Raw genomic sequence first — 57,671 nt, 5'->3', positions numbered from 1 at the left:
ATACAGAGCCACCTGCTATTGATGACAATAAAACAGCGGTTACGGGGAAGCGCTTGCATAGCAACATTCCGTTAGCTTGGCTGGACTATCCTGATTGGCAAGCAGGTTATCGAGATATTTTGCAGCATCAAGAGCAAAAACAACATCAAAAGTAAAATGACTGTTCGATTGTTTTTATTTTTACATCTTTTAAATTGGTAAGCCTAGGGAACATCTATGACCCAGCATTCTACTTCTGACGATGGTTTATCCAGTGCTGATTTTATGGCAGCAGAGGAGCAGTTTGCAGAAGGTCATGCTGAGCAGTCCGCTCATTTAGCAAATAGTCAGCAGCCGGCGATTGTCCATCCTAATTTTGATCCTAAGCGTTTGCCAATTGATCCTGCTCGGCCATTGACTGATATTCCAGAGCCTGCGCGGCGCTTAAATGGTCAGCTGCGCCGCTTATATGGCCGTTCGCCCCGTTTTTATCAGCCCAAGACGGACAGCTTATCGAAATGGGCGCTAGTGGCTTCAGAAGCATTGGCCGAGCATTTATCACTGCTCAGTGCGGCAAAGCTGATTGAGCTGCCCGAGAGTTTTTATCACAATCATAGCGATCAGCCGTTATTATCGCCATTGACTGATATGACGTTGCTTGATATGGCAGATATTCAGCGCGCGCTACAGGCATACCCAAAGCTGACACGTTATGGGTTTGCAAGAGTCGATAGCATAAATATTGATAATAATATTAATAAGCCTTTAAAGACAGAATCCCTACGAGCATTGACCAGACGTTATAATCCTGATGAGCTGCTTAATAGCGTCTATGCTGACGATTGGCAAGTGGTATTGCAGCCGCAGCAATTTGACAGCGGCGCGGGCAGTTTGGCGACCGATATTATGGCTTGTAGTGTCGCCGTCCATGCTTTAAAGCAATGTAGTACGCGCAAAACCATCAATCACAGCTACAGCGCGGCGCAAATTTGTCAGCATCTGCGTAGTTATTTGCTCAGTCAAATAGTGTTTGAGCCCGCACAGCGCCATGCTTATCGTCAAGTGCGCTTATTTACGGGGCATATTATCGTTGCTGCCTATCATTTGGGCTGGGACATACAAGTCAGTCACGATGGGCAATGCTACTTTACTATCTCATCGCGCTGCGGGTTATTAACGCGTTATGCGAATATGCAAGATTATGATATCAACGGTTGGTCAAGTTAAGCCGACGCGACTATAATGCCTTGCACAACTTTTTGATTGTTCAATTTTCATTTTTCTTTGCTGATAGGAAGACCTTATGCTGAATGCCGCCACGCTTAATAACGCTCAACATCCACAAGATGCCTCATTTTCATCGCATCAATTTATCCAATTGGCTTTAGACAATCAGGTCTTAAAATTTGGCGAGTTTGTGCTTAAGTCTGGACGTATTAGTCCATACTTTTTTAATGCAGGTTTGCTGGCGTCAGGTGAGATGTTATCGTTATTAGCGCGTGGTTATGCCGATGCCTTAGCGGAAAAGATGGCTGAACAAATGGCAGCTAGTGATAATGGTACAAATGAGCAAGAGCTGGTCATTTTTGGTGCTGCTTATAAAGGCATTCCCTTTGTCGCCGCAACCGCACAAGCGTTATGGCTACACCATGGCATCAATGCCAAATGGGGCTATAACCGTAAAGAAGCCAAAACCCATGGCGAAGGTGGTAATTTAGTCGGCGCTGATGTCAGCGGCAAGGCGGTTTGGGTGCTTGATGATGTGATTACCGCTGGTACAGCAATGCGCGAAGTGGTAGAGATTTTAGAGCAAGCGGGTGCCAGTGTGGCTGGTATTATCGTTGCGCTTGACCGTAAAGAAAAGGGTTTGGCGGAGCGCTCTGCTATTCAAGAGTTGGCTGAAACCCTAGATGTACCAGTACGTGCCTTGGTAGATATCGATGATTTAATCAACTACTTAGCAGGAAGTAGCACCGATAAAGATGCCGCCCAGCTTGCAAGAATGCAGCATTACCGCGCCCAGTACGGCGTATGATTTATCGCAAATATGGCTGCACTCAGGTCATGTCTAAATAAAGTTTAAGTGACATTTGAGCCATACGCTATGGCCTCAATGTCTTTGAGATGATTGCTTAAATAATTAATACTATAACGAAAGTGAGCCTTATCATGAGCCAAGAACAACAAAAAAAATCGTTAAAAATACTGGTCATTATGGATCCAATTGAGCTGGTCAATTATAAAAAAGACACCACGCTGGCGATGATGTGGTCGGCGCAAGACCGCGGGCATAGCCTGGGCTACTGTCAGATTCATGATTTATGGTTAGACCGTGGGCAATTGATGGTCGATAGCCAGCCGGTGACAGTCAAACGCGACCCCAATGACTTTTATGCCTTAGGTGAAAAAGCGACAGTGCCGGTCAGCGACTATGATGTGATTTTGATGCGTAAAGATCCGCCGTTTGATATGCGTTTTATTTATGCCACTTATATGCTTGATCATGCTAAATCCGCAGGCGTGTTGGTAGTAAATGACCCACAAGCGATTCGTGATTGTAATGAAAAGCTCTTTGCGACTTGGTTTAGCGATTATATGAGTCCAACGATTGTGACCAGTAAACAGGCGCATATTCGTCAATTTATCGCTGAGCAGCAAGATGTTATCGTCAAGCCTTTAGATGGTATGGGCGGTACGGGCATTTTTCGTTTGACCGCTGATAGTCCAAATATCGGCGTGACGCTGGAGATTTTAACCGAGCTCGAGACCCTGCCAATTATGGCGCAGCGTTATTTGCCGGAAATTAAAGAAGGCGATAAGCGCGTGCTGATCGTCGATGGGGAAGTGGTCGATTATAGCTTGGCGCGTATTCCGGTAAAAGGTGAGACGCGCGGAAATCTTGCCGCCGGTGGTAGTGGGGTTGCGATGCCGCTCACCGATATCGAGCGCCAAGTGGCAGAGGTAGTGGCGCCGATTGTCAAAGAAAAAGGGCTAATGTTCGTTGGTTTAGACTTAATCGGTGGCCGTATCACTGAAATTAACGTTACCAGTCCAACCTGTGTGCGTGAGATTGATGACCAATGCGGTACTGACATTGCAACTGACTTTATTATCGCTATCGAGAAAAAACTGGCTGTTTAAGCTATTTATTCTAAAGTATTGGTCTAAATAAAGCCTTTAAACGATAAGTTTAGGCAACGCCGTAAGGATAGAGTAATTTATCACTAAGCTATGTGCACAATACTTAAAAAACAGTGTGCTAAGCTATAACGATAGACCGTATCTCTTAATAGCACTTTTAAAAAGTGATAAAAAATCATGAAAAATGATTTTTTGACCTGTTAAGTGAATTTATAAAAGCCAAGCCGCGATGAATCACGGCTTGGATTTTTATTATTCATACGGCACAAAATGCTGTCTATCCGGCAGCGATTTACACTATACTATGCGGGCTTTTATAAGGCTGTTTTGGTTCGATAGATAGCGCAATCAAAAGATAATAAGTCTTTCATATACATAAAGAAAAGATAGGCAGACGTTCATGAAAACACCGCATATATTAATGATGGCTGCGGGGACAGGCGGGCATGTATTTCCAGCGCTAGCAGTTAGCGAAGAATTGACCAAGCGCGGCGCGGTTATTCACTGGCTGGGTACGCCAAATGGCATGGAAAATCGCTTGGTTGCACCGACTGGCTATCCTTTTCATGCGATTGATATGCAAGGGCTGCGCGGTAAAGGCGTAGGGCGTTTGCTTAAGCTACCGGTTAATTTGTTGTCAGCGACGATGGCGGCGATCAAAGTCATCCGTGGCAATCAGATTGATGTGGTTGTTGGCTTTGGGGGTTATGTCACCGCGCCCGGCGGTATTGCGGCGCGTTTGACCAAAACGCCGCTGATTATCCATGAACAAAATGCCATTGCTGGCATGAGCAATCGTTATTTGGCCAAGATGGCGACCAAGGTCATGCAAGCGTTTGAGAATACCTTTGCTAGTAGCGAAAGTGATAGCAAGATAGAAACGGTGGGGAATCCTGTGCGCAATGCTATTAGCGGGGTTGCCGAGCCTAGTGTGCGTTACGATGTCAATGATAGCTCGCCGCTTAAATTATTGGTGGTTGGTGGCTCGCTTGGCGCGCAAGTGTTAAATGAGACGCTGCCAAAAGCATTGGCTTTGCTTGACCGCCCGTTTGAGGTACGTCATCAATGTGGACGCGATAATGAGGCTACCACGCAAGCGGCGTATGATAGTGAAGCATTAAGCGCCCATCAATTTACCGTGCAGCCATTTATTGATGATATGGCAGCGGCGTATAATTGGGCGGATATCGTGGTTTGTCGAGCGGGGGCTTTGACAGTGACGGAAATTCAAAATGTTGGAATAGCGGCAATATTTGTCCCGCTACCAAGCGCCGTTGATGATCATCAGACCGCCAATGCGCGCACCTTGACCGAGCACCAAGCAGGGATTTTGCTGCCACAAAGCGAGCTAACTCCTAACAAGCTGAGTAATGAGCTGAATATGCTAGATAGACGCGCCTGTTTAGAGATGGCAGAAAAAGGCCATGCGCTTGCCAATCGTCAAGCTTGTCAGCGAGTTGCCGATATTATCTGGCAAGCGTTATAAAAGCTGATTGTTTTGTTTATTATTTTTATTACTTATTATTAACCAAATTTGTTCGTCTTCAATAAAGAGAAAACCCTATGCCGACCTCTGCTAAATCTTTAACTAAACGTTTGATTGAAATACCAGAAATGCGCCGTATCCAGCATTTGCATTTTGTTGGCATTGGTGGCTCGGGGATGTGTGGTATCGCTGAAGTGATGAACAATCAAGGTTATACAGTCAGTGGTTCGGATATTGCTGAAAGCTTGGTGACGAAGCGCTTAGCAGAAATTGGTATTGATATCGCGATTGGGCATGATTCCAAAAATATCGCCAATGCCGATGTCATCGTCGTCTCGTCTGCCATCGACCGTAGCAACCCTGAAGTAAAGGCAGCGCTTGAAGCGCGTCTGCCTGTAGTACGCCGTGCAGATATGCTCGGCGAGTTGATGCGCTATCGTCATGGTATCGCTGTAGCGGGCGCCCATGGTAAAACCACCACCACCAGTCTGCTGACCACCATGATGGCGGAAGGTAAGCTCGATCCGACTTATGTCATTGGTGGTAAATTAAATGCTTCTGGTAAAAATGCTGCGCTTGGTAGCAGCCGTTATTTAATTGCCGAAGCCGATGAATCTGATGCGTCGTTTTTAACTTTGCATCCGATGGCGGCGATTGTCACCAATATTGATCAAGACCATATGGAAACCTATAGCAACAGTTTTGATAAATTAAAAGCTGCTTATATCCAGTTTTTACAAAATATGCCGTTTTATGGGTTGGCGGTGGTCTGCGGTGACGACGCTGAATTGTACGCTATGATCGATGACATCGGGCGTCCGGTATTAACCTTTGGGCTTGAGCCGTTTAACGATGTACAGGCAGTTGATTTGGTTAGCGAAGGTACAAAAACCCACTTTACCGTCTTACGCCGTGACCGTGAGCCGTTACGTCTGACTTTAAATATTCCCGGTGTACACAACGTTTATAATGCACTGGCTGCTATTACCATGGCAACCGACGAAGGCGTCGACGATGAAGCAATTACCCGCGCCCTACAAAAATTTGCCGGTGTCGGTCGCCGCTTTGAGCAGCAAGCGTCTGTAGAAATAGACGATGGTAACGTCTTGCTGATTGATGATTACGGTCACCATCCAAGAGAAGTCGATGCAACCATTAAAGCGGCGCGTCAAAGCTTTCCTGAGCGCCGCTTAGTCATGATGTTCCAGCCGCACCGCTATAGTCGTACGCGTGATTGCTTTGATGATTTTGTCGAAGTGCTTTCAAGCGTCGATGAGTTGTTGTTATTGGACGTTTATCCTGCTGGTGAAACTCCGATTGCCGGCGCTGATACCAAAGCCTTGGCACGCAGTATCCGTTTGCGCGGCGCCGTTGAGCCAACGATTATCGATAAAGCTAATATCGCCCCAGTCATGCAGCGTTTGCTCAAAGCCAATGACATGCTAATCACCCAGGGGGCAGGAAATGTTGGACAAATAGCAGTCGAATTGGCCGCTAATAATCTATATATCAAACAAGCCGCAAAAGAATTTTAGGAATAAGACGCATGACTATTAATAACCAAGAAAATATTAAACAAGAAAACAATCAGCAAAAAAATGAAAGCAACATTGATAAAAGTATCAATGCAGACGCTAAAGCTACGATTGTCAATCCAGATCTGGCGTTAGCAGCGGCGGCACAAGCACAGCAAGATAATGCTGCAAGTCATGCGCAAAACGATAAGGCCGTTCCTAGCATCGCAAACAGCAAAGTCAAAGACGCCAGTCAGTTTGGTAAAGTTGCCGTCATTTGTGGCGGCAGTAGCAACGAGCGCAGCGTCTCATTAGACAGTGGGGCTGCCGTATTAAAAGCGCTACAAAATCAAGGTGTAAATGCCACGCATTTTGACCCAAAAGATCAAGATATTACCGAGCTGCGTAAGTTTGATCGCGTTTTTAACGTCTTGCATGGTCGCGGCGGCGAAGACGGTCTGCTACAAGGCGTGCTGCAATGGTTTAATATTCCGCAAACCGGTTCTGGCATTTTGGCATCAGCGCTTGGAATGGATAAAGTCCGCACCAAGCAGCTTTGGCAAGGCTGCGGCTTATCAACCGCGCCATTTTCATTGTTAACCGCGGATACCGACTGGCAGCAAGTGGTGAATATGCTTGGCTTGCCGCTGATTATCAAACCAGTCCATGAAGGCTCAAGTATCGGTATGACCAAAGTTAATAACCTCGATGAATTGCCTGCCGCTTATGCAACGGCGGTGCAGTGCGGTGACGCGGTGATGGCTGAGCGCTGGATTACTGGGCGCGAATTTACCATTGTTATTATCGATGACGAAGCTTATCCAGTGATACGCCTTGAGCCTGCTGATATCACCAACTTCTATGATTTTGAAGCCAAATACAACCGTAACGATACCAGCTATTATATTCCTTGTGGGCTAAGCGCTGCTGATGAAAAGCACTTGCAAGATTTGAGCTTGGCGGCATTCCGTGCTGTCGATGCTAAAGGCTGGGGACGTATTGATGCGATGCAAGACGAAGCAGGCAACTTTTGGCTACTCGAGATTAATACCGTACCGGGTATGACCAGTCATAGCTTGGTGCCAATGGCTGCCAAAGCTCGCGGTATGGATTTCGATGCTTTATGCTGGCATATTCTAGCGCAAACTTTATAGTTAGGCATTTAGCAGCATATAAAATTGTGCGAATGCTTTTTAGATTGACTATATAAGCTCTATTTGATCATAAGTTTTATTTGATCAGCGATATATTTAACCATTAATAGTGCTATCTAATACAGACAAATGTATCGCTAGCCCTGCTATAACACAGCTTCGTGTAAACTTGTGTAAATTCGTTGTTAGTAGTAAGGGTTGAGCTATTGTTTAAACGTAAAATACGTTAATATTGTAATTATTGGTCTATATTAGTGATATTTATAGTTATTTACGCAATTTTTTTAAGTTATTCATTAAATAAGAAAAATGTTACGTTTTAATGCGCCTAACTGAGCTTTATCGCTCGTTTTAGACAAATAAATTGATAATATGGCAGTTTCATCGATTGCTGTACCGATTAGCGGATTTACCATTAATAATAAGCACTATTGGCGTTATGCAAATAGTTTAAGCAAAAATAGGGACGACGTGTATTATGACTCAAACTGTCAATGACATCGCTGACTTGATGAGTGATAAAACCTCGCACCCTAAATCTAATTTGCAAATACCCTCTATGCTCAGATATTTTTTCACAGTATTGGTGTTAGGTTTGCTGGTGCTGATATTGGTCATGGGCGGTAAAGCATTGCGTGATGCACCGCCCGCCGCTATCCACGTTGACGATAGAGGGCTGACCGTAGCGCAATATCGTGTGTTACAACAAGTGATGAACCAACAAAGCGTGAGTAGTTTTTTTACTTCTGATTTGCAGGCGCTCAGAGATATCTCTACCGGTCTTGCTTGGGTGGACCAAGTCAGTATCAGCCGTGATTGGCAACAAGGTATTGTCGTGAAAGCGCTGCCAAAACAGGCCGTAGCAAATTTTGGTACCGAGCGTTTAGTCGATGCCAAAGGGGCGGTTTTCGTGCCGGCTGATAGTAGAGAGCTGACGCAAGAGCAATTTGCGACGCTGCAAGGCGATATAGCGCAAGCGCCAGTTATCATGCAACAAATGCAACAAGTTAACGACTGGTATGCACCGCTCGATATGCAAGTTGAGGATATCATTTTATCGCCAAGAATGACGTGGCTGATTCGCTTTGATAATGGCTTACGTGTTATCGTTGACAATGAAAACACCGCGCAAAAACTGTTGAATTTAAGTCAACTACTTGGTAATCAATTAAGTAATCGCCGCGATGAAATGCAGTCTGTCGATCTTCGTTATAAAAATGGATTTACTATCGCATGGAATTTGGCGCCCCCAAAAGATGGTGAAACACCGCCATAAAATAGCATCGTAAAATCATACTAAGCAATAAGAATAAAGCACCATAAATTAAGAAAGCAGTCGATTTCCAATACCGGTTTGCTTCTTGATAAAGAGAGTTTACTGATAATATGACCGCGTGATCATAACGCATTTTTCAATGATTTAATGGAGACGTCATTTGCTCTCCTGTTTAGCGATAATTTGTCTGGTACCATGAAAAATACTGAAAATCTGGTTGTTGTCCATTTAAGTGCCACGGCAGTCTATGTCGTTATTGGTAATGTTGTGTCTGCAAAAGACATACGTATTATGGGTGTAGGACAAGTTAAAAATAACGACTTCTATCAAGGTCAGATAAAGCATCGCGAACGCTTACAAGGCGCTATCAGACAAGCGATTCAAGAAGCTGAAGACACTGCCAATTGCCGCGTGCATAGCGTTTGGCTGACCTTAGCGACTCCTGAGCTGTTAAGTAAAAACAGTGCCGGAGACGTTAGGGTAGAAGACGAAGTTGTCCGCGCTCAAGATATGGTACAAGCATTGTCTAATGCCAAGTCACAAGATTTATCGCCTGATTATTATTTGATGCATTGTTGCCAACAAGGTATTTATATCGACAATCAAGAGTTTATGGTTGACGATGCCATTGACATGGTCGCACACAATATCACCGTCATGTATCATATGATGATGATGCCTGTCTCTAGCCGTCAAAATATTCAAAAACTTTTGCAAAGCTGTGACGTCGGTATCGACCACATCGTTTTTGATGCGGTGACCAGCGCAGAATATAGCTTGATGCCCGATGAGCGCCAGCAAGGGGTTTGTTTGGTCGATATTGGTGCCAGTACCACCAGTATTTGCGTCTATAAAGAGAATAAGCTAATTTTCACGCATTGTATTGCTACCGGCAGCCATGAAGTGACGATGGACATTTCAGCCGATGTCGGTATCTCAATGATAGAAGCTGAGCGCCTTAAAAAAACGCACGGTACGGTTGATGTCAATAGCGTCGATCCCAGCTCGTTCTTTCTATTTAAGCCGCAAGGCTCAGGTGACGAGATTAATATTGGTACTTATAATCTAGCGCGCATTATCGAAGCGCGCTATGAGCAAATATTTACCGAAGTGGTACGCCAATTACATGATGCCGATTTATTAGGCTATATTGATAAAGGGCTGGTACTCTCAGGCGGCGGCAGCTCTATTAAAGGCATGATACCTTTTGCCAAAAAATTGCTAAAAATGCCAGTAGTATTGACCAATACTCATCCTGCGATTAGCGCTTATAATCACTTTGACAATGATGAATCGTTCAAACAGCTGAATATACAGGTCAATGATCGCGCTTATCAAACCGCATTTGGTACCTTACTATATAGTCAGAGCGAGCAATTTCGTCGTAGTGAAAAAAGTGAGCCAGAAGCGATTCAAAAAAGTCGCGTGAAGGGTGTTTTTCAAAGTGCCGGACAACGTTTTGCGAGTGTACTCAAAAAGATATTATAATTCTGCTGGCAAATTTGCCTCTGCTAAGCGTTAAGCAGAGAAGAGTAAGACGCCGCATGATAAGCAACAGATTAATAAGCACCCTGTACCATAACGGCATACATTGGCAACGCATGACTATTTAAGCCATTGCCCTGTTTTAATTAAATACGTTTATATATAGTAAGTCGATAGCGCGCCCTATGAGTGTGTTACTACGTATCGACCATCACGCTATCTGCAACTGGAGAAATCTTTTTATGTCAAAATACACCATGCCAGATGATAATCAGCTTCAAAGTAACGGCCAGGCAAGCTTCACTGTATTCGGTGTGGGCGGCGGCGGCGGTAATGCGGTTGAGCATATGGTACAACAAGGGATTAGAGGTGTAACATTTGTCTGTGCCAATACCGATAAACAAGCGCTCGATCGTCTTACAGCGCCGCATAAATTGCAGCTTGGTGCCAAAACCAACCGCGGTCTTGGCGCAGGGGCAAACCCAGAAGTTGGTCGTGAAGCGGCAGAAGCAGATGAAGAAGCCATCCGTGCGTTACTCGAGCACTCAGATATGGTGTTCATTACCGCAGGTATGGGCGGTGGTACAGGTACGGGTGCAGCGCCAGTGGTTGCGCGTATTGCCAAAGAAATGGAAGTGTTGACCGTAGCAGTTGTAACAACGCCATTTAAGTTTGAAGGTGGTAAGCGTATTAAGGCTGCCAAAGCGGGTATTGAGCAGTTGACCAATTTCGTTGACTCAATCATCACGATTCCCAATGACAAGCTTATGAGCGTCTACGGCAACATCTCTATGCAGGATGCTTTCAAAAAGGCCGATGACGTTTTATTGCATGCGGTACAAGGTATTGCAGAAACCATCGCTAGCGAAGGTATGATTAACATTGACTTTAATGACATTCGCACCGCGATGACTGCTAAAGGTCATGCTATGATGGGTATTGGACGTGCTAGCGGCGATGATCGTGCGCGTCAAGCAACCGAAAAAGCCATCAGATCGCCATTACTTGATGATTTACGTTTAGAGAATGCCAAAGGCTTACTCGTTAACGTTATTTCTTCTGAGTCATTATCACTCGATGAGATGAGTAAAATCAGTGTCATCGTTGAAGAAATCACCGATATCGACGACGCCCATATTTTCTATGGCTCTGTTATCGATGAAAAAATGGGCGATGATTTGCATGTGACGGTTATCGCAACGGGTCTGACCTTAGATGAAAATGCGGGTCAAGAGCCTGAAGTCGTGGAGCAGCCAGTACCTTCTGTTAATAGTACCCAGCCTGTGGATCCGAACTTGCACACCAGTGCGCTAAACAGCCAAAAGCAAGCTCAAGCGCAGTATCAAGAAAGCCCCGTACGCGCAAATGTGACGCAAGAACAGCCTAAAACTAAAACCAATAGCATTCAAGATTATCTAAAGCGTCAACAGAATAAATAGTCTTTAACAAAGCAATCATTAGATAGTTTGGATAAAAAAGCCAGTATTTCGATACTGGCTTTTTTGTTTTTTAAAAAAGTAAAAAAGTATAAGGTTAATGGTTAATAAATAGGCTTTAGACATAATTTAGCTAAGATTGAGCATTTGTTACGTTATAAAAATAAACGTTAAAATAATGACGATAAGTGTTATCAATCAAAGAGATAAGCAAATTAACGCTTTTTAGCGCTAGCGAAATAGGGTCGGGTAATGCTACACTATGGCAATTGTAACAAAATATGTGAGAAGACAGCCATGAACCAACGAACCATAAAAACAGCAATAGCCGTTACAGGTACTGGTCTTCATAGTGGTCAACCTGTTGACTTAGAGTTTCATCCGCAGCCTATTAATACTGGCATTATTTTTGAGCGTTCTGATATAGCAGGTAGCGAACCGATTCCTGCCAGTGCCTTTTTGGTACAAGATACCATGATGTCATCGAATCTAGTATTTGGTGGCACGCGTGTGGGTACCGTTGAGCATTTGCTCAGTGCGATAGCAGGGCTTGGGGTTGATAATCTATTAATTCGCGTATCAGCGTCGGAGATACCGATTATGGACGGTAGCGCCGCGCCATTTGTAGGTTTGCTGCTGCAAGCAGGTTTCTGTGAACAAGAAGCGGCAAAGCGTTTTATTAAAATTGTGCGTCCTGTCCGCGTCAAAGTTGATGACAAATGGGCAGAGCTGCGTCCTTATGACGGCTTTGAGTTGAATTTCGAGATTGATTTTGACCATCCTGCTATTAATAAAGATTTTCAGCATGCACAATTGCAGTTTTCGACGCAAAATTTTATTGAACAATTAAGCTCAGCGCGTACTTTTGGCTTTTTACGAGATATCGAGGCTCTACGCCAAAATAACTTGGCGCTAGGTGGCAGTATGGACAATGCGATTGTTATTGATGATGCCAATATTCTTAATGAAGAAGGTCTACGTTTTAACGATGAATTCGTGCGTCATAAAATTCTTGATGCTTTAGGCGATTTATACCTCATTGGCTATCCTATTTTAGGCCGTTTTAATGCCTATAAGTCTGGTCATGCATTAAACAATATGCTGGTACGCGAGATATTATCAGATCCTAGTAACTTTGAAATTGTAACTTTTGATGACAATGTAAGCTGTCCTATAGAATATTTACCTTTAAATCGTATAACAGTCGAAGGATAAATACACGAATATACACGAAGTATCGAAACATTTACGCAATATTACATAACTTGGTTATAAGCAGTACTAAATAATATTCGTTTAAATAGATATTTTCTCATCTATTTTTTAAAAAATTCGCTACAACTTCGATAGAATAAAAGCTGTAGGAAGTAAAAATATCATCTGTCAGTACGGTTCATATTATGAATCACACTGACAGATGATTTTTTTTGTTTACAAGATTACAAAAACACAGCTTTAGCCGAGTCGAATATGGGTTTGTTTTACATAACTTTACATAGTAAACCATAATTTTTTAGGATTTAATTAAGCGCAAAAGTGCATTTTTAAGATTTTTATCGGTGGTGACATGCTCTGCAGCCTGTGATATAGTCCGCTTTGTGTTTTGGCTAAGGGCCTGATTTTCATGGGCTTTACGAGGCTTTGGTAAGGACGCTGATAACGCTTGTGATGATTTAGAATAATTATTATGAGCGGGAATATTGGCTACGACGACGCGAATTTGCTTGAGTTGTTTAAATGTAATCGACTGCTCTGTTAATACCTGCAAATAGGCGTTCTGCAAATAGCGAATATGATTGGCAGCGGTCATCGAGCCCACACTGAGTATGAGTTGCTCAGCGGTTAAGCCCACGACCCAGCAGTTATCGAGGATTTCCTCAGGTAGACAATCTACCAAAAGCTCTTTTACTTCGGTCGTAGCTTGCAGATATAAACGCATATTATCAGCCAATGTTTGAGGTAGCGCACTACCAGCAAAGGCTTGATGATCGATAAGTTTAGCAAGTCGGTTAGGTTGTTTCTTTGACATCGTGAACACTCATCTAATAGGTGACAAAATCGATATTCATCATAAACAGCGAGCTTTTGTACTAAGGATTTTATCATGTTTATTTCATGGTCATCTTCCCTAAATTAATTCATGCTTTGTCACGGATGACGAGCAATCCTGTATTCACAATAGGTAGTAAATTTATGAAACAAGCTTTATTAATTTTGTCAGTATTGGGAATGGGTATAGCACAGACGAGTGGTGCTGTCGAAACAACCTTTCAACCAAATAATACCTTGAGTCATACCATCACCAATATCTCTACTTCTGCGAACTACGGTTCAAGTCGCAATATCTATAGCACTAAAAGTGGTGCTTATGTCTCAAGCAATGATGAAATCAGTCAAGCAATTGACAATCTTAGTGCCCATGCTAAGCAAAAAGAATATCAGCTTGCCTCGCTAACCAGCCGCTTGTCTTATGAGCAGCGTCAGCAGCAAGCAAGCTCAGTGCCAGATCGTTATTCTGCACCTGCGATTGCCGCCGCCAATGCTTCACGTGTGGCGCTATCTAGCAGTAGTGGTTACTGTGCTCGTTATGTGCGTAAAGCCCTACAATCAGCGGGTTATGAATTTACGCCTAACCCTTCAGCGTATCAGTATGCCTCTCGTGGCACATTGGCCCAAGCTGGCTTTACCAAAATCAGTAACAATACGCAGCCACAAGTAGGCGACGTCGTGGTCTATGATCGCACCTCAAGACGCCCGCATGGCCATATTCAAATATTTGATGGTAATGATTGGGTTTCTGACTTCCGTCAAAACAGCATTAGCCCATACAGCGGTCATCATAACTACACGACATGGCGTGATTCAAAATACGTCGATGATGCATCAGATCGCGGTATCTACCTTGCAATGGCTGACAAATAAGCAGCAGCTAGATGTAACGTAATTCAAAAGTTTTCTCCGAACCCAGTAATGCTCTTTATGACATTACTGGTTTTTTTATGTATTAAATTCAGAAACATAAAATTAGAAAGCGTGAGAGGAAAATGTAGAGTGCATTAACGTTTTAAGAGGATTGCACCATTGCGGCCTATTTATCAAATACTGGCCAATACTGCATGTCGTGAAAATCTGGCGGGGCGGCGTGATTGGGCGCGAAATATAACGCTGTTTTACTGAGCCTTGTACCGAACTTAGTGTCGAAGCTCAAAATCACACAAGGATGGATGTATTCAATGCCAATCTCATCGTTGGTAGTCTGTACTTGGGATAATTGGTTTAATGATAAATAAAAGCTACGCTCGAAATGATAAGTTTTAGCGCCAGCTGCTAATGGATCATTAAAAGAGGGGGTTGGCGTCGAACCCGATTGCAGCGCTGCGTTGTCAGCGGCGTTACTCACTGAGAAGGGAGTAGCTGTCCAATCAATAGAAGCCCGTGTTTGCCCATTTCTTTGTAAAAGCGGCGCTGGCGGTAATGTAGCAGGCTTACGATAGTCGGCAAATTGATAAAGCGCATAACGGCCGTCAGGACTAGCGTTTATTTCCATATAAGGGTTTGTTTGAATATTATCTTTATCTATCGTAACGGTGCTGTTTATCAACTCGCCCGCTAAAAAGCACTCAAGACAAGTCTGTTCCCATAAATAATCTGCAAAACCTACTTGTTCAGCTTGCCAGTTTGGCCAGTACAATTGCGCTGATAACGATTTAAGCGGTAGCGTTATGCAGTAATCAAGCTGTAATTGCCATTCTGTAGGCTGGGCAATTACAGCTCTATTGACCAAAGTTGCGACCACTTCTACTTCGATGCCTTGTAAGTCTGCTATGGTGACACCTAGCTGCTCGGCATCAGCGGCTAGCGTATCAGTTGCTAAGCATAAATTAAAAATTTGGCTCATAGGTCGATAATATCCAGAGTTTAATATCAGTAGCGCATTATAATATTTGTAGTATTTTATTTAGAACTGACTATGAATAGCATAAAAGCCGCGAGCAAATGCAGCGCGGCTTTTATTCAATAAGATAGAACATAAGCTAAAATTAAATAGGTAGCTTATTTATTGGGCGTGACGCGCAAGGTTTGACAGCTTTGGATTGGCGTTTGGGTTTTGACGCAGTAACAGCGCCATACGGCCAATTGAGTGTATCAAAGACGCATTAGCCGCTGCGGCAAGTTCAGCGCCGATGACATCGCGCTCTTCTTTGCTGCCAGCTGGCAATTTTACTTTGATAAGTTCATGATCGGTCAAAGCGCGATCAATCTCTTCAGCGATACTTGGGGTAATGCCTTTATTGCCAATCATAACAATCGGTTTTAGGTCATGACCAATGCCTTTTAGGCGTTTAACGGTAGCGTTATCGAGTTGCATACTATTCCTAGATGTTGGTAAAAATAAAAGCAGGTGCTATTGCGAGCAGATAATGACCATTATAGATAATCTATGATCACCTTGTATGAGATCAGCAGGATTTTGCACGATTTTATGTGATGAAAATGTTAAACTGAAAGTATAAGTACATTATAAACGCTACAGGTTTATAAAGCAGTGTTTTTGCCAAGAGAATTTCGCAGTTAAAGGGTAATGAGACAGATACGAGATTTCGTTGTTCAGCAATAGTGCAATGATATGCTGATAAAAGCGCTTTTATAGATAATTAATAGACACTTATTAAAAATGTCATAAACAATCCCTTTATAAACCGCCAGTCGTGTTTTACAAACGATGTATTTGCAAGCAGGTATATTACCAAACAATAGGAGCAGTCATTTTGGTCACGCGTATTGAAAATAAAAAATTGTCAAAAAGCAGCAGTGCTTGGATGCAAGAGCATATTGACGATCCTTATGTGAAAAAAGCCCAAAAAGATGGCTACCGTGCCCGCGCTGCTTATAAATTGCTGGAGATAAATGAGAAAACCAACCTGATTAAAAAAGGCATGACCGTCGTTGACTTGGGCAGTGCGCCCGGCAGTTGGTCGCAAGTCGCTGGCAAATTGGTCGGTGAAAAAGGCGTCCTGATTGCCTCGGATATACTGTCGATGGATACCTTGCCCGACGTGACCTTTATTCAGGGTGATTTTCGTGAGGCAGACGTGTTCGAGCGTATCATGGCAGAAGTTGGCAATCGACAGGTCGATGTGGTGCTATCGGATATGGCACCCAATACCGCTGGTAACAGCGCCATTGATCAGCCGCGCATGATGTATTTATGCGAGCTGGCGGTCGATTTCGCGCTGGCAACCTTACCCGAAGGTGGCGCGCTTATTATGAAAGTGTTTCAAGGCGAGGGTACGCAAGAATTACGCAAACAGATGCAGGCGGATTTTAGTAAAATTCGTAGTATCAAACCGGGTGCTTCACGACCACGCTCAAAAGAGATGTTTTGGATTGCCATTAAGTAGTCATTGGTTTGACTATTTAATAAAAAGGTTTTAACGTCAAGCAGTTGCGCGAATCATCCATCCTATAAAGTGTGATAAAAGGTCACCATAAAGGCTATGATTAATAAGCGTAAAAACGCTACAATCCGTTAACTGAATAAATGTGATTGCTGCTTGAATTATACAGGTTAGCACCACATATCATGATATATTAACTTTGTTTTAAATCTATATTTTTACATCTACGTATCAAGCCTATGTTTTAAGCAAAGTCGTCTGAGAGTAAACGCTTTAACCGCTCAGTCATTCATTTTAGTTCGCTTATTTATTATTTTGCTCGGTTTTTAGAGTCATTAAACCTAAGTAAAAATAATAATTTGCAGCTAGGCATTGAATAGTGAGCCATACGTTTATATATAGACGTCACGTGTTTAGTAAACACACCAATAAGTAAGGGATGGGAATAACTAGTGAGCGACATGGTAAAAAATACCTTATTGTGGCTGGTGGTGATCGGTGTTTTAGTGCTGGTGTTTAGCGGCTTTGACAAATCATCTGAGCCGGATAATCTTAACTACTCGGAGTTCGTGACCGCCGTGTCAGAAAACCAAGTAGCCAGTGTTGAAATCGATGGCGAGCAAATCACCGGCGAGAAGAAAAATGGTTCATCATTTGAGACCATTCGTCCAGCTGTGACTGATGATCAGCTAATGCCACTATTGCGCGAAAACCAAGTTGAAGTGCAAGGCACCGCGCCTAAGCGTCAAAGTGTTTTGATGCAACTGCTAATAGCCAGTTTCCCAATTTTATTGATTATTGGTCTGTTTTTATTCTTTATGCGTAATATGCAGGGCGGCGCTGGTGGCAAAGGCGGCGGTCCAATGAGCTTTGGTAAATCAAAAGCTAAAATGCTGACTGAAGACCAAATCAAGGTCAACTTTGATGACGTTGCTGGCTGTGAAGAAGCCAAAGAAGAAGTCGTCGAGGTTGTTGAGTTTTTACGCGACCCTGATAAATTTACTAAGCTTGGCGCGACGATTCCACGTGGTATCTTGATGGTTGGTCCTCCAGGTACGGGTAAAACACTATTGGCAAGAGCCATTGCTGGTGAAGCCAAAGTACCTTTCTTCTCGATTTCAGGTTCTGACTTCGTTGAAATGTTCGTCGGTGTTGGTGCCTCACGTGTACGTGATATGTTTGAACAAGCGAAGAAGAGTGCGCCTTGTATTATCTTTATTGATGAGATTGATGCAGTCGGTCGTCATCGTGGCTCTGGTATGGGCGGCGGTAATGATGAGCGTGAGCAGACATTGAACCAATTATTGGTTGAAATGGATGGTTTTGAAGGTAACGAAGGCGTTATCGTGATTGCGGCAACTAACCGTGCAGATGTCCTTGATAAAGCACTATTGCGCCCAGGTCGTTTTGACCGTCAGGTGCAAGTAGGTCTGCCCGATATCAAAGGTCGCGAGCAAATCCTTAAAGTGCATCTACGCAAATTACCGAACACGATTGGTGTTGATGCGCATGCATTGGCTCGTGGTACGCCAGGATTTAGTGGTGCGCAGCTCGCCAACCTTGTTAACGAAGCAGCGCTATTTGCTGCCCGTCGTAACAAACGTAGCGTTGATATGAATGACTTTGAAGACGCAAAAGACAAGCTATATATGGGTCCTGAGCGCAAATCTATGGTTATCCGTGAAGAAGAGCGCCGCGCGACAGCCTATCATGAAGCGGGTCATGCGCTAGTTGCTGAACTATTACCCGGTACTGATCCTGTTCATAAAGTGACGATTATGCCGCGTGGCTTTGCCCTTGGTGTGACTTGGCAGCTACCTGAGCATGATCAGACCAGCATGTATAAATCGAAAATGCTTAACGATATTGCGATATTGTTTGGTGGACGTATTGCTGAAGAAGTCTTTATCAATCAAATGTCAACGGGCGCTTCAAACGACTTTGAACGTGCGACCAAAATGGCACGCGCGATGGTAACCAAATATGGTATGTCAGATGCGCTAGGCATCATGGTTTACGAAGACGATGATAGCTCACAGGGTTACTTTGGTGGCGGTGGTCGGACGATTTCGGAAGCCACACAGCAAAAAGTTGATGAAGAAGTACGCCGTATGCTGGAAGAGCAATACGATATCGCCCGCGAATTGATTGAAGGCAATCAAGACAAAATGCATGCGATGGTAGATGCGCTGATGAAATGGGAAACCATTGACCGCGATCAGTTGCAGGATATTTTGGCAGGTGAAGAGCCTCGTCCGCCAAGAGTTTATCAGCCTAATGAAGTAGATTTATCGAAAACTGATATTAAACCGACGAACTCTACACCGCCGCCATTACCAGCGATGTAGTTTCTCGTTTATTACAATCTCATAGATAGTCGATAAAAAGCCCTTTTTGATAAAGGGCTTTTTTGTGGGCGTCATTTGACGAAGGCTTTAGGACGGAATAAGATTTGCTGCTATCATGGACGTTTATAATCTTAAACAGTGTAAATACCGCTAACACAATTCTGTAAAATACAATTTATAATGGATAAGTTATGTCATTATTCCAGCCTTTACCCAGCTATAAAGTAACGAGCCGCGATAAAACTTTAGATTTATCACAGCCGCATGTTATGGGGATCTTAAACGTCACACCTGATTCTTTTTCTGATGGCGGGCAGTTTACTGCGATTGATAGCGCCATCACTCACGCTAAAGACATGATAGGCGCGGGTGCAACCATTATTGATATTGGCGGTGAGTCTACGCGGCCCAATGCCGCTGCTGTGTCTACCGAAGAAGAAGTGCAGCGTGTCGTGCCAGTCGTCAAAGCAATCCGGCAGCAACTTGGTGATGGAGTTTGGTTGTCTATAGACACCAGTAATCCTATCGTTATGCAGGCAGCGTTTGAAGCAGGCGCTGATATTTGGAATGACGTCCGCGCGCTGAAGCGTGAAGGCGCAGCAGAGATGGCAGCTAAGCTTGATGTTCCTGTCATGCTGATGCACATGCGCGGTGAGCCTACGACGATGAACAATCTTGCTCAGTATGATGATGTGATTAAAGAAGTCAGTACCGAGCTAACAGCGCGTATCGTTGAAGTGACAAACGCGGGCGTCAAGCGCGAAAAAATCATTATCGATCCAGGTTTTGGCTTTGCAAAAAACTATGAGCATCATTGTGCGTTATTAAGTCAGCTCGAACGTCTGCAAACGCTCGGATTGCCAATGATGTTTGGTATTTCACGTAAGCGTTTTTTAGCTGAAGTATTAAGCAAAAGCGGAGTCGAAGCGCTTGCCAATACTCAAGCGTTAGAGCGTGACGCGGTAGGAACGGCGGCGGGGATTTTTGCACTACAACAGGGCGCTAGTATTATCCGCACCCATAATGTCGCTATGATGCAGCAAGCGGTGACGCTATGGCAGCAATTATCGGCTTATAATCAAAGCTGATAGGTTATTAATAGCTTTTTATAAGCTGGCTGTTGCTAGATTGCCTTTTATAGACGTTATCTTTATAAATGATGCCTTTATAAGTACGGCTGACTCTTATTATTTATTAACCTTACTATTTATTTAACGTATATTTAGTTAAATGCCATTTAAACCTATGGGAATATTTTTATGACGATTAGCAATCAACCAGAGCCAAACAAGCAACCAGAACCCACCCTCGAGCAACGCCGCATTATTTATCAAGCACGCCGCGGATTAAAAGAATTGGACTTTTATATTGACCCCTATATTAAAGAGTTATATTTAACCGCTGACCCGAGTGAACAGGCGACTTTCGCAGAAATGCTGACCCATGAAGATCCAGATTTATTGGATTATTTTACCAACCAAAGCCGTCCAGAAAATGCAGCGATATGGGATTTGGTTAATAAAATTAAAACATGGCGTCATAGTAAAAGTTAAACGTAACCATTGAAGTTTTTTCAAAGTACCAACCTTTTAGATAGAAGTTCTGAATACATAAAATCCTGCTTGGATGCTAACGATGACATTGCTAAGCTCCTTACGTATTGACGCGCCTATCAAACCTATGAGCCGTATACGTTTGATATTTTATCTGGTGTTAGCAACTGCGCTGCTGACATTGGCAGCGCTTGCGTCATTGGCGTTGTGGCAGTATGTACTCATATTGATTGTAAGTGCCGCTACCGTAAGCTATTTAGCGCTATCGCGACCGATTTTACTGCATCTAAGCCAGCCGCCCTTAAATAAGAGCATGTATCAACATTGGCAACTACTGATGCGAAGCAGTCGCGGCGATAACTTGTGGCAAGCTGAGTTGATCGCAATCAGCAGCTATTCTTGGGTGATATGCTTTAAATTTATTGTCAAAGAGCCTTATCAGCGCCCTTTAGCAGTCGCGATATTTCGGGATCAAGTCGACGCCGAGCAATGGCGCAAATTGTCTGTTTTAGCCAATAGCGTTTCTGCCAAAACTGCGTAAATAAAGACCACGCGTTAAGAAAATAATACAAGTAGCGTCATCTATATGGTGCAATTCTTTATATATCTTTTCCTACCTCTCATTTCATCCTTTCAATCACTAACATGCCGCTACATGCCATAACAAAACGTCTATCTAGGCTAAGTAAAAGTTTTGCTATAGTGGAGATAAACGTCAAACTCTTATTTGTCTTATTATTTAAGGATTTGCTCTAGTATGTGGCGAGAATTTATTTAAATGAGTAAATTAAATCAGATATTTGACGATACATTATTTATAATAAAAGGACGATATCATGAGCTTATTAGGAAACTTAGTCAGCCAAGTGGCGCGCAGTGCGATGGACCCAGAGGATAGACAACGCAACCCGGTCAACCAACGTATTAATCCACGCCGCACCGGTGGTTTAGGCGATATATTGGGCAGTGTATTAGGTGGTGGCACCCAGCCAAGTGGCTACAATCCACAGCAGTATGAGCGCCGCAGTGATAATGGTTTTGGTTTAGATGACATCATCGGCGGGCTTACGGGCGCAAACCAGCGCGGCGGTATGAGTGCAGGCGCGGGTGGACTTGGCGATATTCTAGGCGGTGTACTTGGCGGTCAGACGACAAGAGGTGGCTTTGGCGGTAAAGGTATGCTGATCGCCGCATTGATGCCGATGGTACTCAGCTGGATTAAGCGCAATGGTGGTTTGAGTGGCGCTTTATCAAAAATCACTGGCATGGGTTACGAGAATCAAGCGCGTTCTTGGATGAGTAACCAAGAAGTCAATGATAACCTTGATCCTAATGAGATCACGCGTTTATTTGATGAAAGTGAGATTCAGCAGGTAGCGGCGCATACCGGCGCAAATGAGATGGAAGTCCGCCAAGGTCTGGCTGAGCTACTGCCTGAGGTTATGAACCAATTAACGCCAAATGGCAATTTGGAAAATGAGCCAGAAGCCAATGAAGAGATTGACCAAATTATCACTCAGTTATCAAATCGTTTAGGCACATTAAAGTAAAATAATTGTCCTTTATAAATCTTCCTTTCCGTCATTAAGAAAAGAGTGCATATACATGCGCTCTTTTTTTGTTTTAGCTTAGCAAAAATACTTACATTCTAACGCGATAAGGGCGCAGAGTTTTCTATGTGAGTTGAGTGCTAAAAAAATAGATATGTTAAGAACCGTGACTAAAGTCGCTAAGAAGATTCAAAAAATTTATGATAACGGTATAATTTATTTAAGGCTACTTCATAGCTTTGCATGTTATTACCCAGTTTCTTTAAAAAGCTTTATATAAAGTCATGCGATATAAAGGTATAAGTATTTTACAAGGATATTACTCATGCCATTTAAGCCTATCCAAGCAGCAATTGCCATCTTAGTTGGTTTGATTATCTGGTTTGTGATTCCTGTACCAAATGGAGTAACACCAGAAGCGTGGCATATGCTGGCCTTATTCATCGCCACCATTGTTGCCATTATCGGTAAAGTCTTGCCCATCGGGGCGATTGCCATTATCGCCGTTATGTTGGTGGCGCTGACTGGGGTGACTAATGACAGTCCAAAAGACGCCATCGCTGATGCCTTATCGAGCTATTCAAGTCCACTGATTTGGCTCATCGGTATTGCGGTGATGATATCGCGAGGACTTATAAAAACGGGTTTGGGGCGGCGTATTGCTTATTACTTCATCTCAATATTTGGAAAAAAGACCATTGGCGTTGCTTACTCGTTGAGCGCAGCGGAGCTGATGATAGCGCCGATTACCCCTTCTAATACCGCTCGTGGTGGCGGGATTATTCACCCCATTATGCGGTCAATTGCGCAAAGCTTTCATTCAACGCCAGAAGAGGGCACGCAAAATAAAATTGGCCGTTATTTAGCGATGGTGAATTATCACGCCAACCCGATTACATCCGGTATGTTTATTACCGCCACCGCGCCAAACCCACTGGTGGTAGATTTGATCAATAAAGCCACAGGGAGTGAGATTCAGCTGTCATGGACGACGTGGGCAGTGGCGATGTTTATACCGGGGATGCTGTGTTTATTATTGATGCCGTTGGTTATTTATCTGATTTATCCGCCCGATGTCAAAGTCACCCCAGATGCCAAACAGTTTGCTAAAGACAATCTAAGCGAGATGGGGCAGGTGAGCACGCAGGAAAAAATCATGTTGGGTGTCTTTGCCTTGATGCTGATATTGTGGGCCAATATTCCAGCACTAATCTTTGGTGAACAATTAAGTGTCGATGCGACAACCACTGCTTTTATCGGTTTGACGGCGCTCATACTGACAGGCGTATTAACATGGGATGACGTGCTTAAAGAAAAATCAGCATGGGATACCATTGTATGGTTTGGGGCACTGATTATGATGGCGTCTTACCTCAATAAATTAGGCTTGGTTAGCTGGTTCTCAAGCAACATCGAATCAATGATTGGCGTAATAGGCGTAGGCTGGATCGGCGCTGTGGTGATTTTAACATTGGTTTATTTGTATATTCATTACTTTTTTGCCAGTACCACCGCCCATATTACCGCCTTGTTTGCTGCTTTTTATGCCGTAGGGTTAAGCCTAGGCGCGCCGCCAATGTTATATGCGCTTATTTTAGCAGCAGCAGGCAATATCATGATGACGTTGACCCATTATGCAACAGGTACGGCGCCGGTTATTTTTAACTCGGGCTATGTGACCCTAGGAGAGTGGTGGATTATCGGCGCCATCATGAGTGTGGTCAATCTTGTGGTATGGATAGGCGCAGGTTTGATTTGGTGGAAACTGCTTGGTTATTATTGATAAATAGACTGACAATATTATGAATCATCGATGAGTTTGCTCAAATTGGTTAGAAGCGCTCATTTAAGGTATCTAACGTATAATTTAACGCCTCAAAGCAGATATCGGTATTAAAACCGCGGTATTGCAAAAATCGTAGCTGGCGAGCCTTGTCTTTTTGCTCAGTTGGGATGTCATCGCCATATTTTTTGGTACGGGCGGTGACCGCAAGTTTTAGCCAATCGACGCCTTCGACTAAGTTATCGGTATCCTCATCGATAAATTCACTAAATTCTTCCGATTCGGCATTGGCCATGTCGATCAGCTCATCAATATTGCCAGGCATGGCTATCTTTTTATGATAGAACTCTTGCTTAATACGAGCGCGTCCGCGTCCTTTACGGATATTTTCTCGTATCAGCATCAGCGTGGTACGATAATCGCTTTGATAGCCTTTTTCTGCAAACTCATCAAGTAGGGCATCGATTTTATCGGGGTCTTGTTCTTTGTCTAGCAGCTTTTGTTTCAGCTCGGCTTTGCCGTATTCACGGCGTGACAAATAATAAAATGCCAACCAGCGCAAACGGCTTTCGGCTTTGATGGCGTCGATATCCGCTTGCCGTTGCTCAGGCGTACGCAAATAGGCTTTAAGCGCTGCAGGTAGGTTGTCTGTTTGATTATTAGCTTGATGGTTTAATTCACTATGACCGTTAGCAATGTTGCTATCTGTATGCTCATTATCTTCGCTATCATGAACATCATGCTTAACCTCGGCAAGTAGCTGTTTAATGCTTTGCGCTTCTGGTGGCTGATAGGAAGGTACGTTATTAGGCTCAGGAATGAAATTTGCCGCTGGATGAAAGCTTTTTTTGCGCTTTTTGTTTTTATAAGATTTTTTATTATAAGAGGAAGAAGAGGCAAGCGAGTCTATATCCGTTATAGCATCGTCCTGTAAAGGTGTTGCTTCTTTTTTTGTATAAGTCGTACGTTTAGCCGTTTTTCTAGGCTTGTCTGGATAGGAGCTCTGAGAATTTTTAGCAGACTCAGAGGATTTGGTAGACTTTTTGGATTTGGCAGGAGTAGCGCTCGCTGAATCGGCTTCCGACTCAGCGAGTATTTCAGCTAAGGTTTTAATTTTCATAATCAATCATGATAGACAATCATATTCTACAAAAAATCTATTATTGCACAGGCTCAGGAGCAAAGTCTTGTTCAGGATCTTCCTCGTCTGGAGCTTTATTAGGGTCGACTACTCCGAGTTTTTCAGCCCGAATTTTAGCTTCGATCTCTTCAGCAATTGCAGGGTTTTCTTTTAAAAACAGTACCGAATTGGCTTTACCTTGGCCGATTTTTTCATCGCCATAGCTGTACCAAGAGCCTGCTTTGCCAACGGCGCCAATCTCAACGCCCAAATCAATCACTTCTGCTAGATGGTTGGTACCTTCACCGTAAGTGATTTCAAATTCAGCTTGGCGGAATGGCGGCGCCATTTTGTTTTTGATGACTTTGACACGGGTTTGGTTACCGATAATATCATCGCCATTTTTCACCGCCCCGATACGGCGGATATCCATACGTACGGACGCATAGAATTTTAGTGCATTACCACCGGTTGTGGTTTCAGGACTACCAAACATAACGCCGATTTTCATACGGATTTGGTTAATAAAGACCACCATGCAGTTCGAGCGTTTGGCATTACCAGTGATTTTACGCAGCGCTTGGCTCATCAAACGTGCCTGCAAGCCCATGTGCGAGTCGCCCATTTCCCCTTCGATTTCTGCTCGCGGGGTCAGCGCCGCGACTGAGTCGATGACAATCATATCAACTGCCCCTGAGCGCACCAACATATCGGTAATCTCAAGTGCTTGCTCACCATTGTCTGGCTGTGACACGAGTAAATCGTCCGTATTTACCCCAAGTTTACGGGCGTAAACTGGGTCAAGGGCATGCTCAGCATCGATAAAGGCACAAACGCCGCCTTGCTTTTGACATTCGGCAATCGCTTGCAAGGTCATGGTGGTTTTACCAGAGCTTTCAGGACCGTAAATCTCAATGATACGACCTTTTGGTAGACCGCCAATACCAAGCGCGATATCTAAACCCAATGAGCCGGTAGAAACCACATCGGCGTCAAGCGTGGCTGACTCGTCACCAAGATGCATAATAGTGTTTTTACCAAATTGCTTTTCAATTTGACCTAATGCCGCTTTGAGGGCTTTGGCTTTATTTTCGTCCATGTAGGACTCCTTGTGAAAAATAATAAATATAAAATGGTTTAGTTATGTAAAACGTGGCTTTTAAAACGATAGGTTTAAAGCGTTTGTTAAATAACGACTTGCTTAGTGAAATCACTCACGACTTTCATCATCAGTAAACGACACATTTGGCAAGTTTGAGGTAGAGGGTTATAGTGGGTTTAAGACAGTGATATCGGCTATATCACCTTACTATACAGTAAAAACGAATCATGATAAAAGCAAAAAAAAGTTCATAAACGCTAATGCTCATTTGCTATAACGATGGCTGTAGGTTTATCTTTGCGATACTGGTCGCGCTATCCTGTGTTATATCGCTATTGTTTAGATAAGACTATTATAACAAATACCAAGCCCAATATTTAGCGTAGTAAGCGGCTAAACGACAGTTAATGTCGCCTATTATTCTACTGATATTATGACGAAGTAGTTATGCTTTGTCCTATATTTCGAACTTAATAACAGGGCTGTTTGTCAATAGTTTTATGAGTTGTCCACAATAAAAAAAGTATTTTTATTTATAGGTTGTGAAACATTGATAGGCTTTAAATTAATTTGAAAAAAATTAGAAATATATTATTTATCTTTCAAATACGTCGTAAGTTACTGATTTATAAAGTTTTTAAAATTGTACAAAAAATGAACGATTTTACCTAACCCTTTAAGCTATCTAAGGAAATGCTTGTCAAGTAGCGACTTATACACAGGGTTATCCACAGCTTATGGGGAGAACTCCGCAAACCCTTATGTTACCGATGTTTGCGCAGACATAAAAACTTAGAGACAGGCGAAATATTAATGATTTCTATTTTTGCAACTTTAAATTTAATAAAAAAATTGTTCTGTTACGCCTATGTTTCACATAATGCCTGCGCCTACAGGGAATTCAATAACAGCCTTGAATGGCTCAACATCTTGAAAACGACATGCAAAGCCTTATATGTCAAGGGCTATGCTAAAAGTAGCAAAATTCAGCTAAAAGCGGAAAAATGAATTGGCATAAAAAAACGGCTAAGTACGTTATTAGTATCTTAGCCGCTATCGTGCAGGAATGCTAGGGTTACGCTACCAAGCCTAATCCTTGATATAGATCAAATCCCAAACGCCGTGTCCGCGCTCTAAACCGCGGCGCTCGAACTTAGTCATTGGACGAAAGTCAGGACGGTCGGTGAAATTACCAGCGCCTGCTTGATTGGTCAGTCCAGCAAAAGCATCTAACACTTCGAGCATCCAAAAGGCGTAATGTTCCCAATCGGTCGCCGTATGGAACCAGCCGCCTTGCTTTAAGCTGCGCGTAACAATCGCCATACGCTCAGGGCTGACAAAGCGGCGTTTGTAGTGGCGCTTTTTTTGCCACGGATCAGGGAAGTAAAGCTGAATGCGGTCGATATGATTTTCTGGTAGCTGCTTGAGCAATTGGATGGCATCACCGTTGATGATTTTGACGTTGGTTAAACCTTGCGTCCCTGCCATATACGCGCATTTACCGATACCTGGCTCATGGACTTCAACACCAACAAAATTGCGCGTCGGCTCTGCGGCGGCCATCTCGATAAACGAATCGCCTAGGCCAAAACCAATCTCTAAAGTCAGCGGCGCATCACTGCCATTCGGGCTATCTGCAAATAACGCGCGTAAATCGTTAATGCCCTCAAGATTGCCATCTCCGAAACTGTTATTGACCAAGTAATGCGCAAACTCTGGCGCAGTCAGTGCTAGCTCGGCATTCTTATTCATGTGCGTACGGCGCTTCATAAAGGTATTAACGATACGAATGTGCTTGTCCGTTGGCTCTTCAGTCTGACTACTGGCATCAGTATCTACATTCACGTTATCAGTATTAACGCTATCAGTATTAATATTAAAAGCGGTTTGCATTTCTGTGTTCATGGTATCAGCGGTATTAGGGTTTTGCGCATCAGTCGTATCGTTACCACTACTATTGATGTCATTGTGCTTAGGATGTTGACTCATAGGATTAACAAAGCTTAATTAAGTAGATAAAGTTGCCTCATTATAAGTGAAATCTTCACCACTGTGAACGCACAATACAGTTTTAGCGCACCCGCCATAACGCTTATAACTTTATAGGCTGTTTGTATATATAGGTTTCATATATATATAGGTTTTCTACGCAGGGCTTTTGGCGTTATCATATAGCCAGCATGTTTTAAAAAGAAGGGTTTAAAAATAACCACTTAATAAGAATCGTTGGATAAAAAAATGATATACAAATCCGCGCGTTAACATTTATGCTTAATAATCAGTAAGGCCTATCACCATGTTATTTATCGAGACGGATTCGCCGCCACCGTTTTATCAAGAACAGCTGAGCGCTGCTAAACGCGAACAACTGGATAAATGGTTTATCAGTCAGCGTAGCCAGTCGTATTATCTTAAACGCTTTAAGGAGTTTGATGAGCAAGGCTACCTGTCGCCTAAATGGCACTGGGCGGCGTTCTTTGTCACCTTTCCTTGGCTGCTGTATCGCAAACGCTATATGGATGCGATTGTATATAGTGTCGCAGGTTGGTCATTTATTCAACTGAATGTGGCGCTGATATTGGTAGCGTTTGAGTTTGTGGCGATGCCTTTTATTGCCGATGCGTATCAGATGGGCATACGTATCGCTATCGCGGCGCTGATTTGGCTGTTTTGGTCGTTTATGGTGGCACGTTGGACGGATGCTTATTATTACCGCATGGCACGGCGCGAGATTGCGGATGCTATCAATGATTATCCGCGCGATGAAGCGGCGCAAAAAGCGCATTTAAAAAAGGAAGGCGGGGTCAGTCTATTTGGCTTGGGCTTAGGCTTTGGATTTTTTGCTTTTGCGTTAATGGTAATAAAGGTACAGTTTTTACCCATTGTCGCTAAGCCTAAAGAAAATGAAGTGTTATTTGATACCTATGATACCGCTAAAACAGCACAAAATCGTGTGGCGCTTAGCTATCGGCAAACAGGACAGTGTCCGCTTAATCTGCCTTTAGATATGGGCACACAGCAAGTCAATATCGCGGTTGATACTAAAGCTGCTGGCGTGACAAACACCGATTGCGCAGTTATCGCTACCATTCAAAACGTCAAATTTCCATTACGTTATTTAAATGAGCAGACGCTGGTTTTTTATCATCTGCCCGATAGCGATAATTGGCGCTGTACAACCTCGCTAAATAAAAGGCAAGCGCCTAAAGGCTGTAGCGAGGATTAATAAACGATAAAACTATAATAGCCGTTAGTTTTTATAGTCAGCGGTCAGATTGTCTTTTTCATCGGCGGGTATGGATTGGCTTTTTAGCGCGTCATAAAAGTCCGTCAAATCCATTTTACGGGCTTTATCGATATCTTCATCAAATAAGCTCTCAAGCTCCGCTATGGCTGATTGTGCCGATTCAATCATACTGGCTTCGTCGTCATAAATCGCTTGCTGGCGCTCGATCAAGTCATCGTCATAATTACGGAAAGTTTGGACAGTCTCGCGCGCTTTTTCTGCTGAGATACCAAGTAGCTGTAATGATTCACGCGACATATCTAAAGACGATAAATAGGTCTCACGCCAAATATGACGGACGCCGACTTCACGCAAACGGTAATAATGCTGGCGGTCACGGGCGCGTGCTAAGACAATCATATCAGGATAGTTTTTACGCAAATATTGAGCGGTGGTAATAGAGCGCTCTACATCGTCGATGGCAAGGATAAAAACGCGTGCTTTTTTGATACCGGCGGCGCGTAGAATCTCGGGGTTTTTTGGATCGCCATAATAGACTTGGTTACCAAATTTACGCACAAAATCAACGCGATTTGCCGAGCGCTCAATCGCTGTAAATTCGATGTTGTGCATGCGCAGCACGCGACCGATAATCTGACCGACACGACCAAAACCAGCAATAATCACCTGATGCTCATCGTCGGGAATGGTATCGTACTCGCGGCTGGGTTTTCTTTTGGCAAAGAGCGGTTCACCGATTTTTTCTAAGAGTAAAAATGCCAGTGGCGTGAGTGCCATGGAGATGGTAACAATAAGGTTTAGGGTGTTGCCAAGCTCAGGACGCAATACATTTTGCGCGCTTGCCACACTGAATAAAACAAAGGCAAATTCACCACCTTGAGCGAGGGTAACTCCCAAACGAATACTGGTCGGCCAGCGATTGCCCGATACTTTTGCAATGGCGGTAATCACCGCAAATTTAATCACCATCAACGCCATAGCGCAGCCGATGATAAAGATAGGCTTTGCTAAGATGAGTTTGACATCGGTGAGCATGCCGACCGACATAAAAAACAGCCCTAACAGCAAGCCTTTAAATGGCTCGATACTGGCTTCTAGCTCATGACGATATTCAGAATCCGCCAGCAATACGCCAGTCAAGAACGCACCCAATGCCATCGATAGGCCAATTTGTCCCATTAAAATAGACACGCCCATGACGATAAATAAAGCGACGGCGGTTAAAAGTTCTGAGGCGCCGCTAGATGCCACAAATTTAAAGAAAGGGCGGATGATATAACGGCTAGCAAAGATAAGTCCGGCAAAAACGGCAAAGACCTTGCCAAAATAAATCAAATCGTAGCTTTGCTCGCGCACCCCTGATAAAAACGGAATGACGGCTAATAAAGGGATAACGGCAATATCTTGGAATAATAAAATGGTAAAGGCTTCACGGCCATGGGTACTAGAAAGCTGCTGTTTCTCTGTTAATATTTGCAGCACAAAAGCAGTCGATGACAGCGCCAGACCAAACCCGACGATAAAAGCGGTATCAAGCGGCAAGGTAAAAAACTGGTGTAACAGCCACATCAATAGCGTGCCTGTCAGACCGACTTGTAAGCCCCCGAGGACAAATATCGAACGCCGTAGCGCCCATAATCGTGAAGGCTGCAACTCAAGACCAATGATAAACAACAGCATGACCACGCCGAACTCGGAAAAGTGCAATAAGCTCTCGGCGTCGCCTGCAACATCTAAACCACTGGGGCCCAATATCAGACCAGTAATCAAATACCCTAACACAGTCGCAATACCGAAACGCTTGCCAAGTGGTACAAACAGCAGCGCTGCCCCCAAGAAAATTGTAGCTTGTAACATCAAGTTTGGTGAGCCGGCGGCGGCAGCGAGCATCTGGAATCCTTAGCGGTAATGATAAAATAAGCAGTAAAACAGTGTAGATCAGTAATCAAAATTTTTGAACATCGTTTATTTTTTACGATAAATCTTCCATACGCCATTGTCTGCCAGCGGATTGCTATAAGCATCGTTACGGCGCTTACGTGGGGTCTGGCGACTATCGACGATTTTAAAATCAGGCAGGGCATGAACGATAAGCCCCGTGCGATAAAAGCGTACGCGCTCAGGCTCTAGCATCTCGCCCTTGGCATCACGGCAAAATACATATGCGCGCAGATCAATAAATTCACGATGCGCCACCAAACGTGCCTCATCATCATTGTCAAATACGGCGCTCATACGGGAGATTTCATCGGCGCTGTAATCGCCACATTTATCGGTCAGCGCCCCGACCGAGCCAAAACTTTTGGATTCTTTGGCGCGGGTCTTGGTCAGATGTAACCTTTGCACATGATAAATAAACTGCGGTATCTCAAGGCTGGCGGGCAAAGGCAAATAGTCGGGTGGTAGATTGGCCGCCGGATAAAATGCCATCGCGCGCTCAAGCAGACTGTGCCAACGCTGCTGATAAGCTTGGACTTCGGCTAAATTGCCTTCATAAATCGGCATATCACGAATTTGCCGCAAAATATCAGGCGGAAACTGCTCATCTCGAAAGCTGGCAATATCTTCTTGCAGCGTCGATAGCAATGCTTTGGCATGCTTTTTACCCTCGCTTGAGATAGGGTCAACAATGTAGCTTGGAGCAACGAAAGGAGCTGAGCGTCTCGACATGGCAGAAAATAATCCAGTAGTGGCAAATTGGGCGTTTCAGCTTTAAGTATACAGAATTTAGATAAAAAATATGGCGACGCGGTTAAATTTCCCATGATTTTTAACATCCTATTACAATGAAAAAAGCCGCCTGATATAAGCTTATTTAAAATTAACTCTCTTTCTTAGGCGCTGTTTTTATGGATAATGGCTCTAAATACTTCCTAAATCATCATAATCGGCGGAGCTTATTAAAAAATATTAGTAGAGTGGTTTTAAAAATTACCGGTGCAGGATTGGCGCTAGTATTTGGATTTTGGTTGCTACTGGCGTCAAATATGGGACCGGTTTATCTGCCACAGTTTATGGACGGCGCGCTAGATTTTTGGATTCGCATGACGCTGTTGGGACTGGGGCTGAGTATTTGGCTCATAACAGCAGTTTGGTTCGTTTGTTTTGTGCTGCGTTATTGCCATTACTTAATAAAGTACTATTTGACAAAACGTCGCTTATAAATGAAACATAAATAGACGACGTTTTAATGGATAGTTGGTTTTAATGGATGGTTAGTTTTAATTGATTGTTATAAGAAGGGCATTGTTTTTGATATGTCGTATCTGGCTTATTAATAGCTAATGTTTAAAGTTTAGTGTCTTAGAAATCTTACCTAAAATCATGCCTAATGGTTGTGACCAATATGACTATTGCTATCAGTCGCCTGCTGGGAGATATCGCAGACTAAGGCGTCGCTATGGGTTTTGGTTTGCGGATGCGCTAAGCTTTCAACCTGAATGGTCGCATGGTGAATATCAAGCTCAAGAAGGCTCTGCTCTAAACTGGCAATCAAGATACTCGATTCATAAATACTCATTTCACCATCGACGACCACGTGACACGATAGGGCGTTGAGACCGCTGGTGATACTCCAAACATGTAGGTCATGGATTTTTTGAACTTGTGGATGGGTAAGTAGTTTATCTTCGACCTCTACCAGCGATATGCCTTCTGGTGTGCCTTCCATCAAGATATGTACCGAATCACGTACCACGCGATAACCACTAAATAAAATCAATATGGCGACAATGACCGACGCTGCAGCATCTGCCCAAACCCAGCCAAAGCTCATCATCAAAAGCGCGGCAACGATAGCGGCAACCGAACCCATTAAGTCACTTAATACGTGCAAATAAGCACTTTGCATATTTAAATTAACTGGTGCTTTAGCTTCAGCTTGTCCATCTTGCTGTACATGATTGTCGCCATGGCTATGACTATGTGCATGCCCATGCGTATCAGTGCCGCGACTGCCGCGATGCATCAGCCAAGCGACCACAATATTGACCAGCATACCAATGGTCGCAACAATAAGCATCCCTTGGGTCGCAATCTCAGGTGGCGAGTTAAAGCGTTTAATCGCCTCATAAAAAATCATGATGGCAATAATAACCAGCGTTGCACCATTGACCGTCGCCACCAAAATCTCAAAGCGTTTATAGCCAAAGGTTTTTTGATGGGTGGCGGCTTTTTCACCAATTTTAAAGGCCATTAACGTCGCGCCAAGCGCTACCGCGTCACTGAGCATATGACCAGCATCAGACAGCAGCGCCAAACTACCCGTGAGCCAGCCGCCAATGGCTTCGACAAACATATAGCCTGTAATGATGATAAAGCTAAACAGCAAAGTGCGCTGATAACCCTTGGTGTCGCGCGGTGCAACCGTCTCTTCTAGATGCTCATCGTGGTCATGATGGTGTTGATTATCCTTGGTATACCTGTCTTGAATATTACTATTATCTGCATGATTTTGAGCATGTTTATGGGTATCAATCGCCGCATTCTGATAAGAATGGTCATGTTGCTTAGATTTCGGGCGCTCTTGATTCATAACAATACTCGGGATAATAAAAGGTGAAATAGAGGGTTTATAAAGCTTTAATTGCTTATAAAGTTGGACTTGCTGTTCATAACCAGACAGTTATAGAGAATTTAGCACATTTACTAAAGGCTTGCTGTATCTAGGCAGTAAACGATATAAGGCGAATTTTGGCTAGCGTTCTTTATTGACAGCAATATATAGAGAGATAATTAAAACTGGCGAGGTGTGTTTTAAGATTGAACGTTTACCAGCCGACAGGGTCGATATCTAAGGTCAGTTTTAGATATTTGGCGCTTGGCAAAGCAAGTACAGGTTGCCACCAGTGATTGAGTACCCTATGTAATTGCTGTCGGTCTTTGCCTAATAGCAGTAATTGCGCGTGGTAGCGACTGTTCTTTTTACTCATCGGCGCATCGATAGGGCCGAGAACAGCAAGATTATGAGCATTTGGAAGAATACCAACGGCATCTTTTAGCGCTTGCGTGGTGGCAGCTAACGTTTTACCTTCGCAGCGTATTAGGGCAGCATAACTATGCGGCGGCAAGCCCATCATTTTACGCTCTTGCAATAGCTCACGTGCGAATGATAAGTAACCGTCTTTTACCAATTTTAATAACAGCGCATTATCGGGTTGCAGCGTTTGAATAAGCACGCGCCCCGATTTGTCCCCGCGACCAGCACGGCCTGCCACTTGAATCATGAGCTGGGCGGTATGCTCTGGCGAGCGAAAGTCGGCGGACAAAAAACCGCGATCGGCATTAGGCAAGCAGACAAGCGTGACGTTGGGAAAATGATGACCTTTGGCGACCATTTGCGTGCCGACTAAGATGGCAGGTTTGCCTTCATTGATACGCTGATAAATATTCTCCCAGCTATCTTTACCTCTAGTAGTATCGCGATCGATTTGGATAATGGGGTACAACTCTTTGCTGGTTTGTGGATTGGCAAAAATTGCATGCAAATTTTCGCTTAGCCTCGTCGTTCCGATACCTTTGGCGTCCAAATTTTGACTGCCACAATCAGGGCAAACCGTTGGGATATAGGCTTGCCAATCACAGTGATGGCATTTTAAATAAGGGCTGTTTGAATAGGAATTGGATTGCGATTGGCTATTATAATGCACGGTCAAATGCGCATCACAGCGCGGGCAATCGGCTTGCCAACCGCACGCTTCGCATAGCAAAACGGGCGCATAGCCGCGGCGATTTAAAAATATCAATACTTGGTCGCCCGCTTCTAGCGTTTGCCGTATCGCCCCAATCAGCGCATCGGTTAGTCCGGTATCATAACGTGCGCCTTCGTCTGTCGTCTGTTGATGGGTGCTTTGCTGGCGTGCATCAATCAGCTGCATGGTTGCAGGTTTGGCGTTACCAGGGCGAGTTTGCAGTTGGTATTCGATAAGCTTGCCATCATCGACCAGTTTTAGATGCTCAAGCGAAGGAGTCGCAGTACCAAGTACGACGGGAATATTGGCTTGCAGGCCGCGATACAGCGCGACGTCAGCAGCATGATAGCGCAACGTATCTTGCTGTTTATAAGAACCATCATGCGCTTCATCGACGACAATTAAGCCCAAATTCGCAAACGGATACAGCACCGCTGAGCGCGTGCCGATGATAATTTGCGCGTGACCAGTACGGCAATCTTGCCAACCTTGCAGGCGGTGGGTATTGTTCATACCCGAATGTAATAAGACTATATGAGCGGCAAAGCGACTGGCAAAGCGCGCGCGTGTTTGCGGCGTCAAACCAATCTCTGGTACTAGTATCAATACTTGCTCGCCCGCCTCCAAGACCGCTTGCATCGCTTGCAAGTAGACTTCAGTCTTACCACTACCGGTAATGCCATTTAATAAAAACCCCGTATATTGCTTATTTTCATGCGCAGCAATAATGCCATCGACGGCAAGCTGTTGCTCTTCATTTAGGTCAAGCGGCATTTTTGCTAAAGTAACGGGCGCAGGCGCAGATTTCGCTTCGATATAGCGCTCGATAAGCCCTTTGGCTTCTAGCGCCTTTAAGAAAGGCCGCTGCATACCTTCTAATAATAGTACGTCTTCACTAGCGCCGTGCTCGCCGTGTAACTTAAGCATCTCAAACTGCTGCTTTTGTTTTTTGGCATTGCTATGAAAGTCAGTATCAGTGACGTGCGGTAAAATCCGCCAATGGGTAGTCAATAAATCTAACGGCTTACCTTGGCGTACGAGAGTTGGCAACATCACCGCTAACACGTCACCAAGCGGATAGTGGTAATAACGCGCCAACCAATGGGCCAGCTTTAGCATATTGTTGTCTAAAATGGGCTCAGCATCTAAGCATTTATTAATAGGTTTGAGCTTATTCGTCGGTACGTCGCTAGCCGCTTCTTCAATATGAGCAATGACAATGCCGATTAAGGTTTGACGACCAAAAGGCACCTCAACACGGCTACCAATCGGTGGTAGCGGCATGGCAGCCATGGCAGCGCCGTTTGGCAACGTCGGCGTATCTGCTGGCAAGCGATAGTCAAATACCCGATAAAGGGGCACGGGTAGGGCAACTTGTAGCAACATAGCTGGGCTTCGCAGTCTTTTATCGAATGAATAGAGAGTAAAAACATCAACAGCAATATAAAAAGGCACAGACAAATAAGCTTAGCATGAAGCTAAGCTTATTATTATTTACTATAAACCAGTAACGCTCAATAATCGTCTTATTCAATATACATGATAGATTCAATTTCAACCACGCCGCCTTTAGGTAGCGCCGCCACTTGTACGGCAGCGCGGGCAGGATACGGCTCGCTTAAGTTAGCGACAAATACTTCGTTTAGCGCGGCAAAGTCATTTAAATCGGTCAAAGAGACATTGAATTTGACCACATCATTTAAGCTGCCACCGGCCGCCTCACAGATGGCTTTGATGTTTGCAAATACTTGCTTGGCTTGTGCTTCAAAGCCTTCTTTTAGCTCCATGGTATCAGGATCAAAGCCCAGTTGACCGGAGATATAAACAGTATTGCCTACTTTTACCGCTTGTGAATAGGTACCAACGGCGGCTGGGGCTTTATCGGTTTGAATGGTTTGACGGGTCATATGATTTCCTTATGATGTTTTTTTGGTTAAAAAGTTGGCCAAAAATTTCAGGCGATAATAAATGTTCAACATTGAATGGTTTTAAAAGGGATAGATTTTAACATGTATTTTAACGGCTTTTATAATTGATAAAGCCTAATAATATTGGGGAAGCCAAGTAGCGACCGCAACTCGCGAATGCCTTGTGCCAAATGGTTACGGCTACGCACGACGATATGAATAATAGTGTCGCTGCTACGCACGTCGACCTTTTCGACCCCGATATTTAACTGGCGCAGATGATAAATCACTTCACTGATTTGCTCGTCGCTTAGGGCGATTGAGAGTTTGAGATAAGCAGGGAAGCGAATTTTGCTGTTATGTTCCCCGGATGAGTCGCCTTGTTTAATGGCTTTATCATTACGCCAGCGCAGTTGGATAACTTGATAAGGGTTGTCTTTACGTATATCGTCTAACGAAAAGCACTTATGGCGATGTACAACCAGACCATGACGTGATAAATGGCCAACGATAGGGTCACCATAAATCGGATGACAACAATTGGCAAAATCAAGCTCAACACCTGAAGCGTTGACAATCAATTGTTGCGGTTGGGTCATATCATCAACGCTTTCTTGCGACTGCATATCACTGACTTCATCGCTAAACAAACGGGTGACCACCAGTTGCGGCAGCAACGTGCCTGAGCTAATTTGCTCAAACAGGGCGTTTTTTTCTGTCAGACCGCGCCATTCAGTTAAGTTTTTCCAATCACTTTCGGTTAAATCATCGAGGCTTTTCTGATACGTTTTTAGGGCTCGGTCTAGGGCTTGTCTGCCATGATGCTGTTTATCGGCGGGCGATAAGTCTTTAAACCAACGTAAAATTTCCACGCGGGCTTTATTGGTCACCACAAAGCCGAGCCATTCCGCTTTTGGCTCAGAATGACTGCTGACTTCAATCTCGACCAACTGCCCGTTTTTTAGCACCGTCCCGAGTTTTGCATGTTTGTTATCGACATTGGCACCGACCGCGACATTGCCTACCATAGGACCGACGGCGTAAGCAAAGTCTAGCGCTGTGGCACCCTGCGGTAGCTCATAAGCGCGGCCTTGCGGGCTGTAGCAGATGATTTTACTCGAGTGTAGATAATCCATTAGCTCATTAATGGTAGAAACGGCCGCGGAAAAATCAGGACTATCGGCGTCTAACGTGTCTTCGTCGACCAAATCTTTCATATTACGCAGTGACGCTTGAATAACCGACTGGCTGACATCAGAGGCGTGTTCGGCACCAATAACCCCAAGTCTTGCCGCGTTTTGCATTTGCTTGGTTAAAATGGTGACTTTAACAAAGTCATTGTCGCGTTCATAAATCAGGGTGAGCGACTGATTGCCACCGGGCAGCGGACGACGAATATTATCAGCGATATGACTGTCATCAATCTGGTATTTTTTAATCAGATAATAAGCAAGCTTGTCACAAGCTTCGATGTTATCAAGCACTATCTCAAACGCATAATGGCGTAATAGCGCATTAATTTCACCGCGATTACGGAAAAATTGGCGGAAGATAACCACGCGATTGTCTAAAACTTTGACCATGCCATTAAGATTAAGGTTATTTAGCACAATGCTCAAGTAGCGATGAATGGCTTCTCTTTGAAAATTACGCCCAAGTCCATGTTGCAGCAGCTTATCAGACAGCTTGTTATACATATCGGAATCAAGATTACGATAACAAAGCACTTCGATATAATCGGCAATGTCATTAAGCCCCATCAAGCGCGCAAAGGGTACATAAAAATCCAAGGTTTCTTGCGCGGTGGTGCGCTGTTTTTCGGGACGTACCGCATCGAGCGTCGACATATTGTGCAAGCGGTCGGCCAGTTTGATAATCAAGACGCGCGGGTCAGCAAGGGTGGCGGTCAAGATTTTATGAAAGGTGGCGGCTTTGTTTTCTTGCTTGTTATGGGTTGATGATTTTAATTTGGTCACGCCATCGACCAGTCTTGCCACTATTTTACCGTAACGCTGCTCAATATCATCAGCGCTAACCTCGGTATCTTCGACCGTATCATGAAGGATGGCCGCAATAATGGTATCGCGATCCAAGCGAAAGCCTGCCAATATTTCGGCGACGGCAATCGGATGCGTGATATAAGGTTCCCCTGATTTACGCTTATCTTTGATATGCGCTATATCACCGAACTCACAGGCATCAATAATATCACTACGTTCAGCCGCAGTGAGATAACCTACTGAGCGCAGCAGGTTGTATTGAGCATCATCAACTAAAGGATGACTGAGTTTGGGCAAGGTTTGAGTCATAAGGTGGTAATCCTATTTTCCAATACCTATTTATCAGTTCAGGACGGTTCGTCGGCTACGGACTTTTAATGGGTTCAGGACTGTTGGGTAAATGATAGCTGGATGAATAAGCGGCGGTTATGCAAAAGAGTAAGCTATTAGGTCAAAGCATACTAACTTAAAACGCACAAAGCGAAAAGAGGGCAGACCACCCTCTAATTAATCGTAAATCGTTCTCAATGTCAACTCTTATGCGCGTAAGTCAGGCAGAAAATAAAAAATTCTACCTGAGTGGTATGATTTTCGCTATAAATGGTCGCAAAAATTGGCAAGCGTTTGGTGTTATCAGTCGTTTCATAACCAAAAAACCACAGCCGATGCTGTGGTTCTTATCTTTTAGTAATGTCAGCACGGAATAAAGTGGTCGTGCTTATTGCTAAAAGTTAGGCTTTACTAAAAACAGCTCTGTATTAAAAGCTATGATCGCCCGACAAAGCCAAATCTAATGAGCTTGTCGCAAAGTTATGCTCTGGCTGATTTAAAATATCACGGGTGATTTTGCCGGCAGCAATTTCACGTAATGCCAATACCGTAGGCTTGTCATTATCGACGTCAACCATCGGCTCAGCGATACCCTTGGCCAATTGACGGGCGCGCTTACTAGCGACCAAAATCAGCTCAAAGCGATTATCAACATTATCCAAACAATCTTCAATCGTCACTCGTGCCATAAATAGCTACCTCGGTTGTTTTTATCAGTCACGGCGCTTGTCCGTTACTCAATAAAAATAATATCAAAAATATAAAAGGGGGATAGCTAGATATTATAGCATTTTTTGCTTAGGCGCGTAGTTGCTTTTTATATCTACTGTTAGTTATACGAAAATCGAGATTTTTCACTTTTAAACCTTCTTTCTCCTAGGTTTTCTTTGCTTATTCGTCGACTTGGCTATTTAGCAAATTGGCAATAGTGCGATGATAGCGCTGCTGCTGGCGTTTAAGGGTTTGTCTATCGGCGACGATAATGGCTTTTAGCTCGGTTAATGCCACTTCAAAATTGTCATTAATCACCACAAAATCAAAATGTGCATATTGCGCCATCTCCGTGACCGCGCCTGCCAAGCGCTGCTCGATGACTTCCATGCTGTCCTGCGCACGCGTCGATAAGCGCTGACGTAAAGTTGCTAAACTTGGCGGCAAGATAAAAATCATCGTCGCATCGGTAAATATTTTTTTGACTTGTAGCGCGCCTTGCCAATCAATCTCAAGGATCACGTCAACACCTGCCTCTAGCTGCGCGCGTACGCTTTGCTCTGAGGTGCCATAATAATTGCCAAACACTTCGGCATGCTCTAAAAACTTGCCTTCGCCGATAGCCGTGACAAATTTATCAACGTCGGTAAAATGGTAGTGCTGACCATCAATCTCACCGGGACGCGGCGCGCGCGTGGTGTGCGATACGCTAACGGTCAAGTCGTTGGTGGTGGCCAGTAGCTGCTTGACCAGTGAGGTTTTGCCCGTGCCTGAGGCGGCGGTAATAATAAATAATGAACCTGTCATACGGTTTTTCCTAATGGAGTGCATTCTAATGAAGGATGTATTAACAAAATATGAGCTAGAGAAATATGTGCTGCAAAAAAGCAGAAATCGTTTTAGTAAAGTGTTAAAAACTGGTAAAAACAAAAAACGCCATCGAGTATGGCGCTATAAAGTTGTATTGATTTCTCAGTGATACGTCATTATAAACTGCTTAGCGCGCTTTTATTTAATTCGCGCAAGCTTTTTAGCACTTAATCTTAATTATTGTCTGTTTTTGCACTAAAAGGCGCTGTGTCAATGAACGTTAATGCTCAGTTCATTTGAAACAGGGCTATTTTCAAAGGCAATAAAAGCAAATTATGCTAAAGTAGAGCATGGATGTTATCCCAAGTTTTGAGGTTAAGCAGTTTGACGTTAAGCTGTAACCATAAATTATCTAATGATAGGCCCTTTTATGCAAATTTATCTTGCCAATCCACGTGGATTTTGTGCTGGTGTGGATCGCGCGATTGCGATAGTGAACGAAGCATTGACACGTTTTGAGCCACCCATATATGTGCGTCATGAAGTCGTGCATAACAAATTTGTGGTCTCAGATTTGGCCAATCGCGGCGCGGTTTTTGTCGAAGAGCTGCACGAAGTGCCGGATGGTTCAATCGTGATTTTCTCGGCGCATGGTGTCTCAAAGGCGGTCGAAGATGAAGCAGAGCGCCGTGATTTGACCGTATTCGACGCCACTTGTCCGCTGGTCACTAAGGTGCATATCGAAGTGGCTCGATTTGCCCAAGACGGTATGGATGCAGTATTAATTGGTCATGCAGGTCATCCTGAAGTCGAGGGTACAATGGGGCGTTTTAATCGACGCCACGGCGGGCAAATTCATTTGGTCGAAAATGAAAGCGATGTTGAGGCTTTAAATGTGCAAAACGCTGAGCATTTGGCTTTTGTAACCCAAACGACTCTTTCGATGGATGATACCGCGCGCGTTATTGATGCACTGCGTGAAAAATTCCCCAGTGTTCAAGGCCCGCGCAAAGACGATATTTGCTATGCCACCCAAAACCGCCAAGATGCGGTCAAGGATTTAGCCGGTCGCTGTGAGGTGGTGTTGGTGGTTGGTTCGCCAAACTCGTCAAACTCTAATCGCTTGCGTGAGTTGGCTGAGCGTATGGATTGCCGTGCCTATCTGATTGATAATGCTACTGAGATGGATAGAAACTGGTTTGATGGCATTCAAAGTGTTGGCGTTACTGCTGGCGCTTCTGCACCTGAGATATTAATCCAAGAAGTGCTACAACAATTACAAGATTGGGGCGGAGATTTACCAAGTGAGCTGTCAGGTATCGAAGAAAACGTGACCTTTAGCTTGCCAAAAGCGCTGCGCATTCCGGTTACGCAAGTAGGTAAATAGCATGAATAAGCAGAAAAAAGGCTTTGTGTTAGCAGAAGCGACGCTTGCTGAGATTAATAAGCAGTTAAAAATTAATCTGTTTACCATCGTTGTGCTGATTGTCATGCTAGTGCTGAACACTGCGCAATTTATGAAAGAGTATAGTGTCTTATATGGTGCACTTATCGCTGTCATGGCGTTTTTTCTATTTATAATGGCCAAAAGTCGCACCATGCTCATGATGAGGAAACAACAGCTTACCAAGTAAATGCTAAAGGTAAATTAAATATAACCGTTATTATGAAAAGACCAGCTTATTAAAGTGGTCGAGAATACAGCAATAATAAAGAAGATTAGATTAAGGATGTTCATGCCAGCTTATTATCAGTTTATCAAACGCGAACAGCTAGAAGGTGGGGTTAGCGTTGCCCATTATCAGCCAACCAAACATGCACAAGGCGCTTGGAATGAACACGAGCAGCATATGGCACCAGCGACTGGACTGCTGACCGCCGAGCTTGAAGGCTATACGCCGCAAACAAATATGCGTATTGCTCGTATCAGCCTGGATATTTTAGGCTTGATACCGCTTGATGAGTTTACCGTTACCACGCGTTGTATTCGTCCGGGCAGAACGATTGAGCTAAACGAGGCGGTCATGAGCAGTCGTGGCCGTGATGCCATTATCGCGCGCGCTTGGCGACTGCTGACCCAAGATACCAGCGAGATTGCCGGACTTGAAGACCAAAAAGCGCTGCATCAGCCTGAGGATTTGCCTGTTTGGGATGGTATGAAAGGCTGGCCGGGTGGTTTTATCGAAAGCGTTCGCTTGGTTGCTGAGCCCGACCGCCGTGCTGGACGTGGTATGGTATGGATTACCAATGATGTCGAGATGGTAGAAGGCGAAACGACTGACGATTTGGTACATCTAATGGGGATGGTCGATACCGCCAATGGCGTCGTGCCACGCTTGGGACTCGGCTTATCAGCATTGCAATGGATGTTCCCCAATACGGATTTGCAAATCCATATGCATCGCGCGCCAAAAGGGCGCTGGCTTGGCATCGAAGCGGTGCAACAATACGGCGATGACGGTATTGGGCTGACCAGCGCTGTGCTGCATGATGTGCACGGGCCGTTTGGTCGTAGTGAGCAAATCTTGACTATCCGCCCTATGCCGCGTTAAAGCGCGATAGCTTTATGTATTGGATAGTCACAAAAGTACACTGAACAGGATTGCTTCAGCAAATTATCGTCCTAAGTTAGCATTTAGTTGATAAGAAAATGGTTAATAGTTATATAAAATAAATCAAAAGTATGTGATTAATTTATTATACAAATAATTGAAAATCGGTTGTAATGGAATACCACAACGAGGCAAGGTGATTCAAAACTGCTATGATGGGTTTTGATAGTGAAGGTTACCTTTCACTTTATCCTTGCAACAACGATAACTAAAGGAATATGGCCATGAACGATATGAACGATATGAACGATAAAAAATGCCCTTACGATATGACGCCGTTGACCATGAGTAATGGCGCGCCGGTGGTCGATAATGAAAATAGCAAAACCGCTGGTAAACGCGGTCCTCTACTTGCAGAGGACGTATGGCTTAACGAAAAGCTCGCTGATTTAAACCGAGAGGTTATTCCTGAACGCCGTATGCACGCCAAAGGTTCGGGCGCGTTTGGTACTTTTACTGTCACTAATGACATTACTCAATATACGCGTGCTGATATTTTTAGCGAAGTGGGCAAGCAAACGGAGATGTTTGCGCGTTTTAGTACAGTCGCAGGTGAGCGCGGTGCCGCTGATGCTGAGCGTGATATTCGCGGTTTTGCCCTAAAATTCTATACCGAGCAAGGCATTTGGGATTTGGTCGGTAATAATACACCGGTATTTTTCGTTCGTGACCCGCGCAAATTTCCAGATTTAAACAAAGCGGTCAAGCGTGACCCACGTACCAATATGCGTTCGGCGACCAATAACTGGGACTTTTGGACGTTATTGCCAGAATCTTTGCACCAAGTCACCATTACCATGAGCGACCGAGGTATCCCAGCCTCTTATAGACATATGCATGGCTTTGGCTCGCATACGTATAGCTTTATCAATAGCGACAATGAGCGTTTTTGGGTCAAATTTCATTTCCGTACTCAGCAAGGTATCAAAAACTTAACCGATGCCGAAGCCGCTGAAATCATCGCCTCGAATCGTGAAAGCCATCAAGAAGATTTGCTCAGTGCCATCGACAATGGCGATTTTCCAAAGTGGAAAATGTACGTGCAAATCATGCCAGAAACCGATGCCGATAAAGTGCCTTATCATCCGTTTGATTTGACCAAGGTATGGCCAAAAGGGGATTATCCGCTGATTGAAGTTGGCGAGATTGAGCTTAATAAAAACTCAGACAATTATTTCTTAGACGTCGAGCAGGCGGCTTTTGCGCCGAACAATCTTGTGACTGGCATTAGTGCCTCACCAGACCGTATGCTACAAGCGCGTCTCTTTAGCTACGCCGATGCTCAGCGTTATCGCGTTGGTGTCAACCACAAGCAGATCCCAGTCAATAAACCTCGTTGTCCTGTCACCAGTAATCAGCGCGACGGTCAAATGCGTGTCGATGATAACTACGGTGGCCGTCCACACTATACGCCAAACAGCTTTGAGCAGTGGCAAGATCAGCCGCAGTACGCTGAGCCAGCTTTAAAGATTGATGGCTACGCAGCGCATTACGATTTCCGTGAAGACGATAGTGATTATTTTAGCCAGCCGCGCGCACTGTTTAACCTAATGAACGATGAGCAAAAGCAAGTGTTGTTTGATAATACCGCCCGCGCGATGGGTGATGCGCTTGATTTTATTAAATATCGTCATATTCGCAACTGTAACTGGTGCGACCCTGCTTATGGCGTAGGCGTTGCCAAAGCCCTTGGCATGAGCGTTGAAGACGCTATGGCAGCACGTGAGAATGATCCTGCTCGTCATTTACCTAGCTGTTTATAATCTCTGTAGAAAATAAAAACGATAGAATTTAGCTGTTCTATATTTATCTAAAAACACCGCCTTAGGAAACTGGGGCGGTTTTTTTTATGCTTAATTATTTTTTAGCTTAGTTTAGCCTATTTGATCTTGAAATTTTTACCCGTGCCCCTATCTGATTAGGCAGCCTAGCAGTATTTACAGCGCCTTCTTGCTAATCAAATTTAGTAATTAGATTGGGTAATCAAATTGGCTAAACTGCTAGTATTTGAAAATTTGTGATTTATGCGTGCTGGTAACAGCATTTTTGGTATCAATAATAGGAGTTTTTATGAGTGAACAGACCCAAGCGGATAATAAAAACGCTAATGACATCAATATTAATAAAGACAGCCCAGAATTAAAAAAACACAGTTTTGAAGCAGAAGTGGCGCAGCTGCTGCATTTGGTGACGCATTCGCTTTATTCTAATGCCGATATTTTTGTGCGTGAATTGGTTTCGAACGCATCGGACGCTTGCGACAAATTGCGCTTTGAAGCGACCAATGACGACAGTCTTTATGAAGATGACGGCGAGTTAAAGATTCGTATCGCTGTCGATGAAGATGCCAAAACCATTACCTTTATCGATAACGGCATCGGTATGAATGAAGCCGACGCCATCGAGAATTTAGGTACGATTGCCAAGTCTGGTACCAAAGCTTTCCTAGATAAATTGTCTGAATCACAAAAGCAAGATGGACAACTAATCGGTCAGTTTGGAGTGGGTTTTTATTCAGGTTTTATCGTTGCTGATACCATTAGCGTTGAGTCACGAAAAGCGGGCGAGCCTGCCGATAAAGGCGTACGCTGGGTTTCAGACGGCACGGGTAGCTTTACTGTTGAGCCAATCACCAAAGAGACGCGCGGTACCAGCATTACTTTGCATCTAAAAGAAGAGTACAGTGAGGGTGAAGATAATTACCTAGACCGCAGCAAAATCAAGCGTTTGGTCAATAAGTACTCAGACCATATTAGCTTGCCGATTCAGATGCGTAAAGAAGTCTGGCAAGAAGATGTGAAAGAAGAGGGCGACGACAGTGACGCGCCAGCAGGCGGTCAGATGGTCTTGACCGACGAGTGGGAAACCATTAACAAAGCCAGTGCGCTTTGGACCCGCTCAGCATCTGAGGTTGAAGATGAAGAGTATGTCGATTTTTATAAAAACATCACTTATGACATGGATGCGCCGCTAACATGGACACACAACCGCGTTGAAGGTCGCGTTCAGTATACCCAGCTTTTATATATTCCGAAAAAAGCGCCGATGGATTTATACACGCGTGAGCAGCAGCACGGCTTAAAGCTTTATGTGAAGCGCGTCTTTATTATGGACGATGCTGAGCAATTGCTGCCGATGTATTTGCGTTTTGTGAAAGGGGTCATTGATTCAGCGGATCTGCCGCTTAACGTCAGCCGCGAAATCTTGCAAGAATCGCGCGATGTTAAATCTATCCGAGATGGTAACGCGCGCCGTATTTTGACCTTGCTAGCGAGCCTTGCTAACAGCGAAGATAGCGATAAACAAGAAAAATTTGCCCAATTCTATAGCGAATTTGGCGATGTGATTAAAGAAGGCCTTGGCGAGGATATGGGCAATCAAGAGCGTATTGCCAAATTGCTGCGTTATGCCACTAGCACCAACGACAAGGTTGAGATCAGCTTTGAAGATTATAAAGGTCGTATGATTGACGGACAAAAAGCCATCTATTATCTGACGGCGGATAATTTAGCAGCTGCTAAAAACAGTCCGCAGCTTGAGCTGTTTAAGAAAAAAGGCATCGAAGTTATCTTGATGACCAGCCGTGTTGATGAATGGGCGATGAACTTCTTGACCCAATTTGATGGCACGCCGCTACAAAATATTGCTAAGGGTGCGGTTGATTTAGGCGACTTGCAGGACGAAGCCGAAAAAGCTGAAGCTGAAAAAGCGCAAGAGACCATGAAGCCTGTCGTTGATAAGCTAAAAACAGCACTTGGCGCGCGCGCAAAAGACGTTAAAGTCTCAACGCGTTTGGTTGATAGTCCAGCGTGTCTAGTCATTGGTGAAGGTGAGCTGTCACCGCAAATGATTCAGATGCTGAAGCAAATGGGTCAAGATGTACCAGAAAGCAAACCAACGCTTGAGGTCAATCCTGACCATCCACTGATTAAAAAGTTAGAGAGTAGCGAGCAGTCTGACGACAATTTTGACAAGCTGGCGCAGGTCATTTTTGACCAAGCGTTACTTGCCGATGGCGGTCAACTAGAAGATCCAGCCGCTTATCTAAAACGCGTCAATGAGCTATTGATGCGATAATAATTGCTGCTTAATAAAAGGAGGTCTTGATTTTAAGGCCTCCTTTTTTAATGGATTGCCAATCAACGTTTAGAGTAATTTTTCGGCAGTTTTTACAAATCAGCCTTATCCTCTTGAGCGACAATCCGTTACAATCGCGATAGATTAGCGAGCTAAAATATTAAGTTAAGTTTTTCGCTTTTCAATCCTATTTTATCGTCAAATAATAATAAATTGGCGTTATTTCTCTCGACTGGCTAGAGGTCTAAGTCTTTGTCACTTGCGTCATTAAAAACCGTATCGCTTCAGCGCTTTTCGCTCAATTTCGCGGCCAATATTATTGCCACCTTGTGGATGTTGGTCGGATCGACGCGGGCGTTTTCTTGGGTAAAACCCACCTTTATCCAGTTTGCGGTATTCGCCATATTGGCACTGGGTAGTAATGTCCTATTCTCGTGGTTAGCCGCCGCAAATGGTAGCGTCTTTAATGAGCAAGGATTGGTCAGCTACTTAATTTGGCCAATGATTATTTTGCTCGGCGGTATTATTTTAGCCCGCCGCGCTGGTAACCAAGCGCTGGTTTTTGTCCCTGTCATTCTATGGCTGGTTGCCGATACGCTATCAGCGTTATTGCAAAGCCTCGTCCAGTTTTTTGGCAGCTATGGGTGGTTGCCAAGTTGGAGTTATTCTTTTTTACCTATTTTATTTTTAGTGCTGTTTTTATGGCAAACCCTCGCTTTATTATGGATATTTTTCCGCCGCCTGCGCATTTCTTGGTGGGAGAGAATCATTGTCTTAGTAGGAGCAGTGGCATTATTGACCATTTGGCAGCGCAACGTCGCCGACCAGCCGATATTTAAGCAAATTCCTGTTGAGCCAGTACTAGAAGAAGCGGCTTTGTACGAGCAGCCGCGATTATTGCAGCAAGCTTTAGACCGTATCGACCCGAGTATACCCGGTAAAAGCGACTGGTATTTTATGGGCGTGGCAGGATTCTCAGACCAAAACGTCTTTCGTTCTGAGATTAATAAAGTGCGTGAATTGTTTGACGTGCGCTTTGGTACCAGTGGCCATTCGCTGGCATTGATTAATAATAACTATACGTGGCTAGATGAGCCAATTGCGACAAAAACCAGTATTTTACGCGGGTTAAAAACCATCGGTCAGCAGATGAATGCTGATGAAGATGTGTTATTTCTTACCCTATCGTCACATGGTGATGAAAATATTATTCAACTGGCAAATCCACCATTAGCGATGGATAATTTGGATGCCACGTGGCTGCGTGAAGCGTTAGATGCGTCCGGTATCCGCTGGCGAGTGATTGTGGTGTCGGCGTGCTATTCAGGCTCGTTCATCGATGAATTGGCATCACCAACAACGGTAATTATTACCGCCTCCGCCGCTGATAAAATGTCGTTTGGTTGCACCAATAGTGCTGAGATGACTTACTTTGGACAGGCTTTCTTTGCGGAGAGTTTGCGCGAAAACACCAGTTTTTCTGATGCGTTTAAAGACGCCGCCTACCGCGTGCAAGAACGTGAGCTCTATATGGGTTTTGAGCCATCAGAGCCGCAGATGGTCATTGGTAGCTTAATGGAAACCGCGCTGCCAGCATTTGAGCAAGTGTTGTTTACTAAAACCCGTCCAGCGCTCGCCAATATGACTAATCAGCCGAATTCTGTTAAGGTTACTCAAGCTCCTGATACGGCAAACGCAATCGTTAATCTGCCTGAAAGTGACTAAGGCCTGCTGATAAATGAGATTTATGTCGCTACTAAGGCGCGCTTTTTGAATTTTTAAAATGCTACTTGAGTGAGTGACTGTCTTTAACTGACTTTACTTAATTACTTGTCGTTAACAGTTTGCTTGCTAATAGTAAGGATGGGCAGTTGTCACTTAGCGCTTATTTCATCTTGGATAAAAAGGATGTCACTTATGAATAATTCTTATAAACACAGTTTATCTACCAACTCAAAGATTGAGCAAATCAGCGTCAATCGCTGCTTCGATGGCGAGCAGCATTATTATTGTCATGAGTCCACCGCGACCAAAACGCCGATGACCTTTAGTATTTATCTGCCAGATGAAGCGCTGGCTGGGCGCCGTTGTCCGGCTGTTTTATATCTCTCGGGTTTGACCTGTAATGCCGATAACGTCACCCATAAAGCGCATTTTCAACAAAAATGTAGCGAGCTTGGCATGATATTTATTGCGCCTGATACTTCTCCTAGAAGTCATGACGCGCACGATGTCGCAAACGATGAGCGTTATTTTGTCGGGCAAGGCGCAAGCTACTATGTCGATGCGACGCAGGCACCGTGGGCAGAACATTTTAATATGCAAAGCTATATCGTTGATGAATTATACGATTTACTGCGCTCAGAGTTTCCGATTGATAGTATCGGCATCACAGGCCACTCGATGGGCGGTCATGGGGCGTTACTATTGGGCTTTAAGTTCCCAAGTAAGTTTGTTAGTGTCTCCGCCTTATCGCCTGTTTGTGCTGCCAGTGAGTCGGCATGGGGGCAGGCCGCTTATACAGAGTACTTCGGCGATGATAAGTCGCTATGGGCGCAAGCTGATGCCTCACAGATGATTGTAGAAGTTGGTCAGCAGTACGCCAGTATCTTGGTCGACCAAGGCGCGGCTGATAATTTTTTGGCAGAAGGTCAGTTGCAAACGCCTAAGCTGCAAGCAGCGTGTGAAAAGGCCAAGCAGCCATTAACATTACGCTATCAGGCCGGTCATGACCATAGCTATTATTTTATTCAAACAGTGATTAATGACCACATCGAACACCATTGGCGTATGGCGCAGATGAGATAAGCTTATCAAATAATAGCGCTTTAATAACTGAGCGTATCGTATCGTCTGTCATATAACTTGACAGACGGTTACGCTGATTATTTAACCAAGCGCCTTTATTATTATAAAATAGATTAGTACAAAATAGAGCGTGCTTGCCAATAGGCAAAACTTTTTTAAAGGTAAGTTTTATGATGAATAAGCTAACAGCGCCATCAAAGACAAATCTAGCTAACCGACAGCAGACGGCTCAATTATCACTGGCAGCGATGCAAGCGGATATGGCTAATATGATGGCAACTTTAAAAAATAAGCAGCGAGTTGGTGTTGTTCAAAAAGAAAATATCAAATCAGAAACGCGCAAAGCAAGGCCAGCTAATACAGCTGCTACTCATGCGCTTGATGCCGTGCAATTATCGCGGGTGATAGAGATGGCGTGGGAAGACCGTACGCCGTTTGAAGCGATAGAGCACAGCTACGCTCTAAATGAGACCGCAGTCATTAAGCTGATGCGCCAAGAGTTAAAGCCATCGTCTTTCCGCTTATGGCGTCAGCGCGTTACTAGCCGTGCGACCAAGCATCAAGCAAAGCGTCCTTTTGATGTCGGTCGTGCGTATTGTAAAACCCAATATAAGCCGCGCTAACGCTTTTTTTAAAACGCCTTATTTAAAAGAATCGTCTAAATGTAGTATCTAAATACCAATCCTAGTGATTAAAAACTTTTTTATTAAACGTTTATACCAACCCAAATAGGTAGCTCAACTATGACTAGCCCAGCCAAACCCTATCTTATCGCGCCTTCTATTTTATCAGCTGACTTTGCCAGACTTGGTGAAGAGGTCGAAAAGGTATTGGAGGCGGGCGCTGATATTATCCATTTTGATGTGATGGACAATCACTATGTGCCTAACCTAACCTTTGGTAGCATGATATGTCAGGCGCTGCGTGACCATGGTATCGAGGCGCCGATTGATGTCCATCTTATGGTATCGCCAGTCGATGGCATGATCGAGCAGTTTTTAGAGGCGGGTGCGAGTATTATCACTTTCCACCCAGAAGCCAGTGCTCATATTGACCGCTCTTTGCAGCTGATTAAAGATGGTGGCGCTGAATGCGGTTTGGTATTAAACCCCGCAACGCCACTGCATTATTTAGATTATGTGATGGACAAGGTTGACCAAATCTTACTGATGAGCGTTAACCCTGGATATGGTGGTCAATCGTTTATTGAGGGTACCTTAGATAAAGTTCGCCAAGTTCGTCAACGTATTATTACCAGTGGTCGCGATATTAGACTAGAAGTAGATGGCGGCATCAAAGCCAGCAATGTTCGCGCGATTGCCGAAGCAGGCGCTGATATGTTCGTCGCCGGTTCCGCTATTTTTAATCAAGAAGATTATAAATCTGCCATCGACGCTATGCGCGCCGAATTAGCCTTGGCAAATGGTTATTAATCCCCATTTATAACTATTAGTATGAGTGTTAAGGTTATAACGATGGACTCGATAAGCCATATAAAGGTGAAATATGAACACGCAAAAGCCCATTAACTCGTCAGTATCGCCTGAGCCTATAAAAGAAAAACAAGCCCCAAGCTTAGTACCTAAGGGTCTCACTATAGGCATGGCAGCTTTTGCCTTGGTGCTTAGCCTCGCTGGTTATGGTTTTCGCCTGCTGATTGGCGATGATGTCGGAGAAGTGCTGCGTCATGCAGCAGTGATAGTGCCAGCCTTTATGATTGGTATTCCGCTATTTTTCTGGCTCGGTTCACGCATTTTAAATAAGCTCAAAGGTTTGCATATCGCAAGCTGGAATGCCATTAGCTTGGGCTATTTAACCTCTTGTATAGCCATGCTTTGGTTAATGGGCACTTATAGTTAATAATTGGCTGCTGTTAGCGCTTTAACATGGTTATCTTTTAAAACTTTGTCTTTATGGCATTCATCGATTTCTACTTTTTAATAAGTCGTGCTTTATGATGCGACTGGACACTTGCTAGTATGGCTACTTCCTCTAAGAAAATTACCGATATCATTTTCCCAAAAGAGCTTCCAAACAGTTTGTTTATTTTACTGATTATCGCCTGTTTACTCTTAGGTTTATCCTACCTGCGCCATGGTACCGGACTGCAAGGCTGGCTACATGTCTTTGAAAATTGGCTACTTATGTTGCTCATTATCCCGACCGCCACCGCTACCGTAGCCTTACCGTTTAAATATCGCGACCCGTCGCTCGAGCTCAAGCAAATGTATTATCTAGGGATGTTTGTCGCTTTCTTATTTACCTTAGCGAAATTACGCTATTGGCGTTAATAGCGATTTAGCTCGTTCATAAGCTTGATAAGTAGTATTAAAGAGCATTTATGCAAAACACTTACGCGTCAGGCCTTGAATTGTCGGCGCAAAGCGTCCATTGTATAAGTAAGATAGTTTTGCCCGAATATCTGTAAAACTAAGATTTTATAAACGAAGTCAGCGCCTTTTTACAGACATAAAGCGGGATAATAAGGAAAAAATAGATGCCATACGATATTGATAATGAAATAGAAGTAGATAACGATAGTCGCGATCAGTTCGCTGGATTTGCTAAAGAAACCACGCTTGAGTTGGTTGAAGCAGCGGATGGCAAATTGCTGCTACGTGATGCCGAGGAAGAAGAAGCGCCGCTGATGACCATCGATTTTTCTGATAAGCTGAAAGAAATATTAGGCAGCGATACCCAAGCGATTGGTCAGCATATGATTCATGCTGCGATTCAGGTCATTATGCAAAAACAGATGAGCCAGTGGCATGCCCATGTCTATGACAAAGAACCCACTCACTATAGCTAAAGCTAATCAGGCTGATAGCCTCTAAATTTATAGCTTATAAATCTGTAAGAACGAAATATAATAGCTGGTTAAAATAGTGTATGGTTGAAATGGTTGGTGGGTCAAAAACTGGCAATAAAAAAGGGTTTATCATTTGATAAACCCTTTTTTTGTTCAAATAATTTAATAATAAATTATTTGATTTTTGCTTCTTTAAAGATTACGTGCTGGCGTACTTTTGGATCAAACTTTTTGATTTCCATTTTGCCAGGCATAGTGCGCTTGTTTTTGGTAGTGGTGTAGTAATACCCAGTACCAGCAGTTGATACTAATTTAATTTTATCTCTCATGATAGCTTTCCTGTAAATGAGGGGTCTTCAAACGATAGGTACGAATACAAAAAGTTCAGTTGCTACAAAGAAAGTAGCTAAAAAGCAGCTTGGAAGGTGAGAATTATCGACCGCTCAAGCTGCTTCTCTTAACTTATACTTTTTGACCTTGTGCGCGTAGATCCGCTAACACTTTGTCGATACCAAGTTTGTCAATGATGCGCATACCTTTGGTAGACACACGTAGACGTACAAAACGATTTTCAGACTCTACCCAAAAACGATGGTTGTGAAGGTTTGGTAGAAAGCGACGACGGGTTTTGTTGTTTGCGTGCGAAACATTATTACCCACCATAGGGCGCTTTCCAGTCACTTGGCAAACTCGAGACATGGCGAACTCCTAATCTATGAGGCATGAGGGATTCTCATACCAGTCTGGGCAAGTTGCGCGTTTTTGCGGCATGGACACAGCAAGCGGCAGCTTTGCACCAAACAAAACTATATGAAGGTTGAGCTGATATGACTGTTACTAAAGGCAAATAACAGACCCACCAATTCAGAAAATTTTAAAGCCGACATTTATACCATAAAACAGATGAATACTCAAATATTTTTATGATTATCGTCGGTCTAAAGGGTAGCTATTATACCCTGAAATAAGCCGTCTATGTTGTTGATTATTTAATAGTAAAGATTCATTTTTTAGTTGTAAGTTATAACAAAAGTCAGTAAAGTTGCTGTTATATATTTAATACAATCTGTTAATACAACCAACCTTACTGTAATTCTATGTATCATTATCAGTCTGTCATGATTCTAGACAATGATATCTTGCTTATTTGCGCGAATAAATTACTGCCGATGCGGAGTTCCAAATATGTCATATAGTTCACGTCCACTTTCTTCTAAGTTGTTTCAACTGACAGCGCTAACTTTAGCACTTACATTGGCTGGCTGTGGCGGCGGTGATGGTACAGATACAATAGCACCAACACCTGACTTGGGCCCTGAGCAGCCTGGCAATGGAGGAGGTTCTGACGGTGGCGAGCAAAATGTCGAAGAAATCAATATTGTTGAAAGTGCACTCTATAATGCTGATGGTAACGTTATAAATTCAGTTAACTTAGAGGGAGCTTACTATCAAATAAAGGTTGTTGATAACGCTAAAAACCCTATTATAAATGCAAAAGTTGTTTTTAATATTGATGCAGAAGGGATAAGCCTTTCTCAAACGACATCAGGTGCAGTTTTGACAGATGCGGAAGGCATAGCACAAATATTTTTAAAGCCTGATAACGCAGAGGTTTCAGGTGCATATACTATATCAGCGAATGCAACCTATAATCAGCAAACGGCCACAACCGATACGACCTTCTCCGTTCAGGCAACAAATGTGGCTTTATCAGAAATAACGGTCGGGTCCAATAGTTTGGCATCAGGAGGCCAAACGCCCATCAGTTTGAAGGTTACTAATGAAGCAGGTGATGCACTGAGTGGCGTTTTAGTAAACTTCAATAGTGGCTGCGGTCAAATACCAGAGCAAGTTACTTCTGATAGCGAAGGGATGGTTAAAGCAGTTTTTAAAGCCATCAATTTGGATACCACGCTATGTAGTGGTTTAGTGAGGGTATCTGCACGTACAGGTAATCAAACTAAATCAACGACTATTACTGTAGCCTCTGCTGAAGCTACTTCAATTATTTATACCTCTAATGACCTAAGTCTAGGTATTCGAGGTAGTGGTTCATCTTCTACAGGACAAGCGGAGTTTACAGTATATTCCGGATCTACTACCCTTGCAAATGAACAAGTTAGAGTTTCTTTAGAGAAGTCACCTTTTGGGCTTACTTTTGGGCCAAATAGAGACCAACAGTCTTATATAGCCACAACTGATGCAAGCGGTCAGATAGTGGTTCCAATCTTCCCCGGTACGACTCCTGGTCCAGTAGAAATTGAAGTGTCTTTGATTGATGACCCTCTAATTAATGCCTTATCTAAAAACATCACAGTAGCAAGCTCAAGAGTCACTCAGACAGGCCTTAGTCTGTCATGGGAAAAGAACGTTTTAGATTGGTCTTATGATGGTGATAGCACTCAAATAAACGCAAGAATGGTTGACCGGAATGGTAATAAAGTGCCCGATGGCACAGTAATTAACTTTACTGCTGAAGGTGGCAAGATTACTTCTAGCTGTGCCACAGTCGATGGTAACTGTACTGTCACTTTTACAACGCAAAATCCACGTCCGGGCGATGGTCGTGTAAGCATTCTAGCGGTTGCTGAAGGTGAAAAAGAATATATTGATATGAACGAAAACAATGCTTGGGATGAAGGTGTTGATATATTAGTTCACAATATCGGTGATACATTTCGTGATGATAATGAAAGCGGTGAGTTTGAAATTGGTGAGTTTACTTATCCAATGACAACTGGGGCGAGTAATCAGTGTGAAAACAACCTTGATAGATATATCAATCTAAAATTTCCATCATTGTCTGAGCTGAAAAAGCGTCAATACGAAGCTAATTATATAAGTGAGTTTGTTTCTCCAAACAAGGCCAATACTTGTAATACTGGTTTAGATACAGTAGTGCGTTATCAAGGTATTACTTTGCTATCTAATGGTAATGATGCGCGTTTCACCGTAGGAAATTTAGATCAAGGTGGTAATTTTACAGTTCGACCATCTCAAGATATTTTTAGTAGTGATACCTTAATATCATTTAGAGTGAATAGTGGTGGTTTTTACGACTTAAGTCCTATGCCTTCTGGTACGACGATAACTGGTTCAGCAATTGACCAAACTTCTGCAAATCCAACTGCTACAATTAAACGTGTCGCAAACGGATTTTTCATTGAGGTTTTGGATGCTAATCCAAGTTCCAGAGTTACTGTAAAAGTTGGTAATGAAGAGTTTTTAGTTCCTATTGGTAGTAACGGTACGGGAACTTCACAAGTATTTACTACTAATAATCCACCTACAGGCGAAATTACTGTAGAAAGTAAAAATAGCACTTGTGAAGCTAGCATATCTGGCGTTCTCAAAGTACCAGCAAACGTAGCGACTGGTATGCCAGGTGATAACTTGGGTACTTTTACAACCTTTAAGCTGAAAAACTGTCAGACAACGGATGAGGTTAAGATTACTGCCACTGCACCAAATGGCAATGTAACTAGCTATACTTATACTATTAGATAACTGCCGTAGTTACTTGAGCATTCTACAAAAACCCCCAACCCCGCGTTGGGGGTTTTTGTATTCATAATCTCAATAACCAAATACAAGCAACTCAATCAGCAAAGTTTTGCAAAAGCGATTAGAATAGTCGGTTTCCTATGCTGCTATTCATATTCAAAGTAAGCAGCACGTTTCATTTTTAATTGGGCGCACTATGTCAGACAATACCACGACTGCTACAGCAAGCATAAAGTCGAGCAAAAATCCTAAAAATTCACCAGTTGCGGCTGCTATTGATACCGCGACGTTATTGATCAAATGCCGCGATCAAGCGGGTATCGTACAGGCTGTATCTGAGTTTATACACCGTTATGGCGGCAATATTATCACTCTCGATCAGTATTCAACCGCTCATGAAGGCGGGCAGTACTTTATGCGTTTGGAGTTTGCGTTAGCAGGCTTGAGCGAAATTATGGATAACTTTGAAGCCAGCTTTGGGCATACGGTGGCTAAGCGCCATAATATGGCGTGGCGCTTGCATAATAATGCGATTAAAACCAAGGTTGGCATCTTAGTGTCAAAGTTTGACCATGCCTTGTTAGATTTACTATGGCGGCATCAGCGCGGGTTACTCGATTGCGAGATTACCTGTGTCGTTAGTAATCACGAAGACTTGCGCCAAGCGGTAGAAAACTTTGGCATCACTTTCCATTATGTGCCAGTCACCAAGGATAACAAGGCTGAAGCGGAAGAGCAGATTCATACCTTGATGGCAGGCAATGACTTGCTGGTATTGGCGCGTTATATGCAGATATTATCGTCTGATTTTGTCAAGCGTTGGCCAATGCAAGTCATCAA

The 57,671-nt window shown here is 43.7% G+C and carries 51 protein-coding genes (2 of these 51 cut by a window edge); 35 read left to right on the top strand and 16 right to left on the bottom strand.

Features of this window, described 5'->3' with window-relative positions:
- From JMX70_RS02950 to lpxC, 11 genes are all read left to right on the top strand, one after another.
- A protein-coding gene (locus JMX70_RS02950) for an SDR family oxidoreductase (protein WP_200661828.1) crosses the window boundary here: on the top strand, positions 1 to 155 show its end. It extends 703 nt beyond the left edge of the window; 155 of the gene's 858 nt are visible here — the last part of the coding sequence; its start codon lies off the left edge, out of view; it ends in the stop codon at positions 153 to 155.
- A gap of 61 nt (positions 156 to 216) precedes the next feature.
- Positions 217 to 1,206 carry a hypothetical protein gene (locus JMX70_RS02945; protein ID WP_201589411.1) on the top strand — a complete coding sequence of 330 codons (990 nt, stop codon included), beginning with the start codon at positions 217 to 219 and terminating at the stop codon, positions 1,204 to 1,206.
- Positions 1,207 to 1,282: 76 nt separating this feature from the next.
- Entirely contained in the window at positions 1,283 to 2,014 is a 732-nt protein-coding gene (gene pyrE / locus JMX70_RS02940; protein ID WP_201589409.1) for an orotate phosphoribosyltransferase, read from the top strand.
- 134 nt (positions 2,015 to 2,148) lie between these two features.
- On the top strand, positions 2,149 to 3,120 hold the full coding sequence (gene gshB, locus JMX70_RS02935; RefSeq protein WP_201589406.1) for a glutathione synthase: 972 nt from the start codon (positions 2,149 to 2,151) through the stop codon (positions 3,118 to 3,120).
- 400 nt (positions 3,121 to 3,520) lie between these two features.
- Positions 3,521 to 4,606 carry an undecaprenyldiphospho-muramoylpentapeptide beta-N-acetylglucosaminyltransferase gene (murG, locus tag JMX70_RS02930; protein ID WP_201589403.1) on the top strand — a complete coding sequence of 362 codons (1,086 nt, stop codon included), beginning with the start codon at positions 3,521 to 3,523 and terminating at the stop codon, positions 4,604 to 4,606.
- Between the two features lie 77 nt (positions 4,607 to 4,683).
- Complete coding sequence (murC, locus tag JMX70_RS02925) at positions 4,684 to 6,141, top strand: UDP-N-acetylmuramate--L-alanine ligase (RefSeq protein ID WP_201589400.1); 1,458 nt, start codon at positions 4,684 to 4,686, stop codon at positions 6,139 to 6,141.
- 11 nt (positions 6,142 to 6,152) lie between these two features.
- Entirely contained in the window at positions 6,153 to 7,274 is a 1,122-nt protein-coding gene (locus tag JMX70_RS02920) for a D-alanine--D-alanine ligase (protein WP_227671140.1), read from the top strand.
- 478 nt (positions 7,275 to 7,752) lie between these two features.
- Positions 7,753 to 8,550, top strand: coding sequence for a cell division protein FtsQ/DivIB (locus JMX70_RS02915; RefSeq protein WP_191691005.1), 798 nt, complete (start codon positions 7,753 to 7,755; stop codon positions 8,548 to 8,550).
- A 195-nt stretch (positions 8,551 to 8,745) separates the two neighbouring features.
- Positions 8,746 to 10,038: a cell division protein FtsA gene (ftsA, locus tag JMX70_RS02910; protein ID WP_201589397.1), complete on the top strand. Its 1,293-nt coding sequence runs from the start codon at positions 8,746 to 8,748 to the stop codon at positions 10,036 to 10,038.
- A gap of 239 nt (positions 10,039 to 10,277) precedes the next feature.
- Positions 10,278 to 11,474 carry a cell division protein FtsZ gene (ftsZ, locus tag JMX70_RS02905; protein WP_068403791.1) on the top strand — a complete coding sequence of 399 codons (1,197 nt, stop codon included), beginning with the start codon at positions 10,278 to 10,280 and terminating at the stop codon, positions 11,472 to 11,474.
- Between the two features lie 294 nt (positions 11,475 to 11,768).
- Positions 11,769 to 12,686 (top strand): UDP-3-O-acyl-N-acetylglucosamine deacetylase, encoded by a 918-nt coding sequence (gene lpxC / locus JMX70_RS02900; RefSeq protein WP_068403793.1) that lies wholly within the window; start codon positions 11,769 to 11,771, stop codon positions 12,684 to 12,686.
- A gap of 298 nt (positions 12,687 to 12,984) precedes the next feature.
- On the opposite strand, the gene JMX70_RS02895 is transcribed toward lpxC, so the two are convergent.
- Positions 12,985 to 13,500, bottom strand: coding sequence for a hypothetical protein (locus tag JMX70_RS02895; protein WP_201589394.1), 516 nt, complete (start codon positions 13,498 to 13,500; stop codon positions 12,985 to 12,987).
- 164 nt (positions 13,501 to 13,664) lie between these two features.
- Between JMX70_RS02895 and JMX70_RS02890 the strand changes: the two genes are divergently transcribed.
- The gene (locus tag JMX70_RS02890; protein WP_191691009.1) at positions 13,665 to 14,393 is read left to right on the top strand and encodes a CHAP domain-containing protein; all 729 of its coding nucleotides are present in this window, start codon (positions 13,665 to 13,667) and stop codon (positions 14,391 to 14,393) included.
- A gap of 166 nt (positions 14,394 to 14,559) precedes the next feature.
- Here the strand turns inward: JMX70_RS02890 and JMX70_RS02885 are convergent, their stop codons facing one another.
- Positions 14,560 to 15,369, bottom strand: coding sequence for a DOMON domain-containing protein (locus tag JMX70_RS02885; protein WP_201589392.1), 810 nt, complete (start codon positions 15,367 to 15,369; stop codon positions 14,560 to 14,562).
- Between the two features lie 159 nt (positions 15,370 to 15,528).
- A complete protein-coding gene (locus JMX70_RS02880) occupies positions 15,529 to 15,840 on the bottom strand; it encodes a YhbY family RNA-binding protein (RefSeq protein ID WP_144296662.1) in 312 nt (103 codons plus the stop codon).
- A 400-nt stretch (positions 15,841 to 16,240) separates the two neighbouring features.
- Here JMX70_RS02880 and JMX70_RS02875 point away from each other — a divergent pair, with 400 nt between their 5' ends.
- The 7 genes from JMX70_RS02875 to JMX70_RS02845 all read left to right on the top strand — a co-directional run bounded on the left by JMX70_RS02875 (position 16,241) and on the right by JMX70_RS02845 (position 24,104).
- Complete coding sequence (locus JMX70_RS02875; RefSeq protein ID WP_191691012.1) at positions 16,241 to 16,873, top strand: RlmE family RNA methyltransferase; 633 nt, start codon at positions 16,241 to 16,243, stop codon at positions 16,871 to 16,873.
- Positions 16,874 to 17,322: 449 nt separating this feature from the next.
- Positions 17,323 to 19,218 (top strand): ATP-dependent zinc metalloprotease FtsH, encoded by a 1,896-nt coding sequence (ftsH, locus tag JMX70_RS02870; RefSeq protein ID WP_068403805.1) that lies wholly within the window; start codon positions 17,323 to 17,325, stop codon positions 19,216 to 19,218.
- A gap of 191 nt (positions 19,219 to 19,409) precedes the next feature.
- Positions 19,410 to 20,306: a dihydropteroate synthase gene (folP, locus tag JMX70_RS02865; RefSeq protein WP_201589390.1), complete on the top strand. Its 897-nt coding sequence runs from the start codon at positions 19,410 to 19,412 to the stop codon at positions 20,304 to 20,306.
- A 171-nt stretch (positions 20,307 to 20,477) separates the two neighbouring features.
- Positions 20,478 to 20,771, top strand: coding sequence for an FAD assembly factor SdhE (locus tag JMX70_RS02860; RefSeq protein ID WP_068403808.1), 294 nt, complete (start codon positions 20,478 to 20,480; stop codon positions 20,769 to 20,771).
- A gap of 82 nt (positions 20,772 to 20,853) precedes the next feature.
- Complete coding sequence (locus JMX70_RS02855; protein ID WP_201589388.1) at positions 20,854 to 21,312, top strand: protein YgfX; 459 nt, start codon at positions 20,854 to 20,856, stop codon at positions 21,310 to 21,312.
- 295 nt (positions 21,313 to 21,607) lie between these two features.
- Positions 21,608 to 22,321, top strand: a complete 714-nt coding sequence (locus tag JMX70_RS02850; protein WP_201589386.1) for a YidB family protein — start codon at positions 21,608 to 21,610, stop codon at positions 22,319 to 22,321.
- Between the two features lie 325 nt (positions 22,322 to 22,646).
- Positions 22,647 to 24,104, top strand: coding sequence for an anion permease (locus JMX70_RS02845; RefSeq protein ID WP_201589384.1), 1,458 nt, complete (start codon positions 22,647 to 22,649; stop codon positions 24,102 to 24,104).
- Between the two features lie 49 nt (positions 24,105 to 24,153).
- Here the strand turns inward: JMX70_RS02845 and JMX70_RS02840 are convergent, their stop codons facing one another.
- The 3 genes from JMX70_RS02840 to trmB all read right to left on the bottom strand — a co-directional run bounded on the left by JMX70_RS02840 (position 24,154) and on the right by trmB (position 28,231).
- Positions 24,154 to 25,224, bottom strand: coding sequence for a regulatory protein RecX (locus tag JMX70_RS02840; protein WP_201589382.1), 1,071 nt, complete (start codon positions 25,222 to 25,224; stop codon positions 24,154 to 24,156).
- 40 nt (positions 25,225 to 25,264) lie between these two features.
- On the bottom strand, positions 25,265 to 26,323 hold the full coding sequence (recA, locus tag JMX70_RS02835) for a recombinase RecA (protein ID WP_191691025.1): 1,059 nt from the start codon (positions 26,321 to 26,323) through the stop codon (positions 25,265 to 25,267).
- A 1,092-nt stretch (positions 26,324 to 27,415) separates the two neighbouring features.
- Positions 27,416 to 28,231, bottom strand: a complete 816-nt coding sequence (trmB, locus tag JMX70_RS02830; protein WP_227671158.1) for a tRNA (guanosine(46)-N7)-methyltransferase TrmB — start codon at positions 28,229 to 28,231, stop codon at positions 27,416 to 27,418.
- Positions 28,232 to 28,622: 391 nt separating this feature from the next.
- Here trmB and JMX70_RS02825 point away from each other — a divergent pair, with 391 nt between their 5' ends.
- Positions 28,623 to 29,552, top strand: a complete 930-nt coding sequence (locus JMX70_RS02825; RefSeq protein WP_201589380.1) for a DUF2628 domain-containing protein — start codon at positions 28,623 to 28,625, stop codon at positions 29,550 to 29,552.
- A 24-nt stretch (positions 29,553 to 29,576) separates the two neighbouring features.
- On the opposite strand, the gene JMX70_RS02820 is transcribed toward JMX70_RS02825, so the two are convergent.
- A complete protein-coding gene (locus JMX70_RS02820) occupies positions 29,577 to 31,463 on the bottom strand; it encodes a monovalent cation:proton antiporter-2 (CPA2) family protein (RefSeq protein ID WP_201589377.1) in 1,887 nt (628 codons plus the stop codon).
- A gap of 75 nt (positions 31,464 to 31,538) precedes the next feature.
- Positions 31,539 to 32,243, bottom strand: coding sequence for a hypothetical protein (locus tag JMX70_RS02815; protein ID WP_201589374.1), 705 nt, complete (start codon positions 32,241 to 32,243; stop codon positions 31,539 to 31,541).
- A 179-nt stretch (positions 32,244 to 32,422) separates the two neighbouring features.
- Between JMX70_RS02815 and JMX70_RS02810 the strand changes: the two genes are divergently transcribed.
- Entirely contained in the window at positions 32,423 to 32,737 is a 315-nt protein-coding gene (locus JMX70_RS02810; protein ID WP_191691032.1) for a hypothetical protein, read from the top strand.
- Positions 32,738 to 32,901: 164 nt separating this feature from the next.
- On the opposite strand, the gene JMX70_RS02805 is transcribed toward JMX70_RS02810, so the two are convergent.
- From JMX70_RS02805 to gmk, 6 genes are all read right to left on the bottom strand, one after another.
- Positions 32,902 to 34,107 carry a cation diffusion facilitator family transporter gene (locus JMX70_RS02805; protein WP_201589371.1) on the bottom strand — a complete coding sequence of 402 codons (1,206 nt, stop codon included), beginning with the start codon at positions 34,105 to 34,107 and terminating at the stop codon, positions 32,902 to 32,904.
- Between the two features lie 235 nt (positions 34,108 to 34,342).
- On the bottom strand, positions 34,343 to 36,649 hold the full coding sequence (locus JMX70_RS02800) for a primosomal protein N' (RefSeq protein ID WP_201589368.1): 2,307 nt from the start codon (positions 36,647 to 36,649) through the stop codon (positions 34,343 to 34,345).
- Between the two features lie 140 nt (positions 36,650 to 36,789).
- Positions 36,790 to 37,170, bottom strand: coding sequence for a RidA family protein (locus tag JMX70_RS02795; protein ID WP_144296647.1), 381 nt, complete (start codon positions 37,168 to 37,170; stop codon positions 36,790 to 36,792).
- Positions 37,171 to 37,289: 119 nt separating this feature from the next.
- A complete protein-coding gene (locus tag JMX70_RS02790) occupies positions 37,290 to 39,479 on the bottom strand; it encodes a RelA/SpoT family protein (RefSeq protein ID WP_201589366.1) in 2,190 nt (729 codons plus the stop codon).
- Positions 39,480 to 39,928: 449 nt separating this feature from the next.
- Complete coding sequence (gene rpoZ / locus JMX70_RS02785) at positions 39,929 to 40,189, bottom strand: DNA-directed RNA polymerase subunit omega (protein ID WP_068403827.1); 261 nt, start codon at positions 40,187 to 40,189, stop codon at positions 39,929 to 39,931.
- A gap of 202 nt (positions 40,190 to 40,391) precedes the next feature.
- The gene (gmk, locus tag JMX70_RS02780) at positions 40,392 to 41,018 is read right to left on the bottom strand and encodes a guanylate kinase (RefSeq protein ID WP_201589363.1); all 627 of its coding nucleotides are present in this window, start codon (positions 41,016 to 41,018) and stop codon (positions 40,392 to 40,394) included.
- A 433-nt stretch (positions 41,019 to 41,451) separates the two neighbouring features.
- On the opposite strand from gmk, the gene ispH reads away from it, so the two are divergent.
- The 12 genes from ispH to JMX70_RS02720 all read left to right on the top strand — a co-directional run bounded on the left by ispH (position 41,452) and on the right by JMX70_RS02720 (position 53,327).
- A complete protein-coding gene (gene ispH, locus JMX70_RS02775; RefSeq protein WP_201589360.1) occupies positions 41,452 to 42,408 on the top strand; it encodes a 4-hydroxy-3-methylbut-2-enyl diphosphate reductase in 957 nt (318 codons plus the stop codon).
- Between the two features lies 1 nt (position 42,409).
- Positions 42,410 to 42,655 carry a hypothetical protein gene (locus JMX70_RS02770; protein ID WP_144296643.1) on the top strand — a complete coding sequence of 82 codons (246 nt, stop codon included), beginning with the start codon at positions 42,410 to 42,412 and terminating at the stop codon, positions 42,653 to 42,655.
- 102 nt (positions 42,656 to 42,757) lie between these two features.
- Entirely contained in the window at positions 42,758 to 43,573 is an 816-nt protein-coding gene (locus tag JMX70_RS02765; protein WP_201589357.1) for a thioesterase family protein, read from the top strand.
- A 302-nt stretch (positions 43,574 to 43,875) separates the two neighbouring features.
- Positions 43,876 to 45,396: a catalase gene (locus JMX70_RS02760; protein ID WP_201589678.1), complete on the top strand. Its 1,521-nt coding sequence runs from the start codon at positions 43,876 to 43,878 to the stop codon at positions 45,394 to 45,396.
- Between the two features lie 307 nt (positions 45,397 to 45,703).
- Positions 45,704 to 47,710, top strand: a complete 2,007-nt coding sequence (gene htpG / locus JMX70_RS02755) for a molecular chaperone HtpG (RefSeq protein WP_227671139.1) — start codon at positions 45,704 to 45,706, stop codon at positions 47,708 to 47,710.
- 252 nt (positions 47,711 to 47,962) lie between these two features.
- Positions 47,963 to 49,435, top strand: a complete 1,473-nt coding sequence (locus JMX70_RS02750) for a C13 family peptidase (protein ID WP_227671138.1) — start codon at positions 47,963 to 47,965, stop codon at positions 49,433 to 49,435.
- A 192-nt stretch (positions 49,436 to 49,627) separates the two neighbouring features.
- Positions 49,628 to 50,518, top strand: a complete 891-nt coding sequence (gene fghA, locus JMX70_RS02745) for an S-formylglutathione hydrolase (protein WP_201589354.1) — start codon at positions 49,628 to 49,630, stop codon at positions 50,516 to 50,518.
- Positions 50,519 to 50,904: 386 nt separating this feature from the next.
- Positions 50,905 to 51,141, top strand: coding sequence for a TIGR03643 family protein (locus JMX70_RS12630; RefSeq protein WP_320158246.1), 237 nt, complete (start codon positions 50,905 to 50,907; stop codon positions 51,139 to 51,141).
- A 120-nt stretch (positions 51,142 to 51,261) separates the two neighbouring features.
- The gene (rpe, locus tag JMX70_RS02735; protein ID WP_201589351.1) at positions 51,262 to 51,951 is read left to right on the top strand and encodes a ribulose-phosphate 3-epimerase; all 690 of its coding nucleotides are present in this window, start codon (positions 51,262 to 51,264) and stop codon (positions 51,949 to 51,951) included.
- A gap of 73 nt (positions 51,952 to 52,024) precedes the next feature.
- Positions 52,025 to 52,378 carry a hypothetical protein gene (locus JMX70_RS02730; protein WP_201589348.1) on the top strand — a complete coding sequence of 118 codons (354 nt, stop codon included), beginning with the start codon at positions 52,025 to 52,027 and terminating at the stop codon, positions 52,376 to 52,378.
- A 119-nt stretch (positions 52,379 to 52,497) separates the two neighbouring features.
- A complete protein-coding gene (locus JMX70_RS02725) occupies positions 52,498 to 52,809 on the top strand; it encodes a hypothetical protein (RefSeq protein WP_200661857.1) in 312 nt (103 codons plus the stop codon).
- Positions 52,810 to 53,015: 206 nt separating this feature from the next.
- Positions 53,016 to 53,327 (top strand): hypothetical protein, encoded by a 312-nt coding sequence (locus JMX70_RS02720; RefSeq protein ID WP_068403843.1) that lies wholly within the window; start codon positions 53,016 to 53,018, stop codon positions 53,325 to 53,327.
- Positions 53,328 to 53,500: 173 nt separating this feature from the next.
- On the opposite strand, the gene rpmG is transcribed toward JMX70_RS02720, so the two are convergent.
- Positions 53,501 to 53,656 carry a 50S ribosomal protein L33 gene (gene rpmG / locus JMX70_RS02715; protein WP_010201403.1) on the bottom strand — a complete coding sequence of 52 codons (156 nt, stop codon included), beginning with the start codon at positions 53,654 to 53,656 and terminating at the stop codon, positions 53,501 to 53,503.
- Between the two features lie 133 nt (positions 53,657 to 53,789).
- Positions 53,790 to 54,026: a 50S ribosomal protein L28 gene (gene rpmB / locus JMX70_RS02710; RefSeq protein ID WP_057761372.1), complete on the bottom strand. Its 237-nt coding sequence runs from the start codon at positions 54,024 to 54,026 to the stop codon at positions 53,790 to 53,792.
- A gap of 486 nt (positions 54,027 to 54,512) precedes the next feature.
- Here rpmB and JMX70_RS02705 point away from each other — a divergent pair, with 486 nt between their 5' ends.
- Positions 54,513 to 56,834 (top strand): Ig-like domain-containing protein, encoded by a 2,322-nt coding sequence (locus tag JMX70_RS02705; protein WP_201589345.1) that lies wholly within the window; start codon positions 54,513 to 54,515, stop codon positions 56,832 to 56,834.
- 193 nt (positions 56,835 to 57,027) lie between these two features.
- Positions 57,028 to 57,671, top strand: partial view of a formyltetrahydrofolate deformylase gene (gene purU, locus JMX70_RS02700; RefSeq protein WP_226928880.1) — the 5' portion only. 286 nt of this gene lie beyond the right edge of the window; only the first 644 of its 930 coding nucleotides appear in the window; its start codon is at positions 57,028 to 57,030; its stop codon lies off the right edge, out of view.

The sequence above is a fragment of the Psychrobacter pulmonis genome (genome assembly GCF_904846465.1).
GTDB lineage: Bacteria > Pseudomonadota > Gammaproteobacteria > Pseudomonadales > Moraxellaceae > Psychrobacter > Psychrobacter faecalis.
Note: the sequence above shows the minus strand (reverse complement) of the source record. Positions and strands in the feature narration are given on the sequence as shown.

Coding starts and splice junctions, on each gene's coding strand:
- JMX70_RS02945 (WP_201589411.1), top strand. CDS start 217: ATGACCCAGCATTCTACTTCTGACGATGGTTTATCCAGTGCTGATTTT.
- pyrE (WP_201589409.1), top strand. CDS start 1,283: ATGCTGAATGCCGCCACGCTTAATAACGCTCAACATCCACAAGATGCC.
- gshB (WP_201589406.1), top strand. CDS start 2,149: ATGAGCCAAGAACAACAAAAAAAATCGTTAAAAATACTGGTCATTATG.
- murG (WP_201589403.1), top strand. CDS start 3,521: ATGAAAACACCGCATATATTAATGATGGCTGCGGGGACAGGCGGGCAT.
- murC (WP_201589400.1), top strand. CDS start 4,684: ATGCCGACCTCTGCTAAATCTTTAACTAAACGTTTGATTGAAATACCA.
- JMX70_RS02920 (WP_227671140.1), top strand. CDS start 6,153: ATGACTATTAATAACCAAGAAAATATTAAACAAGAAAACAATCAGCAA.
- JMX70_RS02915 (WP_191691005.1), top strand. CDS start 7,753: ATGACTCAAACTGTCAATGACATCGCTGACTTGATGAGTGATAAAACC.
- ftsA (WP_201589397.1), top strand. CDS start 8,746: ATGAAAAATACTGAAAATCTGGTTGTTGTCCATTTAAGTGCCACGGCA.
- ftsZ (WP_068403791.1), top strand. CDS start 10,278: ATGTCAAAATACACCATGCCAGATGATAATCAGCTTCAAAGTAACGGC.
- lpxC (WP_068403793.1), top strand. CDS start 11,769: ATGAACCAACGAACCATAAAAACAGCAATAGCCGTTACAGGTACTGGT.
- JMX70_RS02895 (WP_201589394.1), bottom strand. CDS start 13,500: ATGTCAAAGAAACAACCTAACCGACTTGCTAAACTTATCGATCATCAA.
- JMX70_RS02890 (WP_191691009.1), top strand. CDS start 13,665: ATGAAACAAGCTTTATTAATTTTGTCAGTATTGGGAATGGGTATAGCA.
- JMX70_RS02885 (WP_201589392.1), bottom strand. CDS start 15,369: ATGAGCCAAATTTTTAATTTATGCTTAGCAACTGATACGCTAGCCGCT.
- JMX70_RS02880 (WP_144296662.1), bottom strand. CDS start 15,840: ATGCAACTCGATAACGCTACCGTTAAACGCCTAAAAGGCATTGGTCAT.
- folP (WP_201589390.1), top strand. CDS start 19,410: ATGTCATTATTCCAGCCTTTACCCAGCTATAAAGTAACGAGCCGCGAT.
- JMX70_RS02860 (WP_068403808.1), top strand. CDS start 20,478: ATGACGATTAGCAATCAACCAGAGCCAAACAAGCAACCAGAACCCACC.
- JMX70_RS02855 (WP_201589388.1), top strand. CDS start 20,854: ATGACATTGCTAAGCTCCTTACGTATTGACGCGCCTATCAAACCTATG.
- JMX70_RS02850 (WP_201589386.1), top strand. CDS start 21,608: ATGAGCTTATTAGGAAACTTAGTCAGCCAAGTGGCGCGCAGTGCGATG.
- JMX70_RS02845 (WP_201589384.1), top strand. CDS start 22,647: ATGCCATTTAAGCCTATCCAAGCAGCAATTGCCATCTTAGTTGGTTTG.
- JMX70_RS02840 (WP_201589382.1), bottom strand. CDS start 25,224: ATGAAAATTAAAACCTTAGCTGAAATACTCGCTGAGTCGGAAGCCGAT.
- recA (WP_191691025.1), bottom strand. CDS start 26,323: ATGGACGAAAATAAAGCCAAAGCCCTCAAAGCGGCATTAGGTCAAATT.
- trmB (WP_227671158.1), bottom strand. CDS start 28,231: ATGAACACAGAAATGCAAACCGCTTTTAATATTAATACTGATAGCGTT.
- JMX70_RS02825 (WP_201589380.1), top strand. CDS start 28,623: ATGTTATTTATCGAGACGGATTCGCCGCCACCGTTTTATCAAGAACAG.
- JMX70_RS02820 (WP_201589377.1), bottom strand. CDS start 31,463: ATGCTCGCTGCCGCCGCCGGCTCACCAAACTTGATGTTACAAGCTACA.
- JMX70_RS02815 (WP_201589374.1), bottom strand. CDS start 32,243: ATGTCGAGACGCTCAGCTCCTTTCGTTGCTCCAAGCTACATTGTTGAC.
- JMX70_RS02810 (WP_191691032.1), top strand. CDS start 32,423: ATGGATAATGGCTCTAAATACTTCCTAAATCATCATAATCGGCGGAGC.
- JMX70_RS02805 (WP_201589371.1), bottom strand. CDS start 34,107: ATGAATCAAGAGCGCCCGAAATCTAAGCAACATGACCATTCTTATCAG.
- JMX70_RS02800 (WP_201589368.1), bottom strand. CDS start 36,649: ATGTTGCTACAAGTTGCCCTACCCGTGCCCCTTTATCGGGTATTTGAC.
- JMX70_RS02795 (WP_144296647.1), bottom strand. CDS start 37,170: ATGACCCGTCAAACCATTCAAACCGATAAAGCCCCAGCCGCCGTTGGT.
- JMX70_RS02790 (WP_201589366.1), bottom strand. CDS start 39,479: ATGACTCAAACCTTGCCCAAACTCAGTCATCCTTTAGTTGATGATGCT.
- rpoZ (WP_068403827.1), bottom strand. CDS start 40,189: ATGGCACGAGTGACGATTGAAGATTGTTTGGATAATGTTGATAATCGC.
- gmk (WP_201589363.1), bottom strand. CDS start 41,018: ATGACAGGTTCATTATTTATTATTACCGCCGCCTCAGGCACGGGCAAA.
- ispH (WP_201589360.1), top strand. CDS start 41,452: ATGCAAATTTATCTTGCCAATCCACGTGGATTTTGTGCTGGTGTGGAT.
- JMX70_RS02770 (WP_144296643.1), top strand. CDS start 42,410: ATGAATAAGCAGAAAAAAGGCTTTGTGTTAGCAGAAGCGACGCTTGCT.
- JMX70_RS02765 (WP_201589357.1), top strand. CDS start 42,758: ATGCCAGCTTATTATCAGTTTATCAAACGCGAACAGCTAGAAGGTGGG.
- JMX70_RS02760 (WP_201589678.1), top strand. CDS start 43,876: ATGAACGATAAAAAATGCCCTTACGATATGACGCCGTTGACCATGAGT.
- htpG (WP_227671139.1), top strand. CDS start 45,704: ATGAGTGAACAGACCCAAGCGGATAATAAAAACGCTAATGACATCAAT.
- fghA (WP_201589354.1), top strand. CDS start 49,628: ATGAATAATTCTTATAAACACAGTTTATCTACCAACTCAAAGATTGAG.
- rpe (WP_201589351.1), top strand. CDS start 51,262: ATGACTAGCCCAGCCAAACCCTATCTTATCGCGCCTTCTATTTTATCA.
- JMX70_RS02730 (WP_201589348.1), top strand. CDS start 52,025: ATGAACACGCAAAAGCCCATTAACTCGTCAGTATCGCCTGAGCCTATA.
- JMX70_RS02725 (WP_200661857.1), top strand. CDS start 52,498: ATGGCTACTTCCTCTAAGAAAATTACCGATATCATTTTCCCAAAAGAG.
- JMX70_RS02720 (WP_068403843.1), top strand. CDS start 53,016: ATGCCATACGATATTGATAATGAAATAGAAGTAGATAACGATAGTCGC.
- rpmG (WP_010201403.1), bottom strand. CDS start 53,656: ATGAGAGATAAAATTAAATTAGTATCAACTGCTGGTACTGGGTATTAC.
- rpmB (WP_057761372.1), bottom strand. CDS start 54,026: ATGTCTCGAGTTTGCCAAGTGACTGGAAAGCGCCCTATGGTGGGTAAT.
- JMX70_RS02705 (WP_201589345.1), top strand. CDS start 54,513: ATGTCATATAGTTCACGTCCACTTTCTTCTAAGTTGTTTCAACTGACA.